Genomic DNA, 57,671 nt, shown 5'->3' on the forward strand with positions numbered 1-57,671 from the left:
AACGAGTGTCAGAGAATACAGCGGAGGAAACAGCTAAACACTTAGCAGCTTGCTGTAGATTTTTGATTTCCTTCCGTAAAAAAAAAACGGAACGCTTTAATGCATCTTTATCTGCACGAGAAAAATACTTGGAAACAAAAGACTCGACATCTTCTGCAAAAGCTTCACTGACCTTCTCAATAAGTTCTTTTCTTTTCGGAAATACTTGATTTCCTAAAGAAGATAAACGTTGGAAAAACTTACTTTTCATGCGCATACGCATGCCAACATTCATTAATTCCTTTCGCAAATCAATGATTCTTGCGGAGAAACTACTTAACCAGACTAAAGAAGCGTGCAAGTCTTTATAGAAAGTCTTGCGTTTTTCCAAGGTCTGCGTTTCTAAAAATACGGATTGTTCTTCTTGTACTGTCAGAGGATTGGTTCCCTCTAAGAAACTAGTTACATCTTGCTCAAGGCAAGATATGGCTAACTCAATCTGTCCAACAACAAAAGTCCCTTCTTCATCTTGTAAGGATTTAATATGCCGTCCTTCCTTCGTTAAATCAATGTAGCGACGCCAAAATTCAGCCCGCTTACCAACGTTTTCTACTTGATGGAATAATGGAAGACAGTGCTTTCGTATCGCCCAAAACAGCTTTAAATTTGCTCCTTGGTTGTTTCTTAAGGCTTGTTCCATTTTCTCTAAACTAAAAGCGACCTGTTCTTCGATTAATGAAAATCCAGATAACTCTTGAGTAAATATGGTAAAGGATTCATTAGTTACTGCGGCGTTAGAAATGTCATCACTTTTAGATTTCATTTCCTCACTAGAAACCACTATAGAACCTTGTTTTGCTTCTGAAGAATGAAAGCTGTTGTCTGAAGTATCCATAATAACAACTTAGGGTGTAGGGCTTGACAAAGAAATAATGAATAGAAGATAAAGTTTGCCCCCGCTCTGCATTATCGTCAATCGTTTTTATGAACTTATCTACTAGAATTTCTTTTGACAAAGGATTGGAGTTATTTAGAACAAGTCCTTTAGAGAAACTACAGGAAGTTGCGAATATTTTACGTGAGCAACGTTATCCTGACAATAAAGTCACTTATGTTCTAGATGCCAATCCCAACTACACCAACATTTGTAAAATTGATTGCACCTTTTGCGCGTTTTACAGAAAGCCTCGCTCTGCTGACGCATTTCTTCTTTCTTTTGACGAATTTCGTTCTTTAATGCAACGATATATATCTATGGGGGTTAAAACCGTTCTTCTTCAAGGAGGCGTTCATCCAAGATTAGGCGTGGATTATCTCGAAGAGTTCGTACGCATCACTGTTAAGGAGTTTCCCTCTCTTCATCCTCATTTTTTTTCTGCTGTCGAAATTGCACATGCAGCTACTGTCTCTGGGGTCAGCACTGAAGAAGCTCTAGGAAGACTTTGGGATGCAGGGCAAAGAACCATTCCTGGAGGGGGCGCTGAGATTCTCTCTGAACGGGTACGTAAAATCGTATCGCCCAAAAAAATGGGCCCCGACGGATGGATTAATTTTCATAAGCTCGCCCATCGTTTAGGCTTCAGGACAACAGCCACAATGATGTTTGGGCATATAGAAACCGCTCATGACATTCTCCTACATTTAGAAACTCTAAGAAATGCCCAGGATGAAACCCCAGGATTTTACAGTTTTATTCCTTGGAGTTATAAGTCTGGAAATACAGCTTTAGGGCGTAAAGTCCCTAATCAAGCAGCTCCTGAAATGTATTATCGCATCCTTGCTCTCTCTCGCATCTTTTTAGACAACTTTGAGCATATAGCTGCTTCTTGGTTTGGAGAAGGGAAAGAATATGGAGCTCGTGGTCTCCATTATGGGGCTGATGATTTCGGAGGGATTATTATTGATGAGAGCGTGCATAAATGCACAGGGTGGACGTTAAAAAGTTCTGAAGAGGAAGCCCGCGCAATGATTGCTTCTGAGGGTTTCATCCCTGTAGAGAGAAACACCTTCTATGAACACATAGAAATCCCTGCACATCAACCGTGAAGAAAATAATCTTCTGCTATCTTTCCTGCTAGAGTTTCTGCTGTCAATCCTAGGGTAGGCAACTCTCGAAACACAGGATAACGTTTAAACCACGTTCTTTGCTTTTTGGTATATTGACAGGTATTTGTAATAAATTTTTGTTTCACAGCCTCATAGGCCTCTTCTGGAGATCCTTGATCGATAAATTCGATCCACTCTCTATAGCCTATCGCTTTCGATGCTGAGGAATTTTCTCTTATCCCCTGCTCAAGCAATCCACGGACCTCACCAATTAAGTTATCTTCCAGCATCTTCTGACAACGCAACTGGATGTTATCTAGCAAAAGCTCTTTTGGAGGCGATAGAAACCAACCTCGGCAGTTATACTCCCTTGATTCTTGAGGCTCCATGCTCCAGCTATGCTCTGAAACTTTCCTCCCTGTGAGATGGATAATTTCTAAAGCGCGAACAATTTTATTCTTATCATTCTTTGTAATGGTACGTGCGTATTCAGGATCTTTCTGACAAAGATTCTCGTATAAAAAGGATAAGCCGTGATCCTGAATATAAAGAGCAAGCTGATCACGAAATTCACGATCTGCAGGCGGGCCTCCGGGAGGTCCAGAAAGAAAAGTATGGAAGTAAAACCCGGACCCGCCAACAAGAATAGGAACTTTATTCCTAGAGAGGATGTTTTGGCATGCGTGCATAGCCTGATAGTAAAAATCCACAGCATTAAAGAGTTCCTGAACGTGGCAGATATCTATCAAATAATGAGGAATCCGCTGTCTATCTTCTAAAGAGACCTTCGCCGTGCCGATATCCATACCGCGATAAACCTGCATGGAATCCACAGAAATAATTTCTCCGTCAACCATAGAAGCCAACCTTAAGGACACATCTGTTTTCCCTGATCCTGTGGGTCCTGAAAGTAAAATCACAGTACGTTTAAACAAGTTTGCAAATGACTTTTGTGGATCTAAGCAGACATCGCATCCTGTAGATGTTGTAGTATTAGATTGAAATTCGGGAGCACGCATATGCAGTAGGATTAAAATTTAGTAAAACATTCTTGTTCTGATTGGCATACAGGGAAAAGTTGATCGGCGCCTGCCATGCGAATAACATCTGCTACTAAATCCTGAACACAACAAATACAAAGAAGACCTTGGCGAGATTGTAATGACTTAGACAATGAAAATAACAAGCGAATTCCTGCGCTACTCATATAAGTAACGTGTTGAAAGTTGAGCACGATTTTATGCTTCCCCTCTTCTACTTTCTTATTTAGAAATGTTTCCGATCTCGGCACAGAAACAGCATCTAACGCTCCTTCCAAGTAAACAACAAGAACATCACCATACTGTTTAGTTAACCAATCCATAAAAGCAACTCCAAATAGTCCCTCGCAAATATTAGCGATATTATTTACGATAAAAATAAAAAACAATGCGCACCCATGGTAAGAAGCTTTATAAAAACGCTTTTTTCTCCTGGACCGAGATATTCTATCTCTTACGCATTACTATGCATTTTTCTTAGCACCTTAATTTTTATCCCTACCATTCATTGGCTTTTGTTTCCCGAGACTTTTTCACTCCCTACAACAAAAGCTCTGCCAATTAAAAATATTTTCCTGGTCTCCTCATCTTCTTCTAGAATTCCTGAAGTAATTTTTTCAGAAACGCTACAACTCTCCGCAGATCATCCAACGTACCTACATCAATTTACGACTAAGAAGGCAGAAGCCACTTTAAAAGAATTGGGGATATTCTCTTCAGTATCTATAGAAAAGATTCCTGATAATAAAGGTATCATTATCTTTTACTCTTTACACTCCCCCATGGGTTATTTAGGTAACCAAGAAAACACTTTCATTAATTACTCTGGCGAGAAATTCCCTTGCCTGCCTTTTTTTAAATCTCAAAAACTTCCCAAAATTTTTTTCTCTACAAAAGACTTAGAGGCTTCTATTTTACCTTCATGGAAAATAGATATTGCATCTCTCTTCATTGAAGAGCTCAAAGAAGATCCTCCTAAAATTATAGATTTGTCTCTTACGGAAATATATCCTATGGAGATCACAGTAACTTTATCTTCAGGGAGCCTTTTAAGATTTCAATACCAAACATTGTATAATGGTCTAAAGAATTATCATCTCGCTCAAAATAGCACTGTAATAGACTCTCAGCAATCTTATATCTATGATTTAAGATTCCCTAACCATTTATTATTCAGCAAGATATGACGCCTGTAATCATCTTTACTCAGCTCCCTTCTCAAGAAGAAGCTGATTGCATTTCTCATGCTTTAGTCACGCAAAAACTTGCCGCGTGTGTTCATGTTTTCCCAAAGGGAAATTCGACATACATGTGGGAAGGCAAACTCTATATTTCCGAAGAATATCACATGCACATCAAAACAATATCTTCTAGATTCTCAGAAGTTTCCGCAATAATTCAGTCCTTATGTTCTTATGATGTTCCAGAAATCCTTTTGGTTAAAGTTGATGATGGAAATCCGCAGTATTTACAGTGGTTATCTCTAGAAACGGCCCCACAAATACCTCAGGAATGAATAAATCTTGACGTTATTTAGAAAATCGATATAATCTCTTCCGGAACTTTGAGGGATACATAAGTATCTCATTCTTTTTCTCCACACCTCAATTTAATTTGGATTTTATGGAAGAGTTTGTAGCATATATCGTAAAGAATTTAGTTGCTGATCCTGAAGCTGTGGAAATTCGTTCTATTCAGGATGAGTCAGGTGAATCTATAAAGATAGAGATACGTGTGGCTCCCGATGATATAGGGAAGATCATAGGTAGACGAGGAAATACAATACACGCGTTAAGGACTATTCTTAGACGTGTGTGCGCAAGATTAAAAAAGAAGATACAAATCGACTTGATTCAACCCGAAGGCAGCAGAGAATCTGTTAGCGAGGATGAGGATGCTTCCGGTAGTTTTTGTTTCGATTCAAACAACTCTAATGATTCAGAAATGGCCTCTCAATGTTGTGGTCGTGCTACCTGCTGTTCAGAGGATAAGGAAGATTCAGAAGAATCTTCAGCACATCACCAATGCAGCCACAATCACCATTCTGAATAATATTCACTACTTTTCTACTTCTTCATAAATAGAGTTTGGCAATAGCTAAAAACCCCTTTGCGGAGTTTTTAGCTCTTCGCGGTTAATAAGCACTGCTTATTAAAAGTGCTGCTGACTTTCTTCTTCTGATCGAACTTATGTAATCCTGCTATGATCAACTGATGCACAATTTGTTCGAAGGTCCATCCTAAGCGAGCAAAATCATGTAAAAATGGGCTGGATTTTGTCATTCCTGGAATAGGATTCATTTCAGAAAGCCAAAAATTTCCTTCACGATCTAAAAAGAAATCGATTCTACAAGATCCTTTACCTTGAATAACACGATACACACGCTCTGTAAGTTCTTTCACGCGTGTTTTAGATTCTTCGGAAAGATTCAGATCGTATTGTATTGTAGCGCTAGATTTACCATTGAATCCGTATTTCTCTTCATAACCAATAAATCCTTTTGACCCACGGCGCTCATGTGGTTCAGAAATATAATAACAGCTACATGCATCCCCAAGACAAGACACTTCGATTTCTCTAGATCCTAAACGGCTCTCTTCGATAAAGACATCGGTATCGTATAGAAATGCTTCGGATATTTTTGCTTTAAGTTCCGTTTCATTATGAACTTCAAATACACCGATACTTGATCCTAAATGTGCTGTTTTTACAAACATTGGAAAAGTAAATGTTTCTAAAATTCTGCGCATACATAATTCTGGAGTTCGCTTCCAGGTGGGTAAGGTTAATGGCTGATAAGGAACTACAGGAACCCCTACAGAAGCAGCAAGGCGTTTTGTCATAATCTTATCCATACTGATTGCTGAAAAGAGCAACGAAGGCCCTCCATAGGGCTTATTAGCTATTTCCAAGAATCCTTGAAGCGTACCATCTTCACCGAAAGGACCGTGTAGGATGGGAAGAACGAAATCTAAATTAGCTAAAGCTTCTGCGATCTTTGAAGATAACACGTGATAGTTTTTACTATTATAATCGCTTCCCGCATCTAGGTTCGCAACTTGCGACCACAATCCCTGACGATTGATAACGAAATACTGCACATCATAATGTTGCGGGGAAAGATATTGAACGACATTACGTGCGGACAATAAAGAGACATCATGTTCACAAGACTGGCCTCCACAAACTACTCCGACTGATAATTTCTTAGGTTCAAAATCTTTTAAAGCATTGCCTACGGTATGGATATTTCCTGCTCCTAAAGATATGCAGACATCATGAACACGAATATTTTGTTTTAGATGCTCTATGACATTGTCGTAGGGAACATAGGTACAGCAAACATGAGAAGATAAAGAAATAGTTTCTGCTAGTTTCTCAGGAGAAGGTAGATCTAATGGCATTTCTCCAGCGCTGTAGACATCCGTAAGGATGACTTCATCGGCATCTTGGAAAGCATTGAAAAATTCTTCTAAGCAATAGAGCAATCGAGAAAATCTATGCGGTTGGCATATGGCAATGATACGCCGTAAGCCTACAGCATCGCGTAGCGCCCTTAAAGTACAAGAAATCTCAGAAGGATGGTGGGCATAGTCTTCAAGGAATAGGAATTTCTCAGAGGTATTCTTTCTTTCCATACGTCTTTGCACTCCGGAGAAACTTTTAAGAGCTTCTCGAATACTTTCCTCATCGATGCCAAAAGTTAACGCAACACCTATAGCTGCAGCAGCATTTGCCACGTTATGCTTGCCAATCAAGTTAAGATCTATATCTAGGTAGTCTTTTCCTAAGAAAGATAGGGAAAATACAGAACGCCAGCCTTCCTGACGATGCGAATAAATATATAGAGCGCACTCTTGAGAAAACCCATAAGATATTCCAGAGATTCTCCCTTTAAGTTCCTGGCAATCGCCGTTATAAAAACATAAATTCGGATCATCAACCTTGCGGGTGAACTCTTCGATCGTTTGCGCAAGTTTTTCTTTACTTCCTTCGAAGTTACTCAGGTGTTCATTATCTAAATTTGTAACTACAGCTACTTTAGGAAAATAATGCTTTAAAGAGCCGTCACTTTCATCAGCTTCGGCAATAAAATATTCTGAACTTCCTGAATACCCATTTAAATATTGAGAATTCAATCCGCCAATAGCATAAGAAGGATCTTTTTTCGCCGTTTGAAAGATGGCTGTAATTAATGAGGATACCGTGGTTTTCCCATGACTTCCTGAAACTAAAATACTTGTCTGCTCTTGCATTAACAAGGCAAGAAGCTCAGCGCGATGTACTAGGGGGAGCTGTTTTCGCAGAGCTTCTTTATACTCTACGTTATCCTTAGCAATTCCCGATCCATAGATAATCGTACCCTCTTCAGGAACATAACTTTCTTTATGTCCTGGTAAATATGCGGCGCCTTTAGCGATAAGCTTATCTATGGTAATGCCTTGATTTAAATCACTCCCCGATACGGAATATCCCCGGTCCAATAAAATATGAGCCAAGGCACTCATTCCTATTCCACCGATCCCTATAAAATGATAGTGATTTTTCCTATTCATAGATTCCCTATAAACATTCGCAAATAAATTGATAAAAAGACTTAGAGGATTTGTTCTGATAATAATCTCGCAGTGCTGCTCGCCTATTTTTAATAGTTTCAGGATCGAGAGCAAGCAAAATATTTTTAGTCAAAACCTCTTGGGACAGCTGTTTTTCCAAAATCATTGATCCCCCTCCTATAGTATAGACAAGGAATTTTGCGTTTTCTTCCTGGTGTCCATAAGCTCCCGGATAGGGAATAAGTATCGCAGGACTTTGTGCCCACAATAACTCATCTAGAATTGTTGCCCCCGCACGACTAATGACAAGATCTGATGAAAGCAAAACATTCAGCATATCCTGCTCGAAATGTTTCACACAAAAAGATACTCCACCGCGGCTATAGATATGTTGTATAGAAATCACATCACCTTTAGGCCCTGCAATATGATGAACATACATATTTGGATAATCCTTCGCAACTTCTACAAGAGCAAGAGGGACATGATCATTCAATGTTTTCGCCCCCTGAGAGCCTCCCACAACACAAATTGTTGGGGAATGTGATGCAAGACGTTCGGCAATAGGGCTGCAAGCAGAGAAGGCTCTTTTTGGCAAAGAGACCTCCTGAGAAGGACATCGGAAATTCTTAGTTACTGGATGGAAAGATACCCCTACACCTTTAGCAAAACGTGAAAATAGCTTATTTACCCTGCCTGGAATAAGATTTTGCTCATGTAAAAATATAGGGATTTTCTTCTTTAATGCTGCCATTAATACAGGAAGAGAGTGGTAGCTCCCAAATCCAATAACAACATCGGGATCGAAAATACATAGCTCTTTTTTAGCTTTCCTATACCCATTGTATAGGGAAGACATTCTACGAATAGCTGTTACGGGACTAGCGACTGTCGGCAATCCTGAGGGAATCTCTTTATAATGCACATCTAGATCACAAAGATTTGGATGATTATCCAACCCCTTTCCCAAAAGAAGAACGTCTACACCCTCTTTACAAAATGCTTCTCTTGTTGCTAGAGCGGGAACTATGTGCCCTCCCGATCCTCCGACAGCTAGAGCTATTTTGTTGATTTTCTTCACCACACACCTTTAACAGCAATGTAACACCACACATATTAGCAATCAAAGAGGACCCTCCCTGACTGAAAAAAGGAAGATTCACTCCCTTACTCGGCAACAAGCCAGATACAACGCCTAAATTCATAAAAGCTTGTATCCCAATAATCACTGTAATAGCTATCGCTAATGAAGACCCTTCCAAAGAAGAAGCTCGAATAGCAACGACATAACCAGCATAAACAAAATACATATATAGCAAGATCAAAAGCAACATACCAATGAAACCAAATTCCTCAGCATATATAGCTGCAATATAATCATTTTGTGCTTCCGGTAAATAGGTAAGCTTTTGCAGACTCGCTCCTGGCCCCTTACCTAGTAACCCTCCTGATCCTGCTGCAATTTTTGCCTGATATGGCTGATGTCCTCGTCCCTTAATATCCAACTCTGGATGGAGATAGACATTTAATCGATGACGCACATAAGGCATTCTATAAGCAAGAGCACCGCCAATAACAAGAATACACAACAGGGGAAGTAACCAATAACGTAATCGCACAGCTGTCATAATAAATACGGGAATCAAAGAAAACGCAATTACAGCTGCAGAACCATTGTCAGGCTCTATGGCAATTAATAAAATGGGAATGAATAACGTTATGGTCAGCTTAAGAAATAATTTAAAGTTTTCTCGATACTGCGGACGAGAAACCAGGTATTCTATGGCAACACAGGGAACAAGATATTTCACGAATTCTGAAGGCTGTAAAGTAAGCTGCCCTATACCCAACCAACGTTTCGCACCATTCCTACATACCCCTACCCCTGGAATCAAAACAGCGATAAGAGCGACTCCGGCGATCAGTAATAGCGTAGGGCTAATTTTTAGAAAATCCTTCCATCCTGTCATATAAACTAAAGAAGAAAGACCTAACCCTAATAATAAATAGGTAATCTGGCGCATTAAAGCCTTATGTGTACTGCAAGCAAGAGAACGATCAAGAATTTCTGCTGAGGAGGTATCAAAAACCATAACTAGGCCCAGAGAAAAAATCCCTAATAAACATGAAACAATAAACCACTTCATATTGGGCCTAAAGCAAGACTACCGTATACGCAACTGATCTCCAGGTCTAAGTTTGCGCGCCTTATTCTCATCAAGATCATTCATTTTTAATAGGTCTTCAAGACGGATATGATTACGCAAAGCTATAGTCCAAGGGCTATCACCTTCTTGCACGGTATAGAAATCTTCAGCATTGGAGACTTTTACCTGAGGATTCTTAATTTCCTCTTGTTTATTAGATACAGGAACCTTCAATACCTGACCTATCTTCAATTGCGTAGAAGACAAGTCATTGATCTGCATAAGAACGGCTACTGTCGTATGATTTGCCTTAGCAATGCGCTCTAGGAAATCTCCTTTTTTCACAATAACGGTTGCATAAGCTTCTTTCTTAGCAGCTTCTTTAGTAACTTGGGTTTTGGGTTCAGGAGATATAGGTTGCGCAACTGGAACAGAAGGAGTTGTTTGAGGAACACTAGGCGCTGGAGAAGGTTTGACAACCACAGGCTTATTTTCTGCAAATTGTGCTGCTAATTCTTCTTTAGAAACACGTTGAGCTGGGGTTTCTACAATAGGCTTCTCAACCTTTTCAACTTTCTCTTGTACTTTTTCCACACTTGTGGGGGCAACTTCAACAAGTTTTGCTGGTAGAGGAGGAAGAAATACATCGGTATTTTTCTTATCAACATGTTTCGCTGTAGTGAATAACACTAGCACCAAAACTGCATTCACTAAAGTTGCAATTATAATCGTATCTCTACGGTTCATACTCTTAATGCCTCCATGTCACCAACCAATTGCCTAAAGCAATCCCCTCGTTCCTCAAAGCTTCGAAATTGATCAAAACTGGCACATCCCGGAGATAATAAAATGACATCACCAGGCTGTGCGATACTCTGGGCCATGCTTACCGCTTCTTGTAGATCTCGGGCTTGAGTTAAAGGAAGACTACCAGATAAAGCTTGGGCAATTTCGTTCCGACATTCCCCCATAGCCACAATATGTTTTACCGTTTGAGTAAGGATTGGAATCAAAGAGGTAAAATCACTACCTTTGTTCCTTCCGCCCAAAATAACAATGACGTTTTCTTTCACAGCTATTAGAGCTTTTTCTACAGAGCTCATAGTTGTAGCCTTACTATCATTGATATAACTTACGCCATCTTTTTCTCCCAGATATTCTATCCTATGGGGAGGTTTTTCAAAGGTTTGAAGTGCCTGTAAAAACGCTTCCAAAGGAACGTTAGATATCTCATTGGCTAAAGCGTAAGCTGCACAATAATTACTCCTATCATGCAAGTATAATGGTTTTAATGCACTCCCTTTGTCTAAAACCGAAGCTATTTCTTTAGTATAATCCAGATAGGATTTTCCAGGGGAAAGCCACTCTCCAACCCATAAAGATTCAACCGATTGTAAACATTTAGTAATGTTCCTTTTTGCTTCGCTATAGTTTTGCAGACTTTGATGATAATCTAAATGATTCTCAGAAATATTTAAAATAGCAGCTCCTGATAGCACAGGAGTCTCTATTTCTTGTTCGGTTAGTTGAAAAGAGCTGATCTCAACAACACGGATACCTTTTTCACGCATTGCCTGAAGGATAGGCACGCCTATATTCCCCATAGCAAAAGCTCCCATCCCCATAGAGCGCAGTAGATGGACTAAAAACAACACTGTTGTTGTTTTCCCTGCCGATCCTGTAATTCCAATAGAAGGATACCGATGAAACTCTGGATCTTGAAAAGCTAGCTGGACATCGGTAACTATAGGAATCCCCCTACGTTTTGCTTCAACCACCAAACTATGCGAGGGCTTGACTCCCGGAGAACGTACAAATAAATCCATATCTTCAGGAAATTCTTCGATGGTATCTAGATAACGCTCATGGAAGAAACTACAAGAGTTTAGAGCATCTAAAGATCCATCGATTCCAATCACATAACTTCCCCGAGAATGAAGAAACTCTGCTACAGACTTTCCAGTCACCCCTGCCCCTAAAACTATGACTCTTTGGTGTTTCACAAACTATCTCCACAATGCTGCAATGATCCCTAAAATCATACAAAGTAGTCCTGCTATATAAAAACGCGCGACAACTTTTGTTTCGGAAATTCCTTTATACTCATAATGATGATGTAGGGGAGAACATAGAAAAATACGCTTTTTCCTTAAGCGACAACTCCCAACTTGTAAAATTACAGATCCTGCTTCTGCAACAAAAACTCCCCCCAACAAAATTAAAAGTAATTCTGCACGAAGCATCACAGCGCAGCTCCCCAACACTCCTCCGATCAGCAAGGATCCTGTATCGCCCATAAATACCTGTGCAGGAGCACGATTGTATTTTAGGAAAGCAAAGCTTATGCCTATCAATGCAGATAATACTATAGAGACATCTTGAGCTAAAGGCATGGTAGGGTTAGAAAGAGCAACAACCAACAAACCCAAGGCACTCATGCATGTAGTTCCTGCGGCCAAGCCATCGAGACCATCCGTAAGATTTACAGCATTGCTCGTCCCTACAATTGTTAGCATTGCTAAAACAAAATAGAAAAACTTACCTAAAATAGAATGTCCGACAGAAACCGTTCCGAAAAAAGGAACCTGTAATGTACAGAATAGCGCGCTTCCTTTGTATATGGAGAATATCGTTACAATGGTGATAGCGGAGATGATTAGCTGAATAACGAATTTCTGTTTTGCTGTGATTCCGTGCCCTTTTTTCCTTTCCTTTTTTATAATGTCATCATACCAACCTAAGGTTCCCCAACTGATTATCAAAAATACAAATAACCACGTTGAAAGCTTCCCTAAGGGAAGCCAAAGGAAAACAGTCGTTAACAAAACAATACAGAAAAGTATGCCTCCAGCTGTAGGTGTATTTTTTTTATCCTGATGCAGAGCTTCTAGCTTTTCACAGTGTTCTTTATGCACCTGATCATAGTGATTTTGCTTTTTCAACCAGGAAATCACGGGTCTCCCTAAGAAAATCCCCAGGAAAAATGCTAGACCAAACACTGTTGCCAAAAGAAGCATCCAGGATTCGTTAAAATAAGAAAATACAGAACTCATAAGTAAAGTATTAAAAATTAAAAACAGCTCAGCAGAGATTCTAAAGCTAAAGATCGTGATCCTTTTAGCAAGACAATATCTCCTTGCTGGACGACTTTCTTTAAGATCTCTTCAATACCCTGAGCAGATGGGTGAAAGGAAACTTCACAAGAACCGTAGTTTAATACATGTTGTATCGGCAACCATTTTTCTCCAATGAAGAAAATAATACTAGCCTTTGATAAAGCTTTTTTAGCAACAATAGTATGTCCTTCCTCGGAATAATTTCCTAATTCTGCCATATGACCTAAAATCAATATGATTTTTCCGCTTTCTGAAGGATGAGGAATAGCGTCTAAAGCAGCAATCATTGCTTCTGGACAGGCATTATAAGCATCGTTGATTACTTGAATGCCATTTCGCATGCTTTGCTCAAAACGCATAGGAGGGAGTTGCAAATCACAACAAGAGTGAACTATCCTATCGACAGGGACTTCAAGAAGCCAAGCCAAAGATAGAGAAATTAATAAATTGCTGTAGGCTGGCTGATAAGGAAAAGAAATTGCAAAATCTATATCGCCTTCAGGGGTGCTTATAATCACGCTGTCCTTACGAATAGCCTTATAGTAAAAATCGGCGGTCTCATTATGAAAAGCAAAGGAAAACTTTTCAGAAGACGAAGCCTGTTTTATAAAGTGCGGGTACCATGGAGAATCTTTAGGAAGAAGCTGTACACGACTATTTTGTAAGATACGTCCCTTTTCTTCAGCAATGCCTTGAATGCCTTTATCGGAGAAATTCATAGCATGTTGATCTACCACATTCGTGATTACAGCAACCTCGGGCTCTACTATAGAAAGTAAATCCTTCATATTCCCTGGTTCAGAGACGCCCATTTCTAAAATGATAAAATCTTCATTGCCGTCTGCCATTAATAAGCTTAAGGGAACAGTAAGTTGAGAGTTGTAGCTTTTAGGGCTCGCGTATACCTTATACACTGAGGAAAGAAAAGTATTTGCAAATACTTTTGTTGTTGTCTTTCCGATAGACCCGGTAATCCCAACGATTGTTCCTTGAAATAGATGACTTTGGTTTTCTCCGGCTTCTTTCAATGCTTCTGTAGGATCATTAACAATAATTAACTCTAACCCGAAAGAATCTCCACAATAGTCTTTAGAAACTACTGCTGCCACGGCTCCCGCCTGCGCGGCATGTTTAAGGAAACGGTGTCCGTCTGTACATTGCCCAGAAAGAGCAAAAAATAAATCTCCTGGACGCACCTGACGGCTATCAATAGCAACCCCAGAAATCTTTTTCCCAGACCTTGGGTATTTCACATCAGATAACATTAACGATACCCAATCTTCTAATAAGATAGACTGCATTCCTCGACCTTTTGTCTATGATTAAAGTACACTCACTTAGAATAATACTATTTGAGTGGTCATACGATTTATGAATTCTAGGATTGAATCAGAGAGCATTTCAAATATTTTGTTCGTCAATATAAATAAACATACTACATGAATGCAAGCAACGTTATAACACTCTCGTAAGATTTCCTACTGACTATAAAATCGTATTTCGCTTAAACTAGGGTTTTCTTTCGCTTTTTTGGTGGCATAGCCAAGCGGTAAGGCCGAGGCCTGCAAAGCCTCTATCCCCGGTTCGATTCCGGGTGCCACCTTTCTTTTTATCTAAGGTATTGTACTCTAAAAAATGACTTGGTAGTGTGAGTTTTGCTTAAGACTTCTTGGAGGCTACCATGTTAGACAAGGAAAACTCTCTGTATGATACAGATAAAAAACTTTTCCTTGGAATAGACAAGGTCTTTCACTCCATCAAGGACCACTACGGCCCGGTGAGCTCATCTCTATCTTTTTTTGAGCATCAAGGTTATCTATCTTTATCTCGTATCACGTTAACAGATCCTCATGAAAATATCGGTGTGGATTTTGCTAAAGCCATGGCAAAGAAAATCCATAAAAAATATCTTGACGGCGTCACTACAGGGGTCATTCTACTCTATACTCTTCTTAAAGAAAGTTACCTTTTTTTAGATCAAGGTTTGTCTCCTTATAAACTTTGTTTTGCTTTAAGAAAAATGAAAGAGAAACTTTTAACATCTTTAACGAAACATTCTTGGCCTTTAAAAGATAGTAATAAAGCTAGAGGAATTATTTTTTCTTCTCTTCCAGATCCTAAAATTGCTACAGAATTGACAGAAGCTTTTTCCTCTGTAGGTTCTGAGGGATTCATTTCGTTGTCACTCGGCATTCCCCATATACAGGTAACTCGCGGATTAAAAATTCCCTGTGGGTATATCTCTCCTTATTTCATTTCTCAACCTACGCAGCGAACGATTATACTTTCTCATCCCCGTATCTTTGTTACTGATAAAAAGATTACCTCAGTTCTTAGCTTCTTCCCTCTACTTCAAGAATTACAAGAGAATGGAGAACGCTTGCTGATTTTCTGTAAGGGCATAGATCAAGATGCTCTTGCTACATTTACAGTAAATAAACTTGAGGATCTTTTACAAATTGTTGTCGTCGATTTAAACAACCCCTCCTTGGATTCAACTTTTGCTGAAGATATTACCCTATTCACAGGAACTACAGTTTTCTCCCAGAGCTTTTCTCCAGCTACCCAACTCCCTGAACGCGCATCTTTAGGTTCTTGTGCTTCTGTAGAAATCTCTGAAGAAGAAACGGTCATCATTCATGGAAATAGCGTCTCTGAAGTTCTAGCATTAAAAATACATCAAATAGAAGAAGAAATACGCACCAGCTCTTCTCAAGAGAAAAAAACGGCATTGACAAAGAGAAAACACCGCTTACAAGGTTCTGTTGCCATCGTTCCTGTCTGCGAAGAAACCAAGTTTTTCTATTCCTCCGCTCTCTCCGCATTAACATCTGCCTTAGACAAAGGTTATATTCCTGGAGGTGGCGCAAGTCTATTCTATGCTTCTTTGAATCTATATGATGAGGAGAACCTCTCTGAAGAAGAACAAGCTGCTATGCATGTGACACAGATGTGTTGTCGCGCTCCTTTAGAGCAATTAATCAGCAACCTAAAGTTAGACAGTAAAATGGTTATCGATAAACTCCTATCGTTATCCACCCCCAGTTTAGGTATGAATGTTCTTTCTCAGCAGATAGAAGATTTTATTGCTTCAGGAATTTTAGATCCCCTAGCTAAAATCACCGATATTTTTTCCCTGGCGCTAGAAACAGGATTAAATATACTTTCATCAAAAGTAATCATTAACGATGTAAATAAATAAACTATGCGGAAGTCTTATATTGCTAGATATACAGCGCGAACTTTTGCTCAATAGCTTTATTTTCAATATTTCGAAGAGATTAAAATATTGCTATTTCATGTGAACTACAAACAAAATAGTTAATGAGAAAATCCTGACACAGTACTATGTTTGCTTTCGTGTTTTGTTTAGAGATATTTTAAAACGAGAACGCTGTTTCCCTTCTTTTTAAATATCAGAAAAACACGCTATCTTTGTTATTTCGAAGATAAAAATTTATCACTATATTTCCTTTCCTACTGAGGAAAGAGCTTAAATTATTGTAAATATTGATAGAAAAAACAGGGATGTCTTTTTTTATTAGCTTATAGCTTTTAAAAATAGACTATCCTTAGGGAAACAGACTATGCATAACAAATCTTCAGAAGCTCATCGTATTATTCATATCTCTGATGTGCATTTTTGTGTCTTTCCTAAGAATCCTTTAACCTGTCTAAATAAAAGATTTAAAGGAGCGTTGCGCCAAGTATTCGGTGGTGTGACATTCCAATCATCCACAATAGCTGAACGTTTCCCAGACCTAGCTGTAAAATTACAAGCGGATAGCATTTGCATTACGGGTGACTTTTCTCTAACAGCTTTGGACGCAGAATTCTTACTTGCTCAAGATTTTGTGAACAACCTAGCACGAAATGCTTCTGTCTATGTGCTTCCTGGAAATCATGATGTGTATACTCAAAAAGCACTGAATCATCAGACGTTCTATCAATATTTTCCTAATACACAATTACAAAATGAGCAAATTTCCTTTAACAAACTTGTAGATCATTGGTGGTTAGTCTTACTAGACTGTTCGTGTTTGAATGGTTGGTTCTCAGCAAATGGCATGATAAAATCCTCGCAAATTTCTATTTTAGAAAACTTTATTCTCAGTCTGCCCCCACAAGAAAATATTATTATTGCCAACCACTACCCTCTTTTACCTACAAAAGACCCCTCTCATGATTTAATTAACTACTTACTTTTACAACACGTCCTGAAAAAGTATTCTAACGTACGTTTATATCTTCATGGACATCATCATCAGGCTGCGGTTTATAACTGTAAAGATCACGCACCGAATATGATTTTAAATAGTGGGTCTATTTCATTACCCTCTAACGCACGCTTTCATATTATAGATCTATACCCTCAAGGGTACCACGTCTATACCACAGCAATAACAAATCTCCTAGACACTAAAGAACCTTTAGAGATTTCTATAGAAGCAAGTTTGGAGTCTTGGTAATTTTTTAAGAAAAGACAAGGGCAAAAATGGAAGAAATTGTGTAGGGAAACTACACACCTTCTTCGCAAATTTTTTCTGCAATAGCTCGAAATACCTCTGGGGTATCAGGAACGTCGCAATGAGAAATGTCACGAGTAGATTCCGGCATAGCGATGAGTTTTTCAACCCAAACTTTCCGCTTCTTTTGTTCTTCAAGAACTAAAGCCTTGTCTCGCAATTTTTTAAGTAGCTCTGCCTCTGCAGATAGCTCTTTTGTTTTTTTCGTTTCCATATCACGGAATCTAAGAAAATCGTGTTTTTTACACAATAGAACTTCTTATAGCTAAAAACTACTTAGAAACTCGAGATTCGTAACTACCTGTACGTGTATCTATTTTAACAACCTCACCTTCTTCAATGAAAATAGGAACCATAATTTTTGCTCCTGTATTTGTCACTGCAGGTTTTAATACTCTTCCTGAGGCTGTGTCTCCACGTACACCTGGCGCTGTTTCAGCAATGGTAAGCTCCATAAAAATTGGAGGCTCTACGCCAATAACGTTACCGTTATACAAAACTAATGTATAGATCGTATCTTCTAATAACCACTGACGGATGTTTTCTATTTTGTCCCAGAAGATCATCTCCTGTTCAAATGTCTCATCATCCATGAAGGTAGCACCTTCTTGATCTGAATAAAGGAAACGCATCTGTTGTTCTCGTACATCCGCGGTTTCTACAGATTCTCCGGATTTAAACGTCCTTTCAATAACTCTTCCCGTTAGGAAATTTTTTACCTTAATCCTATTGAAAGCTTGGCCTTTTCCTGGTTTTACAAAGTCATTTTGTAAAATCAAGTAAGGTTGACCATCTATTTCTATTCTTAATCCTACACGAAATTCACTAGTGCTTACACGAACCATGGGGCCATTTATCCTTAAAATTCTCCTATTTATGTTATCTAGGACATTTTCCTTTGTCCAGAAGAATGTCTTGTATAGCTTAGGATCTACAATAATAAAAAATTATTACTTTTAGTTTAAATGCGCAATTTTCCTATATGCCATATTAAACATATTATTTGATCTCGATAATATCTAGTTAAACTAGGGCGGCAAAAGCATGTTTAAGAAAAAAGACACCCATATCAATGAATCAAAAATAGCCCAGGACATGTTAGAGCGTTATTCTGGATCGACTGTTGAAGAATTTTGCCCTTACTTGCTCTTAACAAATTTTGCTTACTATACTCATGTATTCGCAGAGGCATATCAAGTCCCCATTTCAAAAGGATCGATGTTTTCTGCAGCACACGCTCCTCAAGTGAATACTTCTATTCTTGATTTTAAGCTGGGATCTCCTGGAGCGGCTTTAACTGTGGACTTATGTTCTTTTCTCCCCCATGTAAAAGCTGCTGTGATGCTAGGTATGTGTGGAGGATTACGTTCGCACTATCAAGTTGGAGATTATTTTGTTCCCATAGCTAGTATTCGAGGAGAAGGAACTTCTGACGTGTATTTCCCTCCTGAAGTTCCTGCTTTAGCGAACTTCATGGTTCAAAAGACCATCACAGAGATATTAGAAGAGAAAAAATCGAGTTATCATATCGGAATTACCCACACGACAAATATCCGTTTTTGGGAATTCAATAAAGAATTTCGAAAGAAACTCTATGAAAACAAAGCACAAACTATAGAAATGGAATGTGCTACGTTATTTTCCGCAGGTTATAGAAGAAATCTTCCCATAGGAGCTTTGCTGGTCATTTCCGACTTACCATTAAGGAAAGAGGGAATAAAGACTAAGGAAAGCGGAAATTTGGTGTTGAAAACATACACGGAAGACCACATCACCACAGGAATTGATGTCGTTACAAAATTAAACATAGTATTGAAAAACCGTCCTACAAAAGCCAATAAAGGCCTACCTCACATGGAGCTGGGAGAAGCTGACGATACTATGCCTAAAAATTCCGGGATTTCAGATAGTGATTATTGAGAAAGTATTCTCTGTAAAATACAGTCCGCAGTAAATCCACAAGCTTCCGCTACATCAGCGGGAGCTCCCGAATAGCCAAATCTATCCATAGCAATAGCCAAACCATCGAGACCGATATACTTATACCAACCCAATGCAGATCCCGCTTCTATGGAGACTCGCAAACCTAAATCACCACCGACCACACTTTCTCGATATTCAAAATCTTGTTGTTCAAATAATTCCCAACATGGGAAGGAAATGACTCGAACTTTCTTATCTAAGTAAATCAGCTCCTGAGCTACAGCTAATGCTAAATGCAATTCTGATCCCGTAGCAAATAAAGTATAGTCGGGCTTACCTTCGGTCTCTTTTAAAACAATATAAGCACCACGTCCCACACCCTCTTTAAATGGTCTGTCTGTCTGTGCTAATGTAGGCAAGTTTTGTCGAGAAAGAATCAATGCTGTAGGGCCAAGATGACGCAATGCTGCATGCCAAGCCCCCTTCACTTCATTGGCATCTCCAGGGCGGATAACTTGCAGACCTGGGATAGCTCTTAATGACATGATCTGTTCGATAGGTTGATGTGTAGGACCATCCTCACCAACAAAAATAGAGTCATGAGTAAATTGATAAATAACAGGGAGCTTAGCCAATGCTGCTAAACGAATAGCATTTCTTAAATAATCAGAGAATACTAAGAATGTTCCTCCAAAAGGTCGAAATACTTGAGAATAGGCTAAACCATTCATAATGGCTCCCATACCAAATTCTCGAACACCATACTTAATATTCCTGCCGGAGAAGTCTTGGCTATTAATTTCTTTAGCCTCTGCTATCCAGGTTCCATCTGAACTTGATAAATCTGCTGATCCCCCAATAAGTGAAGGGATATTCTTAGCTAAATTTTGAATTATCTTGTTAGATGCGGCACGACCAGCTATGACTTCTGGCATTTCCACACTTTCAAGTATTGTCTCTAATGTTTCAGAGGATATCGGCGCTTTTAGAGAAAGAAATTCTTGATGTAAATCGGGGAATTGACGTGACCAAACACGGAAATCATTCTGCCATTCCTCTTGCACTTTACGATCTTCTTGTAATTTATGGGAAAAGAAGGATTTCACTGCAGGAGAAATGAAGAATTTTTCCTCAGGAAGATGCCAGAAACGTTTTGTCTGTTCTACGCCATCTTCACCTAAAGGCGATCCGTGAGCCTTATGACTTCCTTCCTTAGGAGAGCCGTGCCCTATAATCGTATGGGCTACTATTAATACAGGACGCTGTTGCGACTGTTTAATTTTTACAAACGTTTCATGAATCGAGGAAAAATCATAGCCATCGATTTCATAAACTTCCCAGCCGTAAGATTCAAAACGCTTTTTAACATCTTCAGAACTTACTTCTCCTAAGAAGCCGTCTAAAACAATGTTATTGTAGTCATATATAACGACAAGATTATCTAAGCCTAATGTCCCTGCCAAGCTACAGACTTCATGGCTAACACCTTCCATCATGCATCCGTCACCGGCTAGGCAATACACCTTACCGTTAAAAATTTCATGTTCAGGGCGATTAAAGCGCACTTGAAGCATCTTCATAGATAAAGCCATACCTACAGCATTACCTACACCCTGACCTAAAGGTCCTGTAGTAGCTTCAACGCCCTCAGTTTCTCCAAATTCTGGATGACCAGGAGTTCGTGAATGCAACTGACGAAACTGCTGAAGATCCTCTAAAGAAACATCATATCCAGCAAGGTGAAGGCAGGCATATAGTAACGCTGAACCATGCCCTGCTGACAAAACAAACCTGTCCCTATCAATCCATAAAGGATCTTTTGGGTTATGTCTCAAAACATAACTATACAGGTACGCGGCAAGTTCCGCACAACCCAAAGGCAATCCCGGATGACCAGAACCCGCTTTCTGAATGATCTCTATACTTAACTGTTTAAGAGTTCCTGAGATCTTTTCCAAGATATCTACGTCTACTTCCCTGTTTACCATTTGCCAGACCTAAAAGCGCTTCACAACATACAAAGATTAAAATTATATGGGATGCATTACCAAAAAGCAAGACTACTCAACTCATTATACGGCTGCATAACTCTTATATCTTCATCTCATACTAGCTTATCTTAATTAGGCGAAACATTTGTTATGTTAAGAATAAAAAGATTCTTTCTTAGGATAGTATTAGAGACTAAAATGAATCTCTCCCATATAATTGAAGCAAGTTCAACATTTTTGACATTACAAAGTCATTCCCTATGTTAAGTAACACTCTTCGATCTAATTTTTTAAAATTTTACGCCAATCGTCATCACACTATTGTTCCTTCCTCTCCTGTTTTTCCTCACAACGACCCTTCGATTCTCTTTACCAATGCAGGGATGAATCAATTTAAGGATATTTTTCTAAACAAAGAAACTGTGAGCTATTCGCGCGCCACGACTTCTCAAAAATGTATCCGTGCTGGAGGCAAACATAATGACCTCGACAATGTTGGACATACGTCGCGACACCTTACTTTCTTTGAAATGCTAGGGAACTTTTCTTTTGGCGATTACTTTAAGGAGCAAGCGATTGCTTTTGCCTGGGAAGTTTCTTTATCTGTCTTTAACCTAGACCCTGATCGTATCTACGCAACTGTTCACGAAAAAGATGATGAAGCTTTCGCTCTTTGGGAAAAGCATCTTCCCTCCGAACGCATTTTCAGACTGACTGATAAGGACAACTTCTGGAGTATGGCAGAAACAGGCCCTTGTGGATACTGTTCCGAGCTTCTTTTCGATCGTGGAGAAAAATTTGGCACAGCAGCTTCTCCTTTGGAAGATACTGAAGGGGAACGCTTTTTAGAATATTGGAATCTTGTCTTCATGGAATTCAATCGCACAGCAGAAGGTTCCTTATTAGCTTTACCAAACAAACATGTGGATACAGGTGCGGGATTAGAACGTCTAGTTTCTATCCTTTCTGGAACAAATACGGTGTTTGAAGCCGATGTTTTACGTCTCCTTATTTCAAAAACAGAACAACTATCAGGAAAAACTTATCACGCAGATGAGGCTTTAGGGGCTGCTTTTAGAGTGATTGCTGATCATACACGCTCTCTATCTTTTGCTATTGCTGATGGTTTGCTTCCAGGAAATACAGAACGTGGTTACGTATTAAGAAAAATTTTACGAAGAGCTGTAAACTATGGGAAGCGTTTAGGATTTACCCAACCTTTCTTAGCAGACATCGTCCCTTCTTTAGTGGATACTATGGGAGAGGCTTATCCTGAATTACGTTTATCTCTATCTCAAATTCAAGAAGTTATGACCATGGAAGAAGAGAACTACTTTAAATCTCTTCATCGTGGTGGGAACTTACTCCAACAGGTACTTAAATCTTCGTCATCATCCTCGATCATTTCTGGAGAGGATGCTTTCAAATTAAAAGACACGTATGGATTACCTCTTGATGAAATCGCTTTATTAGCTAAAGACTATGATTTCACCGTAGATATGGAAACCTTCTACCAATTAGAAGAAGAAGCCAAAGAGCGTTCTCGAAAAAACATTGCTAAATCCCACAGCTCTACAGATACGGTTTACGATTCTCTATCTTTAGGAGAGAACTCAGAATTTGTTGGTTATAACGATTTATCGTGTGACACATTTATTGAAGCCTTGGTTAGTAATGGCAAACAAGTTTCCTCACTTAAGGAGAAAGAGAAAGGTGCTTTAATTTTAAAAGTTACTCCTTTCTATGCAGAAAAAGGTGGGCAAATTGGGGATTCTGGAGAAATATTCTGTTCTGATGGGACCTTTATTGTTAGCCATACGACATCTCCAAAAGCAGGAATAGTCATTCATCATGGAGAGGTCTCCCAAGGGCAACTTTCTCAAGATCAAGCAGTCACTGCGCAAGTGAATTGCATCCGCAGAAAGAAAATTGGCAACAATCATACCGGATGCCATCTTCTACATAAAGCTTTAGAGGTGACCCTTGGCGATCATATTCGCCAAGCAGGATCTTATGTCGACGATACAAAAATTCGTTTAGACTTCACTCACCCCAAAGCTATTGCTCCAGAAGACTTAGCTTCTATTGAACTTTTAGTTAACGAGAAAATCCGAGAAAACCACCGTGTGGAAACTCGTGAGGCTATGTATTCTGACGTGATGAACTCCAAAGAAATTAAACAGTTTTTTGGAGATAAATATAGTGATGTTGTTCGCGTAGTCTCAGCAGGCTTCTCCCACGAACTCTGTGGAGGAACTCACGCAGAATTTACGGGAGATCTCGGGTATTTCCGCATCCTTAAGGAACATGCTGTAGCCACAGGAATTCGCCGTATAGAAGCTGTGACGGGAAGAGAAGCCGAAGCTCTAGCACATCAAGACAATGAAAATCTCAATGAAATTGCTCTTGTTTTACAATCTCCTCGAGATCAAATTCTGAATAAATTACAAAACGTTCTAGAAGAAAGAAAAGAACAAGCAAAACAAATCTCTGAATTAGAGAATAAGCTGATTCATTCCTTATTGGATAAGCTTATTGACGGTTGTCAGCAGGTTGACGATGTTTCCTATTTGATTCATCATTTACCCGAATCAGAAAGTCATCGTCTACAACAATATGCTAACTGCTTACATCAAAAAATACCCTTACGTTTAATTTCCTTATGGACGACTCAGAAAAATGGGAAATATATCATCTTTTCTCGAATTTCTGATGACCTTGTTAAACAGGGGTTGCAGGCTAAAGACCTCTTAAAAATAGTACTTACACCTTGTGGTGGTCGTTGGGGAGGAAAAGATATATTTGCACAAGGTAGTGCAGATAATCTCCCACAAGCAGACGCATTAAATAACACTTTATGGCAATGGATTTCGACCCAGTTAATTTAAACCTACCCATCTTATCTGAAATAACTAACGCCTCTATTCCATTACTAATAGAAAATATCCGTCCTGGAGCTCGCGGATTCTTAGCCGCTAAGTTTTTCCGCGAGAGGGACGAGTCTGTGGTAATGATTACCACACGCGCTCGTATTGATGATCTTTTCGAAGATCTCTCCTCATTTTTAGGATGTGCCCCTGTTGAGTTTCCCTCATCCGAAATTGATCTATCTCCTAAGCTTGTCAATATTGATGCTGTGGGTAAACGTGATAAAGTTCTTTATGAATTATATGAAAAGAAAGCTCCGTTATTTTGCATAACCACGTTAAAAGCTTTACTAGAGAAAACTCGTTCACCTAAAGATACTGGTCATCAACATTTAGATCTCCAAGTTGGTGATGTGCTAGATCCTGAAATGATGATCGATCTATGCAAAAATTTAGGCTATCGCCATGAAACTCTTGCGAGTGATAAAGGAGAGTTTGCTTATAGAGGGGGGATTATTGATATCTTTCCGTTATCTTCTCAAGAACCTTTTCGCATAGAATTTTGGGGAGAAAAGATCATCTCCATACGTCCTTTCAACCCTTCTGACCAACTCTCAACAGGAAAAGTTTCCAAAATTTCGATTTCTCCGGCTACAAAAGATTCAGGGAAAGAAGCGTTATCACATTGCCTATTGGATTATTTTAAAACACCCCCTGTCTTTATCTTTGACAATCTCTCGATGTTAGAAGATGATTTTTCTGAGATTTCGGGAACATTGTCTTCGTTGCCTAACCGCTTTCTATCGATTACAGATCTCTGTGAACGCGCTTTGCAATCCCCTACTATTTTCTTTGAAGAGAAAAGCTTCCCTAATGTTCGCAATCTTAAAAACAATGAAGTAAATATCGAAGTCTTTCATCGTGATGTAAAAGCTTCTCGCCTAGTTGTTCCTTTTGTTTATCCTAATGAGACTATCGATGATCAAGAAAATCCCCTTCTGGGTTTTCTACAAAAACTTCAAGAATATGTTCCTCATAAAGGCCAACCCTTTAATGTAGCTCTCTACAATACAAAAGCAAAATCTTTAAAAGAAGCTCGTGCTTTAGTAGAAACTCTATCGGGAAATTCTATACATATTTACGAAAAGCCAGGAAATCTCTCTACAAGCTTTGCTCTAGTTGAAGAAAGATTTGCAGCAATTTCCCTTGCAGAATTCTCTGCTACAAAAGTGTTGAGGAGACAAAAACAGAGAAATTATTTTTCTGTAACTACCGAAGAAGTTTTTGTTCCTATTCCTGGCGAGACCGTTGTGCATCTTCACAATGGTATCGGCAAATTTATCGGAATAGAAAAGAAGCCAAATCACTTAAATATTGAAACAGACTATCTCGTTCTTGAATATGCTGATAAAGCTAGGCTGTACGTCCCTTCTGACCAAGCTTATTTAATTTCACGCTATGTAGGGGCCTCTGATAAAGCTCCTGATCTTCATAATCTTAATGGCTCTAAATGGAGAAGATCTCGAGATCTCTCTGAAAAATCCCTTGTGCTCTATGCTGAAAAGCTTCTTCAACTAGAAGCACAGCGGTCTACTATCCCTTCATTTATTTATCCTCCCCACGGTGAGGAGGTGATTAAATTCGCGGAAAACTTTCCCTATGAGGAAACTCCTGATCAATTAAAAGCTATCGAGCAAATTTATTCTGATATGATGTCCGATAAGCTAATGGATCGATTAATTTGTGGTGATGCGGGATTTGGAAAGACGGAAGTCATCATGCGCGCTGCTGTAAAAGCTGTCTGTGATGGCCATCGACAAGTTATTGTCATGGTACCTACAACAATTTTAGCGAATCAGCATTATGAAACTTTCTCACAACGCATGGCAGGATTACCAATAAATATTGCTGTTCTTTCACGATTTTCAGAAAGAAAATCTATGAAAAAGATCTTCGAGGACACTGCTAAAGGCGATATTGACATCCTAATTGGAACACACAAGCTGATAAACAAAAACCTTGAATTTAAAAATCCTGGGTTATTGATTATTGATGAAGAACAGCGTTTCGGCGTTAAAGTTAAAGACTTCCTTAAGGAACGTTATCCTAAAGTAGACTGCCTGACAGTATCCGCCACACCGATTCCTAGAACATTGTATATGTCTTTATCGGGTGCTCGTGATCTCTCTTTAATTACTATGCCTCCATTAGACAGGCTCCCCGTCTCTACTTTTGTTTTAGAACATAATGAAGAGACTTTATCCGCAGCCTTACGTCATGAATTACTTCGTGGTGGTCAAGCTTATGTTATTCATAACCGTATTGAAAGTATTTTTAGATTAGGAAATACCATACGAACATTGATCCCCGAAGCACGTATTGCTGTTGCTCACGGACAAATGTCCCCAGATGAACTAGCTTCTATATTCCAAAAATTTAAAGACCAAGAAATCAACATTCTTGTAGCAACAGCATTGATAGAAAACGGTATCGATATTCCTAATGCCAATACCATTTTAGTAGATCAAGCCGATAAGTTTGGTATGGCAGATCTTTACCAAATGAAAGGTCGGGTAGGAAGATGGAATAGAAAAGCTTACTGCTATTTCCTAGTGTCTCATTTAGATAGATTATCAGGTCCCGCTGCAAAACGTTTAGAAGCTTTGAATAAACAAGAATATGGCGGGGGGATGAAAATCGCCCTCCATGACTTAGAAATTCGTGGAGCTGGGAATATCTTAGGAACCGATCAATCAGGGCACATAAGTGCCATAGGGTTCAATCTCTACTGCAAGCTATTGAAAAAGACTGTGGCAGCATTGAAAAACAATACTACTCCTTTGCTGTTTAACGATGACGTCAAGATAGAGTTCCCTTACAAATCACGTATTCCCGATACCTATATCGATCTGGCATCTATACGTATAGAATTCTATCAGAAAATAGGCGGTGCTGAAGATGCTGAACAACTCGAGCTCATAAAAGAAGAGATGCGTGATCGCTTTGGTCCTCTTCCAGAAGAGGTACTATGGTTATTTGCTTTGGCTCAAGTACGCCTATTCGCTCTACACCACAACATTTCTAGTATTAAAGGTACGGGAAATGCATTGTATATTCAACAATGTCATGGAAAAACAGAGCAAATAAAGAAAACATTACCCTATTCTTTATCTCCAACTCCAGAATTGTTAATATCTGAAGTTTTAGCATCTATAGAGAAAGCTTTTCCTCTAAAAACCCCTCGTTAAGGAGGCGTTATGTCGGGATTTTACGACGTTATAAAGCCGAAAACCGCACGTCCACCTGTATGGTTTTTACGCCAAGTAGGCAGATACATGCCTCAATATAAAGAGCTCAAAGGCTCCCAAACATTGAAAGCTTTTTTCCACAATACAGAAGCCATTACCGAAGCGACTCTTTTAGGACCAAGCTTATTAAAAGTCGATGCTGCGATCCTCTTTGCCGATATTCTTTCTCTATTAGACGGTTTCAATATCTCTTATGATTTCTCTCCAGGACCACAAATTTCTTTTTCTCCTTATGAAGAATTAATTTTCACAAAAGATCCTCAAGAAACCTTTTCTTATCTTCTCCAAGCAATTAAAAATCTTGTGAAAGCTTTGGATGTTCCTTTAATTGCCTTTGCAGCGTCTCCTTTCACGATGGCTAGCTACCTTTTAGATGGCGGGGCTTCTAAAGATTTCCCAAAAACAATGGCGTTTCTTTATCAATATCCTGACAAATTCGACGCCCTGCTTAAGAAATTAACAGAGGGGACTGTCATTTATCTTAAAGAACAAATCCATGCAGGAGCAGCAGCTATTCAGTTATTTGAATCTTCAAGTTTACGCTTACCCTCAGAGCTATTTTCCCGCTATGTGACAGCACCAAATACACAACTCATTTCTCAATTAAAACAATGCATTGCTTCCCCTATAAGTTTATTTTGCCGCTGTTTCGATGAAAACTTTTTAGATCTCTATTCTATAGGTGCGGACACACTACATCCTGACTATCACGTAAATCTTAATAAGATCTACAAAACAGTCCCACAGCCGGGATCCTTACAAGGAAATATCGATCCTACACTATTTCTACTTCCCCAAGATCAGCTTCTCGCTCATCTTGAGAAGTACCTGACCACTTTGAAAGATCAACCCAACTATATTTTCAATTCAGGGCACGGGATTCTTCCTGAAACTCCTTTAGAAAACGTCCAAGCTGCGGTATTATGTTTAACGTCAATTTCAACTTCTTAGAAGGTCTTCACCAACCTGCACCGAGATATACAAGCTACCCAACAGCTCTAGAATGGGAATCATCTGATGCGCATCCTGCTTACCTAGCTTTTGAACGGCTTCGAGAAGATGACCGTCCCCTATCGCTATATTTCCATATCCCTTTCTGCCAGTCTATGTGTCTGTATTGCGGATGTTCTGTAGTTATCAACCGTCGCGAAGATATCGTAGAAGAGTACATCGCTACTCTTATTAAAGAAATGGAGCTTGTGCATACCCTTTTAGGAGGGAAACGGAAAACTTCACGCATTCATTTTGGAGGAGGAACTCCAAGCCGATTATCTCGAGCGCTATTTGAAAAGTTATTCTTCCATATCCATCGTTTATTTGATCTTTCTGAAGTTGAAGAGATTGCTATTGAATTTGATCCGCGTTCTTTAAGGAACGATAGTGAAAAAGCGGAATTTATCCAGTCCTTAGGATTTAATCGTGTGAGCTTAGGGGTTCAAGATACGCAAGCTGCTGTTCAAGAAGCTGTACGGCGACGACAAAGTCATGAAGAATCTCTGCATGCTTATGAGAAGTTTCGTGCTCTAGGTTTTGAGAGTATAAACATTGATTTGATTTATGGTCTCCCCAAGCAAACAAAAGCAACATTTACCCAAACAATCGCTGATATTTTACAGATGCGTCCTGACCGCCTAGCGTTGTTTTCATTTGCTTCTGTGCCTTGGATAAAGCCTCATCAAAAAGCTATGAAAGAAAGTGACATGCCCTCCATGGAGGAGAAATTCGCTATATACTCTTATGCACGGCATAAATTAACAAAGTCGGGATATCAGGCAATTGGTTTAGATCATTTTTCACTACCGGAAGATCCTTTAAGCATAGCCTTTAAAAATAAAACTCTGATTCGTAATTTCCAAGGTTACTCTCTCCCCCCTGAAGAAGATCTTATAGGGTTAGGAATGACATCAACGAGTTTTATCCGTGGTGTATATTTACAAAATGCAAAAACTTTAGAATCCTACCATAACCACATCCTTGCAGGATCCCCAGCAACGATTAAAAGTAAGATCCTCTCAGAAGATGATAGAATACGAAAATGGGTAATCCATAAGCTTATGTGTACATTTGTCGTATCTAAAGAAGAATTCTCAGATCTTTTTGGCTACCGTTTTGATGAGTATTTTTGCGAAAGTCAAGAACGGATTGATAGCATGGCAACAACAGGGCTGATTCAAAATAGCTCTTCTTTTCTTACTGTAACCCCATTAGGAGAGCTGTTTGTCCGTGTAATCGCTACAGCTTTTGATGCTTATTTCTTAAAAACGGTTTCTTCAAGCCCTAGGTTTTCAAGATCTATATGAAAAAAATCATTGTGATAGGAGCAGGGATTTCAGGATTAGCAACAGCGTGGTGGTTGCATAGGAAATTTCCCCATAGCGAACTTACAATTATAGATAAGGCGGAGCGTCCTGGAGGTCTTATCTATACAGATCATCAAAAAGATTTTTCCTTAGATCTCGGGCCTAAAGGTTTTTTAGTACGTGGTGAGGGAGAATATACTCTTGGATTAATTCACGATTTAGAGCTGCAAGATTTCCTCATTGCTAGTGACAAAACAGCGAAAAAACGTTTTATCCACTACAAAGGGAAAACCCGTAAAGTCTCCCCATGGACATTGATAAAAGAGGGTTTGCCCTTTGCTATGATCAAAGACTTCTTTGCCCCTCGATACACAAAAGATAGTTCTGTTTATGATTTTCTATGTCGTCATAGCACAACAAATCTTATTCATAATGTGTTAAATCCTGTTGTTACAGCAATTCGTGCAGGACATAGTAATGTACTTTCTGCCCATATGGCTTTTCCTACTCTTTCTCAGCGCGAAGCAAAAACAGGATCTATATTACGTAGTTATCTAAAAGAACCTTCGAAGAAAAAAAATAAGGGAGCTCCTTATCTTGCCTCGCTACGCCCGAGTCTAGGAATTCTCATTGATACTTTAGTAAGGAAAATCCCTGCTAATTGGAGGTTTTCTTCACCTATCAGTAAGATCGACTGTTTCCCTTCTGAAGTTGTAGTATCAACAGCAAATGAAATATTCTCAGCAGATTTAGCAATTTATACAGCTCCGACACCATTACTCCCCTCTCTTATTGATATTCCTGGTATGAAACAGCTCGCTAAGAAAACACCTCATTGGGATCTTTCCTGTATAACCCTAGGATGGGATAAGAATCCCCCTGCGATTCCGAAAGGCTATGGGATGCTCTTTGCTGATGAGCCTCCTTTACTTGGCATTGTCTATAATAGTGAAGTCTTTCCCCAGCAAATGCCAGGGAAAACTGTGATTTCATTATTATTAGAAAATCGCTGGCATAACGAAGAAGCTTATGCTTTTTCTTTAGCAGCAATTTCTGAATATTTAGGAATTACTACAAAGCCTGATGTCTTCTCATTATTCTCTCCAGAAGAAGGACTCCCCCAGCATAGCGTAGGATTTTTAGCAATGAAAAATCAGTTGCTTCCCTCTATTCCTCATAATTTAAAAATCGTAGGGCAGAATTTTTCAGGACCAGGATTAAACAGATGTGTCGCTTCAGCCTATCGTACCGTCGCTGCTATCTAAAGGGAGGAAACGCTCACAAAGAGCTAACGTTATGGTGAGCATCTCTCCGAAATATTCCCTTCGTGAAGACATTTCAAGTAATCTTTTTTCAATATGATCGAGAAGATGCTGAGCTAGCTTTTCTTTTTCATTCAGTCTCTCATAAGCGCAAGCGAGTCCTGATACCCAACGCATTTCCATAGCTACACGATGGGCAATCTCTTCAATCAAGATCACCTGCGGATGATTAGGTGTTTGCCAATCTCCTTTTATCTCTTCAAAAACCTCAATAGCCCGTGCAGTATTTCCAAATGCAAGATAAGCATCAGCAAGATCTAACTTCAAAGTATAGTATACATATGTCCAAGCTTTAGCATTGTCTCCTGACAAAGTGATTTCTGAAAATTCATCTAAAGCTTTTATATACCAGCTAATCTTCCTGATCATTGAAGATTCTGCATGCCCTTGAAGATAATATGCCAAAGACAATAACGAAGAATGCGGGAAAAGTTCTGAAAAACATGATAGGTGAAGAAGAGCGGCATCTTTCCCAGAAAGGTAATCTCCTATATCGTAAGCAAGGAGATATAAACGATCTCCGTACAAACGCAGATCCAAATTATCACAATAAAGATCCAAATTCTCCCCACTAGACTTTCGTGTTAATGCCCAAACCAATCTAACAGTAGACTGTAGCGAAGAGCGCTCTTGAGAAAAGACTTTTGTTAGCGACGCACTAGATTGTGCATTTTTATAATATAGAGAAGCAAAACAACATTTCGCAAGATCTTCTAACGATGTAACTGAGCCAATCTGCATAGTAGAAGGGACTTCTTTAGACAGTTCCTGACGACGGAATGCCAACCATAAAGTTAAAGCTTTCTTGTATTCAGGATCTACTGCTCTATCTTTAGCTTTTTCTAAATAGTTTTGTTCCTCTAGATCTATTTGCAAATCAATGAGTGAGAGTATCGGGCTATCGTTATGAACCCTACAATGCTTTATCATGTCATAAATAAAATAATGATAGAGATCCTCAAGAGATGCCTTATTGCTATTTAGCGACTCACACACCTTGATAACATGAGAAAAAGATCCATGATCTTTCTTTACAAACAACGCATCTATAGATTTTAAAATCTTACGATATAGAAATGAAAAATGAGATTTAGAAATGAACTCTTCACAAGCATCGATCTTTTTTTGAAGAGCGTAGGTAAGAAATAACCCTAAACCTGCCTCTTCACGACTCCAACTCTTATATGCCCTAAGGAAAAAATCCTCAGCGTCACTATACTGGTGTTCCCGGCAAAAAATACATCCTAAATATTCATATACTCGAGCTAAAGTCACTCCTAATCTAGAAGCATGATCTAAGGTAGATAAGAAAATTTCTCGAGATTTTATGAAATCTTGTTTCTCATAGCTATAACAACCTAGGAAAAAACTATATTCTGGGAAATAGGGATGTTCTGAAACAAATACAGATTCTCCAGAAACTAATAGCCTTTGCATAGCAGGGAAATTTCTGCTCTGATGGTAGATCTCTAATAAGGAAAAGTAGCCGTAATAAAGCAGTGTCGATTGTAAATAGTTTCCATGATCTATTAGAACTTCTAACTCCCGAATTCCCTTTTCTTGATTCCATGGAAGCGTATATAAAGCATGAGCAAGAAGCAATACATCTACTTCGTGAGCACGTTGTATTTCTCCCCGTGCGATCCTCAATACTAAGTTATCAATAGATTGTGCATAGGCTTTTTCAGCCTGACAGTAAGGTAATAGTAAAGATTCACAAGATGCTTTTGTCTCTCGAGACTTCTCAATTTTCAACCCCAAGACTATTTTTCTTAAAAAAATTTTCTCTATATCAAGAACATCAGGATGTGGACTGCACACACCTTCTTCAACACTATGAGAAAGTCTCTCACATAACCTTAAAGCTTCGTCGTAGTCTCCTCGTTCTTTCATTATGAGAATCTCTTGTTTGCGATCCTCATAACTACTATGTAAGGTCATGCTGTAGAGCTGAAGAAGAAGATTATCTTCTAAAGTTTCTCTACCATTACCAATATTATGAAATTGCGTTATCAAATCCCTGAGAGAAACACTATCGGGATTTAATCTCTGCCAAGCAAGACGTATTTCAGATCTAATATGAGGAGGAATCGTAACTACAGATAATAACTTTCTGACTATATCTTTACTTATAGACCTATCATTTTGTTTTATCTTTACCTGTACGTACTGACGGGTTAACGACGCTACCGTTTCCCAATCTCTAGGGGATAAACTTGTTTTTTCAGAAATTATCCGCTCTACAAATTCTGAAAAAGCTTCATCACAACTAGTCCCTGACTTCAATACCGTATGCACATCTGCACAATAATGACCGAAAGATACCTGGTGCGTTTGAGCCGCACAGACAACTCCCACGCTCATAATTAAATAAAATTGGAAAACGCATTTACATGCGTATCGACATACTTTCATGATAGATTTCTCTCTACCGTAGTACTGGCAGGAATGATAAAAAAAATCGAAACAACTCGAAAAAAACAAACTCTATGCAAACTAAAAGTATAGGAGAAGACACTATTACCAAAAAAGAACGTTCTTTTTGAAATCTTGCGTAAATTAAATAGCGACAAAACCTCAACAACACTCACAAAACACAAAAAAGCTCCTCTCCAATGAAAATCAAAAGGCTGCTTCTTTTCAAAAAAGACTTTAACTAAGCATCCGCTAACATACTGACAAACAAAGAAGTATGTAAAATAAAAAAAAGTAAAACTCATTCGCCGTTTTCTTTTCTCTAAAAAAATTGTTGCATGAATTTGAACAAACAAACTAATTAAAAATTAAAACAAGTAAAAATAGTTTAAAACAACAACTAGAGGACGCTTTTCATGGCGCTAAAAGATACGGCAAAAAAAATGAGAGATCTGTTGGAAAGTATCCAACATGACTTAGACAAAGCCGAAAGAGGAAATAAAGCAGCAGCTCAGCGAGTACGCACTGACTCCATCAAATTAGAGAAAATTGCTAAGCTGTATAGAAAAGAATCAATCAAAGCTGAAAAGTCTGGCTTAATGAAGCGCAAGCCTGCAACAAAAGCTAAAAAAGCTGCTGTTGCTAAAAAACCTGCAAAAGCTGCGCCTAAGCCTAAGGCTAAAGTTAAAGCTAAACCAAAAGCTAAAGCAGCTCCTAAAGCAAAATCCCCTGCAAAAAAGACCTCAGCTAAAGCAAAAGCCAAAAAAAATTCTTCTCGCTCCCTAAGAAAATAATTTTTTCCTTATTTCGGGTTTCAGAGGGTAATTATATTTATAACTTGCCCTCATTTTTTCTCTCCTCTTCCCTTCTTAAAAGACTATCCCAAGAAACCCTTCCTTATGATAAAATTTTGCAGTAATTTTATCTGCAAAGGATCATATTCCCATTACATTCTTGCAGGTATGTGACACGTCTCACATAAAATCCTACTTTAAATAGAAACCTTTATAAAGGTGGGTCATGCCTACAATAATGAATTGTAAACACCTAGGCATTTGCGGAGGATGTTCCTCACCTCAATCTGCTTATGCTGATTCTTTAAAAGCTAAAGAACAGATCCTGCACGAACTCTTTGCACCTATATTTCCTCCTTCAGAGATTCTTCCTGTGATTCCTTGTGATCCCGTACTACGAGGAAGAAACAAGATGGAGTTCTCCTTCTTTCAGACAAAAGAAGGGAAGAAGAGTCTAGGGTTTATTACGCCCACAAAACCTAAACAAGGTGTTCCTATTACAGAATGTCTCATGATTCATGAAGATACTATGGATATTCTAAACCTTACACGTGCTTGGTGGGATAATCACCCTGAACTTACAGCTTATTATCCTCCTTTTAATAAGGGGTCTCTTTGTACTCTTACTGTACGTATTGGAAGTCCTGAACGAAAACTCATGGTCATTCTGACAACATCTGCAAGAGAAGAGTATGCTGTTGAAAAAGGGATTATTGAAGAATGGAAAAACGCTCTTATTAATTCTTCTCTCCCCATTGTTTCTATCATCTGGGAAGAAAAAGTTAGTGCAAAAAACGCTCCAACGTATTTCCGTTCTCACTTAATCCATGGGGAACCATTTATTAAACAAACATTAACACTGCCTAAGGATGGAAATTCTGGGGTGTTTCATGTACGGCCTAGAAGCTTCTTTCAACCCCAAAGTCTTCAAGGAGCAAAAATTATAGAAATTGCTAAAGAGTTTATGAATCCTCAAGGATCCGAAACTCTATTGGATCTCTATTGTGGTGCGGGAACTATCGGGATCATGCTCTCCGCCTATGTAAAAAAGGTTATAGGAGTAGAAATTGTCCCTGATGCTATAGATTCTGCAAAAGAAAATATCTTAATAAATAAAAAAGAAAATCTCATTGAAGTGTATCTAGAAGATGCGAAAACATTTTGTAGAAGACATCAAGACTGCCCTCCGCCAGATGTCGTTGTTATTGACCCACCACGTTGTGGAATACAAAATAAAGTTCTGAAATACCTTCTGAGAATTTTTCCAAAAAAAATTATTTACATCTCCTGTAATCCTAAAATACAGTTTGAAGAGTGTTGTAGTTTAATTTCTGCAGGTTATCACATCAAAAAAGTACAACCTTTGGATCAATTCCCTCATTCTCCACACTTAGAAAATATTATTTTGTTAGAAAGAGAAGATAGCCTCTAGGAAAAGCATTGAACCTACGCTTCCTATTGTGTTAACCTTGCCCTGTAATAACCGAAGTAAAGGTGGTTTAATGTTATCTCGTTTATTCATGTGTTTTTTATTTCTTTTGAGTTCCTCATCTCTCCTAGCAGATGAAGAAGGCACTCAAGTAAAAAGTACTTTTGCTCAACCCGCTGTCATGCTAGGCATTGCCATTTTGTTCTTTTACTTCATTTTATGGCGTCCTGAACAAAAACGCAGAAAAGCTATGGAAAAACGCAAAAACGAACTTGCGAAGGGCGATAAAGTTACCGCTATGGGGATCTTAGGAACTATTGATGAGATCCGCGAACATACTGTAATTCTTAATATTACCTCTGGGAAAATCGAAATGCTAAAAGCAGCAATTTCTGAAATTTTGAAACCCGACGGAACTAAAGCATAAGCTTTAAGATATAGAGATTTACTTTCTGTAGCATTAGAGAGATCTACATTGATTTTTTATAAGCCAAGTTATAACTTGACATCATAAGCTCTTCAAAGAAGTCGAGGATTTTTAGAATCATGACTTGGCTTTCAGGCCTATATTTTATCAGCATTGCTAGTTTAGTATTTTGTGTTATAGGTTTGATACTTTCTGGGATCATTCTTATTTCCCGCAAATTTCTAGTTAAAACCCACGCTTGCAAGCTTAAGATTAACGACGACGACTCTCTCACAAAAACAGTGGATAGTGGTCGCACTCTGTTGTCTTCTCTTTTAGATTCGGGGATTCCCATACCTTCTCCGTGTGGAGGTAAGGCTACTTGCAAACAGTGTAAAGTAAAAATTGTAAAAAATGCTGACCAGCCTTTGGAAACAGATCGTGCTACTTTTTCAAAGCAGCAGCTAGAGCAAGGCTGGCGTCTTTCCTGCCAAACGAAAGTGCAACATGACATGTGTTTGGAAATAGAAGAACGTTATTTAAATGCTTCTTCTTGGGAAGGTACAGTGGTTTCTAATGATAACGTCGCTACATTCATAAAAGAGCTTGTTGTATCGGTTAGTCCTGAACATCCTATCCCCTATAAGCCTGGGGGATATTTACAAATCCGCGTTCCTCCATATAAAACGAATACTTCCGATTGGAAGCAAACCATGGCTCCTGAATACTATAGTGATTGGGAACATTTTAATTTATTTGATCGGACTATCGACAATAGCCTCCTAGAGTTGGATTCTGCAAACAAAGCATATTCTCTAGCTTCATACCCAGCAGAACTTCCGGTTATTAAATTTAACATCCGTATTGCAACACCACCTTTTATTAACAACGCTCCCAATCCAGAGATTCCTTGGGGAATATGCTCATCGTATATTTTTTCATTGAAACCTGGAGATAAGATTACTGTCTCTGGTCCTTACGGAGAATCTTTCATGAAGGAAAATAACCGTCCGCTGATTTTTTTAATCGGTGGTGCGGGTTCTTCATTTGGAAGAAGTCATATTTTGGATCTCCTATTAAACAAGCACTCCACAAGAGATATCACCTTATGGTACGGAGCACGTTCTCTAAAAGAGAACATCTACCAAGAAGAGTATGAAAAGTTAGAAAAGGACTTCTCTAATTTCCATTACCATTTAGTATTGTCAGAACCTCTTCCTGAAGATATCGACTCAGGTTGGGATAAGAATGACCCTGAGAAAACGAATTTTCTATTTCGGGCTTTTGAGCTTGGTCAGCTCAGTAAACTAAGCAATCCTGAAGACTATTTATATTATGTATGCGGTCCACCTCTACACAACAGTAGCATCTTAAAATTACTCGACAATTATGGTGTAGAGCGATCTTCTATAATTCTCGATGATTTCGGAAGCTAGTCTTTAATACATGTTTTTTCGCCATGAATATTGTTCTATCGATAGATCGTCGTGGCGAGAAAACCTATCCCCCTGTGCAGCCTGCTATAAAGTTCTCATTACCTTAAAATACGTTCATTAGAATTTGAATTATTTCAGGTTCTATTTCACTCCCTTAACAAGGGTTCTTTTCTCCTTCCTCACAGTACTGGTTCACTAGTCGTTGACTAGTATTTAGACTTTTTTGGAAGCTGAATCTTACCAAAATATTTTTTACTAAAAACCCAGTGATCCCAAAAAATGGGAATAGCGTTAATTTGATAAGGCGCTCCTGAAACCTCTAGCTAGCCTTGATTATATATCCCCAAAGGGAGCTGTCCTAGCTGTCCTAAAGTATTAAATAAGACATCTCTTCCCCACCAGCTAATCCCTACGCTATCAATAATCCCACTTCCTAGTTTGATTAGATGGATCTTCTTTTCAAAAGCCCCATAAAAACTTTCCTTATTATTAAGATCGCTTGCAACTTGATAAAAACGGCTTCTTAATAAAGGCTTTTCTTCCCGATATCGCGAATTAAACGTAATATTCGCACAAAGCCCTAAGCCTACTGTCTCAGTCACATTTTCTTGATAAACTTGCTTCTGGATCTGATGGGCTTGAATGTAGTTAAATAAGACGGATTGGGCATGCCAATTACGAGAAGTGTCTCCCCCACTAATGGTGAGTTTCAATGTTCTGGATCCTGAAGATAACCCTGATCTCTTATCCTTAACTTCAAAGGTATACGAAGCCTCCGTCTGACTTCCTGTTGGCGTTCCTGTTAGTTTGACTGTTTGAGTGACTCCCGTGCCATCCAGACTCATTTTTAGCCCTGTCGGCAAACTTGTGGGCACTATCAATTCATAGTCCCCACTTCCATGAGTGATAGATAAAACTGTTAAATCCGCAGCCACATTCACAGGAAGCGTTTTGCTATAAGTTGTTTGTGAAAAGGCCAATTTTTGAACAACCGCCAATACAAAGGAAGATTGCACCTCAGCTCCAGTTCCTCCATCTCGAATGGTAAAGGTAAAAGTCTCCTGTCCTGCTGAGGTCTCCACTTGTGGGGTTCCATATATGGAACCATCATTAGTTCTCCAAGATAGTCCCGCTGGGAGCGCTGGCGAGACCTCCGTGAAAGTAACTGCTTTTCCTGATACAGCAGAAGTGGCTACTAGCGGAGTGTAATTCAAGTAGCTCCCAATAACCGCAACCTTATTTTTCTCTTTCTCAGTTATCGTAGGACCAGTAGCAACCGTTAACATTAACGTCATAGGAGAGCGAGGAGAATGATTCGCATCTGTAACCGTCACAGAATATTGCGTTTGATTACTAATTGTTGTTGCTGTTCCAAAGATCTCTCCTGTTGTAGTATTTAACTGCAATCCGTTAGGAAGAGTTGGAGTAACCGAAACACTATAAGGAGTTACCCCTCCAGATAAAGCACATATTGGGAAAGATACTGGAGTGTTTACTCCTAAAATCTTCTGATAAGTACTCTGCTGAGCAACAAAACTAGAAGCAACCCCTAATTCAAAATCCGCTTCACTATCAGAGCCTGACTTGCCGTCCCGAACAGTCATAGTATATACCCGTAAAGGAGACTCTTCTGTTGGAGTTCCTGTAATCTCCCCAGTTGCGGAGTTTAAGTTAATTCCAGCAGGGAGAGTCGGGGTAACATTTGTAAAACTCACCGTTCCATCTGGAGCAGAAGGCGACGCAGTTATGGGTGTATAATTAGTACCTCCCTGTGTTGTTGAAGTATTCTTTGTTAACATTTTCTTTGGTACTGCAATCGTTACCTTAGCTCCGGTTACGACTGACAAGTTAATCGAAATATTTTTAGATTCCCGCTGCTGATCCTGAACAGTAAATACATATTCCTGCTCTTGAATCTGCCCCGTCCCTAATCGACCTGATATTACTCCAGAAGCATCCACGGTTAATCCATTAGGTAAAGCTGGAGAAACTGAAACCGTATAAGGAGGCTCTCCTCCTGTAATTTCAAAAGCATGAATATTAACATGGCTATCGGTTGATAGAACACGACGGTATAATTTCTGAGAAACTACAAAAGGAGGATTCACTACTAAGGAAAATGTTGCTGAGGCTCTCTGCGTGCCATTACTATCTCCGACATATACAGTGTAGCTTGTTTCTGGAATCCCAATTTCAGACTGTACGGTCCCGGATATTTTCCCTGATCTAGGATCTAATTGTAACTGATTAGGTAAAGAAGGCTGAATCGACCATTGCTGTGTCCCTGAAAAGGATGAAGTCACCGATATCGGATTTTTTCCTGCGGTATAAGATTTTGCTGTCACTACAACCTTGGGACTATCTACCTGCAATACTGGTAAAAACTCTAATCTTGCTGTTTGTGAATCGCTATTCGAAGTCGCACTCACTGTAGTTTCTCCTGAATAGGTATTCGTTAGAGAGACTTTAACTTGCCCTTGAGAATCTGAAGTCAACGATGAGGCATCTAGTGTAGCGTGATTTGACGCTGCTACCGTAACAGGAAAATTAGGAATAGGATTATTATGCGCGTCAATAATTCTGAATATAACTTCTGCTTTATCTTGACCATTTGCCGGCTGATTATTTTGTAAAATCGTAATGGCTCGCGAAACTTGTGCTGTCGTCTTATCAGGAACAAAAAGAATCGGTATTACATCTACAACCTGATTAACTATGACGTCTACCTCCACTAGAGAGGCCTCTGTTGTCTTAATTGGGGGAGTGAGGACTTTCCCTTGAGAATCTGTTAATAATACTTCATATCTTTCTTCTGACCCTTGAGCATAGCGAACTAATACTTCCTTTCCGATCAAAGGACCATGCGTTCCAATCACCGTAAACTCGATCTGTACAGCATCTCTATCGTTAGCGACCGGAGTAAGATTAGCTAGATCTGCAACAACTTGCCCGTTAAGTAAATATTGCCAATTTATAGAAATTTGGGGATCTTGATTAACTGTGACGGTTAGCGTCCCAGTTTTTGAACGTTGTCCAGTAGAATCTACCGCAAATATGTTAAGAACATAGTTGTTTGTAGGAGTTGTTTTTTGTTTTGAAGCTAGCTGAAGCTTATGCGGAGGAAGAGTTATCTTATATTCCGCTTCTGATTTCCCAGATGTTACCAAAGAAATCTCTCCTCCAGCCTCGGTAAATTCTCTGGATTCCCATTCAAAGTACGAAATAGTTTTAGTATCAGGACACTTTAATAAAACTGTTAAAGAGGTATATTCAACATCCGATATCGTTGAGGGAGTAACCAATATATTGTAAGCATCTTCAGTATAGTTAAAGACAATAACGTTATTTCTGCTAACAAAATTATAACGGTTTTCATTCAGAAATCGCATTCTCGCTACAGCATGAGGATTAAGTTGCGCTACGAAGCTTTCTCCAAATTGATAATTTAGTCGTAAATTAAACATCGTATAATGACGAGAGTTGCTGCTCATACGATGATCCAATCCTAAAGAAAGGAGCGGAAACGGTGTAAATTCCGCCCCTGTTGTAATCACAAAAGGATTGTTTTGCAGATCCGTTCTTCCAAAAAGGGAAACATTTTTCCCAAAATACTGCTCATAAAAAATCTTTCCTCCTAAGCGAGGAAGGAAAGGCAACCAACAATGTAAACGAAGATCTAAACCATGTGCAGGAGCTTCTTGATAATTTGGACGAACAGAAGAAGGGCTCTTAGAAGACAAACCAATGTAACCATTCATAGAAAACTGTAAAAAGTCGGCCAAGATTCTAGCCCAAAGCCTAATCTAGAATGATTCTTTGTCAGATCATAATCATAAAACGCATTCGCTCCTAACATCCAATTTTTTCTAACCCCCCCCCCCCCAGATTTAAGGTATCTCTGTGATCAAGATTATGTCTAAACCCTAGTTGAGAGAATATAAGTGATTCCAGAGAGTCGTACCAAGGGAAAAGCCAATCGATCGCCGTATGTTCAAAAGGATATTCTCTATCTCCAGGGAAGAAATCTAAACGTAAACTCCCTAATCCAGACAAAGGATTATCTTGGGAATAAGGAATTTCATTTGAATGGGCAATTTTGCGAAGAGAATTTTGAGTAGAAATATCCTGTTCGTCTCCGAACAAAGATAAAAAAGCTAAACTCAAACACAGAAATAAAAAGACCTGTATATCTTTATACACACATATTTCTCTTAATTGTGATCGATACAGATGTTTGGGCGCACCGATATGAAATAAAGAAGTCGAAAAATACCTATAGGTGCAATGTACAAAAAAAACAGAAAATCAAAAACAAAAAAATGAGGTAGCGGTTATCCCACTTCTCTTGTGTTTCTGTTGTGAGAAGAATGAAAAACCCGAGATCTGAAAGAATACGGGCAAAAAAAAGGAGAATATTTCTATTCTCCTTATAAAAAACTCAGTTTACGAGTCAAAATAACTAAAAGCTTGGCAACGACCTACTCTCCCATACTCTTGTGTATAGTACCATCGGCGATAAAAGGCTTAACTTCTGAGTTCGGAATGGGGTCAGGTGTGTCCCTTTTTCCATTATCACCAAGCAAATTCTTGTAACGTAACAATTCACGTATACTAATAGACGCTTAAGAGTGTCTTTAGTATCAACTTACATCGATCGATTTATTTCAACAAAAAAGCCTATTGAGCTTTTTATATGATAAAAACCAAGTCAATGGACTTATTAGTATTGGTTAGCTAAACACATTACTGTGCGTACACACCCAACCTATCAACCACATAGTCTATATGGAGTCTCATAGGGATACCTTATCTTAAGGGAGGCTTGGCATTTAGATGCTTTCAATGCTTATCCTTTCCGAACGTAGCTACTCGGCTATGCTTTTGGCAAAACAACCGACACACCATTGGTTCGTCCATTCCGGTCCTCTCGTACTAGGAACAGCTCCTTTCAAGTATCCTGCGCCCACAAAGGATAGAGACCAAACTGTCTCACGACGTTTTGAACCCAGCTCGCGTACCGCTTTAATTGGCGAACAGCCAAACCCTTGGGACCTTCTCCAGCCCCAGGATGCGATGAGCCGACATCGAGGTGCCAAACCGCCACGTCGATATGAACTCTTGGTGGCGATCAGCCTGTTATCCCCGGAGTACCTTTTATCCGTTAAGCGACGGCGATTCCACTTTCCACCGCCGGATCACTAAGCCCGACTTTCGTCTCTGCTTGACTTGTAGGTCTTGCAGTCAACCTATTTTATACCTTTACGCTCTACTCGTGATTGCCAACCACGATGAAATAAGCTTTGGGCTCCTCCGTTACTTTTTAGGAGGATACCGCCCCAGTAAAACTGCCCGTCTGGCAATGTCCATATTCCAGATTCATGGAATTATGTTAGACTCCCAACTTGTTAAGACCAGTATTTCAACGATGACTCCCACTCTCCTGACGAAGAGTGTTCACAGTCTCCTGGCTATGCTACACATAACAAATCAAGAATCAATACCAAAGTACAGTAAAGGTTCACGGGGTCTTTTCGTCCTTTTGCGGGTAAACAGCATCTTCACTGCTACTACAATTTCACCGAGTCTTTCGCTGAGACAGTGCCCAGATCGTTACACCATTCGTGCAGGTCGGAACTTACCCGACAAGGAATTTCGCTACCTTAGCACCGTTATAGTTACGGCGGCCATTCACCAGGGCTTGGGTTCAATGCTTTGCCTTACGGCTGACATATCCCTTTAACCTTTTGGCATTGGGCAGGCGTCACACCATATACTTCCCCTTAGAGGTTTGCATAGTGCTGTGTTTTTGTTAAACAGTCGCCTGGGCCATTTCTCTGCGGCCTCCCGGGGCTCATACCGAAAAGGTAATCACCCTAGAAGGCTCCCCTTCTTCCGAAGTTACGGGGATAATTTGCCGAGTTCCTTAGCGAAAGTTATCTCGCGCGCCTTAGAATACTCATCTCGCACACCTGTGTCGGTTTAGGTACGGTCACCATCAACAGCTAGAAATTATTTCTTGAAAGCATTGCGCTACACCATCAGTTCCTCCGAAGATTTCCCTTAACCACAACCTAACCTTATGTTAGCGGATTTACCTACTAACCAGTCTCATTGTGATACGGACATTTCCAATCGTCCGCGTGCTTAACGTACTCCGTCATTCCATTGCTAAAGTTTTAGGTGGTACAGGAATATTTAACCTGTTGCTCCATCGTCTACGCATTTGTGCCTCGACTTAGGGGCCGACTAACCCAGGGAAGACGAGCTTGACCCTGGAAACCTTGTGCTTACGGCGAGGAAGATTTTCACTTCCTTTATCGTTACTTATGCCATGGATCTTCACTAGTATCCGCTCCAGCACTCCTTACGGTATACCTTCACTGCTGAATACTACGCTCTCCTACCGCGTATATATAAATATACACCCGCGATGTCGGTTTTATGCTTGAGCCCCGATTATTATTGGCGCGATGATTCTCGATTGGTGAGCTGTTACGCACTCTTTAAATGATTGCTGCCTCTAAGCCAACATTCCAACTGTCTTAGAATCATCACTTCCTTACTCACTTAGCATAAAATTTGGGACCTTAATCGGCGGTCTGGGCTGTTCCCCTCTCGACAACGAAGCTTAGCCCCCGCTGTCTATCTCCCGGACTCGCTTTTGGTATTCGGAGTTTGATTTCCGTTGGTAAGCCGGTAGGCCCCCGCTAGAATTCAGTGCTCTACCCCCAAAAGCTTAATATCCGAGGCTAACCCTAAAGTTATTTCGGAGAGAACAAGATATCTCCAAGTTTGATTGGCCTTTCACCCCTATTCACAACTCATCCAAACATTTTTCAACATGTACTGGTTCGGTCCTCCACAAGGTCTTACCCATGCTTCAACCTGGTCATAAATAGCTCACTTGGTTTCGTGTCTAAATCAAACGACTATACGCTCTATTAAAACTCGCTTTCGCTTCGGCTCCGGAATGTAGATCCCTTAACCTCGCCGTTTAACTTAACTCCCTGGCTCATCATGCAAAAGGCACGCCGTCAACCATGGCTTCCGAGGAAGCTATAGGTCTCCGACCGCTTATAAGCTACTGGTTTCAGGTTCTATTTCACTCCCTTAACAAGGGTTCTTTTCACCTTTCCTTCACAGTACTGGTTCACTATAGGTCATTGACTAGTATTTAGACTTGGAGAGTGGTCTCCCCAGATTCAGACTAGGTTTCACGTGTCTAGCCCTACTCAGGCATCGAATAGAGTCTCTTGTTCTTTCGTTTACGGGACTATCACCCTGTATCGTTCTACTTTCCAGAAGTATTCAACTAAAACTTAAGATCTCATGTTATCGACCCTACAACCCCACACCAAAGGCGTGGTTTGGTCTTCTCCCCTTTCGCTCGCCGCTACTTAGGGAATCTCTTTGATTTATTTTCCTCTGCTTACTAAGATGTTTCAGTTCAGCAGGTGTCGCTTTATATACCTATGTATTCAGTATATAATGGTAGACGATTAATCTACCGGGTTACCCCATTCGGATACCTCCGGGTCATAGCTTTATACCAGCTCGCCGAAGATTACTGCAGGTAAACGCATCCTTCATCGCCTGTCAATGCCAAGGCATCCGCCAATAGCTCTTAACAACTTGGTCTGTAAATTATTGATCCATGCAAGTTAACTTCACCAAAGACAGATATTCTTAAACGTCTATTATTATATGTGAATTTACTTGTTACCATATTATTTACATAACATACTTGATCGTAAACTGAATGTTTTGGAAACGAGCGCTTAACAATGCAAAAGAAATAGAATACAAGTTTTCAAAGACGCTTGCCCAACCTAGTCAAACCATCCTAAGACGGCCATCCTTATCCTTAAAAGGAGGTGATCCAGCCCCACCTTCCGGTAGGGCTACCTTGTTACGACTTCATCCCAGTCATCAGCCTCACCTTGGGCGCCTCTCTCCTTTGCAGGTTGAGTCAACGACTTAAGGCAAAACCAACTCCCATGATGTGACGGGCGGTGTGTACAAGGCCCGGGAACGTATTCACGGCGTTATAGCTGACACGCCATTACTAGCAATTCCGACTTCATGTAGTCGAGTTGCAGACTACAATCCGAACTGGGGCCAGCTTTGAGGATTTGCTCCATCTTGCGATATTGCTACCTTCTGTACTGGCCATTGTAGCACGTGTGTGGCCCTGGGCATAAGGGCCATGCTGACTTGACGTCATCCTCGCCTTCCTCCTGGTTAACCCAGGCAGTCTCGTTAGAGTTCCCACCCTAAGTGTTGGCAACTAACGATAAGGGTTGCGCTCGTTGCGGGACTTAACCCAACACCTCACGGCACGAGCTGACGACAGCCATGCAGCACCTGTGTATCTGTCCTTGCGGAAAACGACATTTCTGCCGCGGTCAAATACATGTCAAGCCCAGGTAAGGTTCTTCGCGTTGCATCGAATTAAACCACATGCTCCACTGCTTGTGCGGGCCCCCGTCAATTCTTTTGAGTTTCACCCTTGCGAGTGTACTCCTCAGGCGGCATACTTAACGCGTTAGCTACGACACGGATAGGGTTGAGACTATCCACATCAAGTATGCATCGTTTACGGCAAGGACTACCAGGGTATCTAATCCTGTTTGCTCCCCTTGCTTTCGCGCCTTAGCGTCAGGTGTAAATTAGAAAAGCGCCTTCGCCACTGGTGTTCTTCCACATATCTACGCATTTCACCGCTACACGTGGAATTCCCTTTTCTCCATCTACCCTCTAGAAAGATAGTATTAGATGCTGGCTTGGGGTTGAGCCCCAAGATTTAACATCTAACTTTCCTTTCCGCCTACACGCCCTTTACGCCCAATAAATCCGATTAACGCTAGCACCCTCCGTATTACCGCAGCTGCTGGCACGGAGTTAGCCGGTGCTTCTTTACCTGGTACGCTCAAATCAGTTGGATATTAGCCAACTTCTCTTATTCCCAAGCGAAAGTGCTTTACAACCCTAGAGCCTTCATCACACACGCGGCGTCGCTTCGTCAGACTTTCGTCCATTGCGAAAGATTCTCGACTGCAGCCTTCCGTAGAAGTCTGGGCAGTGTCTCAGTCCCAGTGTTGGCGGTCAATCTCTCAATCCGCCTAGACGTCAAAGCCTTGGTAGGCCATTACCCCACCAACAAGCTGATATCCCATAGACTCTTCCTTAACCGAAAGGTCCGAAGATCCCCTTCTTTAATATGTTTTAGATGCCTAAACATACCACATTCGGTATTAGCGGTCGTTTCCAACCGTTATTCCCAAGTTGAGGACAGATTATCTATGTATTACTAACCCTTCCGCCACTAAATAATAACCGAAGCTATTATTCCGTTCGACTTGCATGCCTCATCCACGCCGCCAGCGTTCAATCTGAACCAAGATCAAATTCTCAGAAAAAATAAATTTAAAAATTAACGGATTTTAAAAATCCGAACAAGCATTCTTTATACTGGCTTGCATTCTATCTCATTTGCATTGTTAAGAAGAGAAGATCAGCTATGCTGAACCCTCGTTTGCGCATCCACATCGAAGTGTGAACTTTTCCTTCTTTCGCTTTTCGCGGTGAAGAAGAAATCAATATCTTATATAAACGGCATTTATTTATGCAACATATTTTGCTGCACTTTTTTCGATTCGCAAATGACGTAAATTGAATTTATGCCTTTACAGGGCTGTCTGAGCCGGAAAATTTCGATTTATTTTTTTCTGTTTTTTTGTTTTTTAGCTGCCAATCTAGCCGTCTTGCAAACCTACGTAAACCTATTGAAATTCTGTTTATTACCACAGCTTCGGCAACGCTCTTAAAACGGCTTTATTGTATAAAAAATTTGACTTTGGTTCTGGCTAGGATTGTAAAGTTTCCCTATTCCATAGGTATAGAGAGCTCTTATCCTGTATAGCTCTCTTCTATTCCTAGAACTATCTATAGGATTTAGCGGCATTTCCCTTAATTAAGAAGGGGCTTTTGCCTGTCCTATGAAAAATTTCAATCTGTCGTATGCATACGACAGCTTCTTGCAGGAAAACTAAGACTCTGAGCTACATCTGTTAGAATTAAAGAAGTATTTAGGATCTTACTCGAGAAAATACTCTATGCGCTAACCCTATTTATAAGCTCGATTAGCTTAACTAGTGAATTATGTTTGAAATCTCAGGCTTTTTGTCTTGGATAAATATTATCGTCGAGATAATATTTTCCCTTAGCTTTCATGGCTTATGGCGAACGTAGCTCAGTTGGTTAGAGCGTCGGATTGTGGTTCCGAAGGTCGCGGGTTCAAGCCCCGTCGTTCGCCCTTCTTTATCTTCTTTGTTTCTTTTGCAATTCTTGCTATAACCAAATATTAGAATAAATTCTCACTCTACTAAAAACCTTGTGTCTATTCATGGTAAGAGAGCGACAAAAATCTAAGTCTGCACTATTCCCTTCGGTACCCTTTGCGGTTAGAGCAAGCATTTATTTATTTTTGGCTTGTTTTTCAGGCCTGAGTCTATGGAGCTTTCATAATACGCAACCATGCACTCAAAATTGGATAGGATTATTGGGATGGTCTTTGAGTTCCTTTCTTGTCTATTGCTTTGGAGCTGCGTCTTTTCTTATCCCTCCGTATTTTTTATGGTTATCCTTTCTAAATATAAGAAAAACACCCCCAAAGATCTTACATCGTAAGGCTCTTGCATTTGCATCTATTCCTATCTGCTGCGCGGTATTGTTATCCATGCTTTCCCCTGTGCAAGCATTACCTCACGCTTTAGATGTACGTCTTCCTAAATTTATTTTAGATGTTAATCCTCCTGTTTCTTATTTAGGGGGTATTCCTTTTTATATTCTTTATGCTGGGCAATCTTTCTGTTTGAAACATTTGGTTGGCTCGGTAGGTACAGGTCTTATCTTTTCTTTCATCCTGTGCTTTTCTATTTTTTATCTCTGTGGAGGCGTAGTCTTAATTAAAAAAAAAATCCTGCAAAAATTCCTCAAAAACAGATTTCAAGCCTGTTGGCGTATTTGCAAAAGTATTTTAAAAAGACTAACTAATAAGCAGAACTATCTCCCTAAACCTTCGATTAAGGTTCCTTCTGCTCCCATAGCAAGGAATGATCCTAGGAAACTCCCCACCCCGATTGTTTCCCTTCCGATAGAAAAGGGAGATTTATTCGATGATCCTCGTCATCATTCCCAAGATGCTTCAGAAAAAGCGACTCTTTTTTTAGCTCCTCATCCTCAAAAACGTATTCTATCTTCATTCGCTAAGCCACAGAATACAGCTGAAAAAAAGTCTAAAATTACCGTATTGCCTCAACCCTCACTTCCACCAAGGAAGAGAGTTGAGACATCGCCTCCTATGGATCTATCAACCTTCCCAGGGGGGAATTCTGAGCTACCTCAGTATCATCTGTTAAGTAAAAGTGATAATTCAAAACCAGAGTCTCTTCGTGAAGAGCTTCAGAAAAAGGGTATCCTTTTACAGCAAACTTTAGAAAGTTTTGGAATAGATGCTGATATTGGAAATATTTGTTTTGGACCTACGTTAGCAGCATTTGAAGTACAACCACATACAGGTGTAAAAGTTCAAAAAATTAAAGCTTTAGAAAATGACATAGCTTTAAATTTACAAGCTTCCAGCATCCGTATTATTGCCCCTATTCCAGGGAAAGCTGCTGTGGGTATTGAAATTCCCAATCCCTATCCCCAACCAGTAAATTTCCGTGATTTATTAGAAGATTATCAAAAACAAAACCATAAACTGCAGGTTCCTCTTTTACTTGGGAAAAAGGCTAATGGTGATAATTTCTGGGCAGACTTAGCAACAATGCCCCATTTAATCATTGCAGGAACGACAGGGTCGGGGAAATCGGTGTGCATCAATACGATTGTCATGTCGTTGATCATGACAACACTCCCCTCTGATATTAAACTTGTCATTGTCGATCCGAAGAAAGTGGAGCTTACTGGCTACTCTCAACTTCCGCATATGTTAACTCCGGTAATTACAGAATCTCGTGATGCTCATAGCGCCTTAGTCTGGCTCGTTAAAGAAATGGAACTTCGTTATGAAATTCTAAGATTTCTAGGTCTGCGAAATATTCAGGCATTCAATTCTCGTGAACGCAATATTGAAATAGAAGCTTCTTTTGACAAAGAGATCCCTGAAAAAATGCCTTTCCTTGTGGGTATTATTGATGAACTAGCTGATCTCTTACTTTCTTCTTCTCAGGATATAGAAACGCCTATCATTCGCTTAGCGCAAATGGCAAGAGCTGTTGGTATTCATTTAATCCTAGCGACACAAAGGCCTTCTCGCGATGTGATTACTGGCTTAATTAAAGCAAACTTTCCTTCTCGCATTGCGTTCAAAGTGGCCAATAAAGTGAATAGCCAAATCATTATAGATGAGCCTGGGGCTGAAAATCTCATGGGGAATGGAGACATGTTAGTCGTTTCCCCTTCTTCTTTTGGTGCGGTTCGTGCTCAAGGAGCTTATATTTGTGATGAGGACATCAACAAGGTCATAAAAGATCTATGCTCTCGTTTCCCTACAAAATATGTTATTCCTTCATTTGACACTTATGAAGATTTTTCAGGAGATGATTCTGCGGATAGAGATCCCTTGTATAACCAAGCGAAAACTCTTGTTTTACAAACGGGAAATGCTTCTACAACTTTCTTACAAAGAAAACTTAAGATTGGCTATGCTAGGGCTGCTAGTTTGATAGATCAACTTGAAGAAGCGAGAATCATCGGCCCATCAGAAGGTGCAAAACCTCGTCAAATCTTAATACAAATGCCCCCACAAGAAGGATGAGTTTATGGAAGGTTTTTTCCCTTTAGCCTCGGGTTCGAAGGGGAACTGTACCTATTTAGGAACGGACTCCTGTAAAATTTTGATAGATTTGGGTATTAGCAAGCAGTGTGTGACTCATGGGCTATTGTCTATGAATGTCCATCCTGAAGATATTCAGGGCATTTTTATTTCTCATGAGCATTCCGATCATATTTCCGGAATTAAAAGTTTTGTAAAAACGTACAACACGCCAATTATCTGTAACCTTGAGACTGCGCGTAGTATATGCCAATTCTTGGATGTTCGTCCTAATTTTAAAATTTTTTCTACAGGAACAACATTTTCCTTTTACGATTTAAAAATTCAAACTTTCAATGTTCCTCATGATGCTATAGATCCTGTAGGGTTTGTTTTTCATTACCGCGATGAAAAGTTAGGCTTTTGTACTGACTTAGGTTGGGTAACCTCGTGGGTAGTTCACGAACTTTATGATTGTGACTATTTGCTTATAGAGGCAAACCATGATCCTGAACTTGTGCAGCAATCCTCACGTCCGGATATTTATAAAAAACGAGTTCTGAGTAAACTGGGGCATATATCCAATCATGAGTGTGGAGAATTATTACAGAAAATTCTTACTCCTAAGATTAAGAAAATCTATCTTGCGCATCTTTCCAGCGAGTGCAACACTCCTGAATTAGCTCTATCGACAGTATCTTCTGCTATAGAAAACATCACGTCAATTTTACCTGTGGCTGCTAAAAACCAAGAAATTTCTGACCCTATTTACTTCAGGGATTTAGTAAACGCATGAATTTAGAATCCTCTGCATCTGAGACGCTATATATATCTCTAGATCACAACTGGAAGGAGAGCACCCCTTACAGTATGGAGAGAGCCTCGCAATTACTCAATTTCAAGTTCCTTCCTCATCTTACTTTTACAGATTGGAAAGTCGAAGAAAAAGTCCGTGCATTGTGTGCTAAGGCTAAGAAAAAACGTCTTGTTTCTCCACTAGCCAAATGGCTTGGAGAACTTCATAAACAAGATCTAATCACTCCTTCTATGCCTCCTGTGGCAGTATGTTGGGTGAGTTCGTATATTGGTTATGGGGTTTTTGCTCGAGAGCGGATTCCTGCTTGGACCTATATTGGTGAATACACGGGAATACTGCGTCGCCGGCAAGCGATTTGGATGGATGAAAATGATTATTGTTTCCGTTATCCCTTATCTTCATGGCTATGGCGTTATTTCACTATCGATAGTGGTCGGCAGGGCAATTTTACCCGCTTTATTAATCATAGCGACAAACCTAATGTGGAAGCCATAGGCGTTTTCCAAAACGGATTGTTTCATGTGATTATTAGAACAATTCAAGCAATTGAAGCGGGCGAGGAATTATCCTATCATTATGGCCCGCTATACTGGAAGCATAGGAAAAAACGAGAAGAGTTTATTCCTGAAGAAGAGTAGATTTTTAGCTTTTCTCGTAGGTTCCCATTAATTCAGCATTATCGATAACATGACTTTCCATCACTTCAAGAAGCTGATCCTTGGTGACATTTTCTTCTGATGGCAAGATGGTATCTAAAGCGTAGCAGTAGAAGAAGTATCGATGCTGTCTATCAGGTGGACATGGCCCTTCATAACATGCTTTTCCTGAGGTATTCAATCCTTGAACAGCAAAAATATTTGCTCCTTCTACTAGCTCGGTTATGGTTGGAGACAAGTTATATACCAACCAGTGAATCCATAGACCATCAGCTCGTAAATTTTGGGGCACATCAGGATCTTCAACGATCAATGCTATGCTCTTTGCCTCTGCGGGAATATCTTTGAATATTAAGGGTGGAGAAATATTCACGCCTTGACATGTGTACTTTCTCGGAATCGGTTTTCCATAATCAAATGCTGGTGATAGTAGCTGCATAATTGATCTCCATTTAGATATCTAGATTTGGCAAAACATTGGATTTAGCACCTGCTTCCATTTTAAGTAGGGCAACTTCCCGATTTGTAGATAGCACATCCTTAAATAAAGCTACTAAAGCTATAGAATTTAGAATTACCATACCTGCAAACCCTGTATCAGACAGACTCCAGATCAATCGCATATCTATGATCCCTCCGAAAGGTATAACTGCGACGAAGAGCATCTTCAACCAAGAGTTAGCTCGTTTCCCCGGTATCATATATTCTAAACTTTTTTCTGCGCAAGCAAACCAAGTCAAAGCTGTTGTATAACCGAATAAGGCCATTGCAAGAATAACAACAAGCCCTCCGAGAGATCCTAGACTTGATTTAAAAGCGTGTAGCACCATAAGCGTTCCTTCTTGTCCTGATACATAGGCTCCGGAAACAATAAGGACTAGAGTCGTAATCGAACAGACTATCATGACGATAACAGGAGGCAAGAGAGTGACCAAACCATCAATCACAGGGTTCTTACTTTGAGAATCAGATTGTAGAATAGACACCATACCGCTACCACAGTCAGTTGCCATAATAGCACGGCTCATTCCTGTTGAGATCACTTGAGTTATTGTATAGCCTCCAAGACCTGCTACCGTTGCTTTTATTCCAAATGCAGAAGAAGCAATGAGTTTCAACGCAGGAAGAAGCATAGAGCTATGTTGTACAAGAATAACAAGACAAGAAATAGCATAGAAACCGGCAATGAAAGGAATCACCCTAGCCGAGAATCTAAGAATACGCGTATTTCCCCCAATGAGCACGGGAAGAATTGTTAATGCAAGAACCAAGCCTATTAAGAATTTTATGGGCAAACTTTCAGCACAAAGAGGAACGATACAATTAATTTGTACAAAGTTTCCTGCTGAAAATGCTGTGATAATTGTGAATATACAGAAAAGACCTGCAAGGAACTTGCTTCCCATACCGTAGGCTAGGCACGCTGTTGGTCCACCGATAAACTCTCCGGATTTTCCATGAAGTTTACGATATTTTACCCCTAAAAATGATCCCGAATATTGAACAATAGCTCCTAAAAGGGCAGCTATCCAAATCCAGACTAGAGCTCCTGGGCCTCCGCAAGCAATAGCAATAGCCATACCTGCGATATTTCCCGTTCCAAAATTCCCAGCAAGAATACCTGCTACGGCTTCGTAACGAGAGACCTTACCATCTGCAGAAGACGGGCTCTCCTTATTTTTTAACATAAAATTAAAGCCTAGCTTTAATCCTGTAAATTGCAGACCACGTAGTTTCCATGTTAATAGTCCACCAAGAAATAAAATCGCGGGGAACACACAAAACGAAATACAGAAGTTATTTAATTGTTCTAGAAAATGTAACATTTGAATTCTCTCTCTTTATTGCTAACAGTGTTCTTATATGGAAGATCACAGCAAAATTAGCTTGTAGCTTCCTCTCCTGGATTAGGGGAAAGGAAGCTTCGTTGTAGAGAGCTTAAGAAGGTTGAGATATCACAATATCTAAAAGCTCAGGCCACCTTTCCCCTTGCACAATTGAGGCAACGGTCTCGGAATCCAATCCTAAGGTGGAGGCAAAAGCAGCAATATCTTCTTCAGTGATAACACCCTGAGATGCAGCTTGAGAAAATACTTCGCTTAATTCGGACATGAACATATTCCAAATCCAATCACGGCCTTGCATTTTCTTCATACCTTCAATCAATGAGGAATCTTCAGCTAAAAGCTTTAATAAAGCTAAAGGGTGAAGTTCTCTAATACGATTTAAAGCGCTCTTAATCTCACTCTGAGACATAGCTAAAGAAATAGAAGATTTTTCAGAAGCAGCGTCAACGACGAAAGAGATGTCTCTTTTGTCTTGATCCGTTATCTGAGCTTCATAATTCTTAAAGTTAGCTTGCACTTTCTGTGTTTCCTTCTTAGATGAACTACGTCGAGCAAATAATCTTCTTGAACGACGTGAAGGTTTCTTTTCACTTTCTGTGAGTATAACAGATTTGTTATTTATGTCTTTCGAGTTTTTTGAGCTCTGCTTGGATCCATAAGGGTTCAAGCAGCAACTACTCAAACTCAAGAGCAATATCAAACCGCCAAAACTATACTTATAGATATACTTTTTCATACTTTAGTTAATTTTTAAAATTAAAAGTTATACTATTATAGCATAAACACATTAAAAATAACGTCTATTTGCACTTTTATTTTTTAATATTAAGATTTTTAACGCCATAAAGATGGCTCTCTCCTGTTTCTCAGGGAAATCATTCTTGAGTTTCTCGGGTTGATTTGTTATTGGCCATTTTGTTATCAACATGGGGCATTTAGTTAATCTCTTTATTAAGGGAAATTAACAAAACATTTAGGTGCCAGAGGATCTTATGTTAAAAATCCTTACAATACGAAGCTGCGCTTGTTTAGTAGCTTGTCTTTTAAGTTTCCCTTTCATTTCTTATGGGGCTCCGACTGCGTCGGCAATGCCCTCCATGAACACGCCCTCTAGCAAAGGAAAGATCGGTTCTGATGCTTGGATTGAACAGAAGTTACGTCAGTATCCAGAGCTACTTTGGTTAACGGAGCCTTCGGCTGCTGCAAGCCTTACCACAACATCCAAGGCAACGTATTCTTTATCCTTATTTGATAAAAAGATTCCTGCTTTTGATATAGCGATACGCAGTTTGATATACCTACATTTATTAATACAAGGTTCGCGTCAATCTTACGCTCAGCTCTGTCAATTACAGCCTTCGGAAGATAGTATTACGTTTAAGCAATTCCAAACTATCCATAGGCAGTTGATTCATTTCTTAAACTCTCCCAAGCATTTTGATAATACTTTAAAGATCTTGGAGACTGCTATTGTCTTAAAACATATGGGATGCTCTGCAAAGGGTGCTGCGAACTTTAAACCTTACTTCACAGAATCTCGGGCTGATGCTTTTTATGCGAAAGCTCTACATGTGCTTCAGGCATTTCCAGAATTGAGTCCCTCATATTCTCGACTCTCTCCAGAGCAAAAAGAAGTCTTCATTGCCCTACGTCGTTTAACTGACTACGATGCGCTATTCAATCTTACAACTACGCCAAACGCCCAGCTTCTATCTATTGGTAGAGCAAAACGTCCTTTAGTAGTTTTAGATTTATATCTCTATTCTCTTGATATCTGTGGAGAAAATAACTGCTCTCAAGAATTTTACTATAACTTCGCTCCTTTATTATCCATGTTGCAGCAGCATGCTACTGTAGAAGAAGCTTTTTCCCGTTATTTCACATACAGAGCAAATCGCTTAGGATTTGAAGGATCTTCTCGTAGTGATATGACCTTGGTACGCTTAGCAACTCTTATGGAGCTTTCTCCTACAGAGGCTAGTGCTCTTAATTGGAGTTTTAAAAATCTCCCTATTGACGAGTCGGAAAGTTTGGTAAATAGTTTTTACACAGCACAGGGGGAACACCTTCCTTTAGACATCCGGGGTCTTCCTAATCTCCTTACTGGTTTGCTACAGGCAAATCACGGAACAGCTTCAGCAAGTCCTGAAAGCCGTTTACGCCAGATTTACTCTACAGCATTGTCTTTAGTAGTAAAAAGCTTGCGTGTGCATAAGGATATGTTAAAAAAGCAGCTGCTTGATCAAACAACTGTTTTAGACTTTTCAGAAACGACAGTTTCTTGTGGAGGATTAGATATTTTCTCTGAAAATATTGCCGTGCGAGTGCACTTAAACGGTTCTGTTAGCGTTGCACTTTAAAGTGCAACGCTACACTATTACAGCTTTTTGAAAAGGTCTGCCATTTCTAAAGCTGTTTTCATCCCAGAAATTCCTAAATTTGATCCCTTAATACCTGCACGTTGCCAGGCAGAATCTATGCAAGGTGCTGTGATGACGGAAAAGGTAATAGGGAGGTTAAATTCTAGAGACAACTCACTGATCCTTGCCGAAACCTGATCTGCAATGTGATCGTAATGTGTAGTTTCTCCTTTAATAAGCACACCACACGCTACTATAGCATCATACTTCACACCTGAAGTAAGAAGTTTCTTTAATGTGCAAGGGATCTCAAAGGATCCGGGAACACGCACTACGGTAAGCATATCTTCTGCTCCACCTAGATCCAAAAAAGTCTGTTGTGCTCCTGAAACCAAGGCGTCAGCTATGGGTCCGTTAAAACATGCACCAACGATAGCAACACGCATATCCTTTGCTGATGCCACCCCTTTAAATGTCTTCATATAATCCTAGATTTATCTTATGTTTACTTCCTCAGCATAGGGGAGGTCTATCCAGTGCCCCATACGCTCTTTTTTTGTGCGCAGATAATGTTCGTTCTCTTCAGAAACATGAATTGGAAGCGCGATCCTATCAACAATTTCCAACCCAAACCCTTGCAGACCGAAATACTTGTGAGGATTATGAGTAATCAATTTTATCTTTGTCAATCCTAGATCAACCAAAATCTGCGCCCCTATCCCATACTCTCTAGAATCGACAGGGAAGCCTATTTCTAAATTAGCATCGACAGTGTCATACCCGCGATCTTGTAAGGCGTAAGCACGAACCTTATGACCTAATCCAATACCACGTCCTTCCTGACCACGTAGATAAACAATAACACCTTCCCCTTCTAATCCGATATATTCCATAGCAGAACGCAGCTGATGCCCACAGTCACAGCGCATCGACCCCATAATATCTCCTGTAAGACATTCGGAATGCACTCGGACAAGAACGTTCTCTTTGCCGCTAACATCACCTTTCACTAAAGCGATGTGTTGAATACCATCGAGAAGAGACTCGTAAACATGAATATTGAAATCTCCATATTCTGTAGGAAGACGCGCTGAGGAAACAGGAATAACTAACCTTTCGGAGAGCATCCGGTAGGCTATCAAATCAGATATGGAGATTACTGAGATTTCATGTTCCTTAGCAAATTCTATAATTTGAGCAAGACGCATCATGGTATGGTCTTCATTAACAAGTTCTGAAAGGACGCCACAAGGCTGCATATTTGCTAAACGCATAAGATCTAAAGCAGCCTCGGTATGTCCAGCTCGTTTCAATACCCCCCCCGGCGTACCTGCCAAGGGAAAGAAATGTCCCGGACGGACAAAATCTTCGGGACGGCTATTAGGATTGGATAATAATTCTACGACTTTCGTTCTATCTGCTGCTGACACCCCTGTCGTTATGCCTTTTGCAGCATCTACTGAGACGGTAAACGCTGTACGATAACGACAGCGATTGTCTTCAACCATAGGGGGGAATTCTAAATCTCTTATTCTTTCCTGTTCTAAAGAAGCACAAACGATTCCTGTCG

41 protein-coding genes, 2 tRNA genes, 3 rRNA genes and 1 pseudogene (2 of these 47 cut by a window edge) are annotated in these 57,671 nt (G+C 39.7%); 22 read left to right on the forward strand and 25 right to left on the reverse strand.

Features of this window, described 5'->3' with window-relative positions; genetic code table 11:
- Window positions 1-874, reverse strand: the 5' portion of a protein-coding gene (locus CCA_RS04270) for a hypothetical protein (RefSeq protein ID WP_011006811.1). It extends 791 nt beyond the left edge of the window; only the first 874 of its 1,665 coding nucleotides appear in the window; it begins with the start codon at window positions 872-874; its stop codon lies beyond the left edge, outside the window.
- Between the two features lie 89 nt (window positions 875-963).
- Between CCA_RS04270 and mqnC the strand changes: the two genes are divergently transcribed.
- Window positions 964-2,025: a cyclic dehypoxanthinyl futalosine synthase gene (gene mqnC / locus CCA_RS04275; protein WP_011006812.1), complete on the forward strand. Its 1,062-nt coding sequence runs from the start codon at window positions 964-966 to the stop codon at window positions 2,023-2,025.
- Here the strand turns inward: mqnC and miaA are convergent.
- Together miaA and CCA_RS04285 are read right to left on the reverse strand one after the other, a co-directional pair.
- Complete coding sequence (gene miaA, locus CCA_RS04280; RefSeq protein WP_011006813.1) at window positions 2,016-3,044, reverse strand: tRNA (adenosine(37)-N6)-dimethylallyltransferase MiaA; 1,029 nt, start codon at window positions 3,042-3,044, stop codon at window positions 2,016-2,018. The two genes, mqnC and miaA, sit on opposite strands and share 10 nt — an antisense overlap.
- An 11-nt stretch (window positions 3,045-3,055) precedes the next feature.
- Window positions 3,056-3,388, reverse strand: a complete 333-nt coding sequence (locus tag CCA_RS04285; RefSeq protein ID WP_011006814.1) for an STAS domain-containing protein — start codon at window positions 3,386-3,388, stop codon at window positions 3,056-3,058.
- Window positions 3,389-3,463: 75 nt separating this feature from the next.
- Between CCA_RS04285 and CCA_RS04290 the strand changes: the two genes are divergently transcribed.
- The 3 genes from CCA_RS04290 to CCA_RS04300 all read left to right on the forward strand — a co-directional run bounded on the left by CCA_RS04290 (window position 3,464) and on the right by CCA_RS04300 (window position 5,117).
- Window positions 3,464-4,252, forward strand: a complete 789-nt coding sequence (locus tag CCA_RS04290) for a hypothetical protein (RefSeq protein WP_011006815.1) — start codon at window positions 3,464-3,466, stop codon at window positions 4,250-4,252.
- Window positions 4,249-4,581 carry a divalent-cation tolerance protein CutA gene (gene cutA, locus CCA_RS04295; protein WP_011006816.1) on the forward strand — a complete coding sequence of 111 codons (333 nt, stop codon included), beginning with the start codon at window positions 4,249-4,251 and terminating at the stop codon, window positions 4,579-4,581. Before CCA_RS04290 ends, cutA begins: the two co-directional genes overlap by 4 nt.
- A gap of 107 nt (window positions 4,582-4,688) precedes the next feature.
- Entirely contained in the window at window positions 4,689-5,117 is a 429-nt protein-coding gene (locus CCA_RS04300; RefSeq protein ID WP_011006817.1) for a KH domain-containing protein, read from the forward strand.
- A gap of 68 nt (window positions 5,118-5,185) precedes the next feature.
- On the opposite strand, the gene CCA_RS04305 is transcribed toward CCA_RS04300, so the two are convergent.
- The 7 genes from CCA_RS04305 to CCA_RS04335 are packed head-to-tail and all read right to left on the reverse strand — an operon-like array spanning window position 5,186 to window position 14,185.
- A complete protein-coding gene (locus CCA_RS04305) occupies window positions 5,186-7,621 on the reverse strand; it encodes a bifunctional UDP-N-acetylmuramate--L-alanine ligase/D-alanine--D-alanine ligase (protein WP_011006818.1) in 2,436 nt (811 codons plus the stop codon).
- Between the two features lie 7 nt (window positions 7,622-7,628).
- On the reverse strand, window positions 7,629-8,705 hold the full coding sequence (murG, locus tag CCA_RS04310; protein WP_011006819.1) for an undecaprenyldiphospho-muramoylpentapeptide beta-N-acetylglucosaminyltransferase: 1,077 nt from the start codon (window positions 8,703-8,705) through the stop codon (window positions 7,629-7,631).
- Window positions 8,614-9,768, reverse strand: a complete 1,155-nt coding sequence (gene ftsW / locus CCA_RS04315) for a putative lipid II flippase FtsW (protein ID WP_011006820.1) — start codon at window positions 9,766-9,768, stop codon at window positions 8,614-8,616. Before ftsW ends, murG begins: the two co-directional genes overlap by 92 nt.
- Before the next feature lie 18 nt (window positions 9,769-9,786).
- A complete protein-coding gene (locus CCA_RS04320; protein ID WP_011006821.1) occupies window positions 9,787-10,515 on the reverse strand; it encodes a lytic transglycosylase in 729 nt (242 codons plus the stop codon).
- Window positions 10,512-11,771: a UDP-N-acetylmuramoyl-L-alanine--D-glutamate ligase gene (murD, locus tag CCA_RS04325; RefSeq protein WP_011006822.1), complete on the reverse strand. Its 1,260-nt coding sequence runs from the start codon at window positions 11,769-11,771 to the stop codon at window positions 10,512-10,514. The genes CCA_RS04320 and murD overlap by 4 nt, the downstream gene beginning before the upstream one ends.
- A gap of 3 nt (window positions 11,772-11,774) precedes the next feature.
- Entirely contained in the window at window positions 11,775-12,821 is a 1,047-nt protein-coding gene (mraY, locus tag CCA_RS04330) for a phospho-N-acetylmuramoyl-pentapeptide-transferase (protein WP_011006823.1), read from the reverse strand.
- Between the two features lie 17 nt (window positions 12,822-12,838).
- Complete coding sequence (locus CCA_RS04335; RefSeq protein ID WP_011006824.1) at window positions 12,839-14,185, reverse strand: UDP-N-acetylmuramoyl-tripeptide--D-alanyl-D-alanine ligase; 1,347 nt, start codon at window positions 14,183-14,185, stop codon at window positions 12,839-12,841.
- 231 nt (window positions 14,186-14,416) lie between these two features.
- Between CCA_RS04335 and CCA_RS04340 the strand changes: the two genes are divergently transcribed.
- The 3 genes from CCA_RS04340 (at window position 14,417) to CCA_RS04350 (ending at window position 17,353) form a co-directional block, all read left to right on the forward strand.
- A tRNA-Cys gene (locus tag CCA_RS04340) sits at window positions 14,417-14,487 on the forward strand.
- A 78-nt stretch (window positions 14,488-14,565) separates the two neighbouring features.
- The gene (groEL3, locus tag CCA_RS04345) at window positions 14,566-16,086 is read left to right on the forward strand and encodes a variant chaperonin GroEL3 (protein ID WP_011006825.1); all 1,521 of its coding nucleotides are present in this window, start codon (window positions 14,566-14,568) and stop codon (window positions 16,084-16,086) included.
- A 385-nt stretch (window positions 16,087-16,471) separates the two neighbouring features.
- Window positions 16,472-17,353, forward strand: coding sequence for a metallophosphoesterase family protein (locus CCA_RS04350; protein ID WP_011006826.1), 882 nt, complete (start codon window positions 16,472-16,474; stop codon window positions 17,351-17,353).
- Between the two features lie 49 nt (window positions 17,354-17,402).
- Here CCA_RS04350 and CCA_RS04355 read toward each other — a convergent pair whose 3' ends face one another.
- Together CCA_RS04355 and efp are read right to left on the reverse strand one after the other, a co-directional pair.
- A complete protein-coding gene (locus CCA_RS04355) occupies window positions 17,403-17,624 on the reverse strand; it encodes a hypothetical protein (RefSeq protein ID WP_011006827.1) in 222 nt (73 codons plus the stop codon).
- A 58-nt stretch (window positions 17,625-17,682) separates the two neighbouring features.
- A complete protein-coding gene (gene efp / locus CCA_RS04360) occupies window positions 17,683-18,255 on the reverse strand; it encodes an elongation factor P (RefSeq protein WP_011006828.1) in 573 nt (190 codons plus the stop codon).
- Window positions 18,256-18,454: 199 nt separating this feature from the next.
- Between efp and CCA_RS04365 the strand changes: the two genes are divergently transcribed.
- On the forward strand, window positions 18,455-19,330 hold the full coding sequence (locus CCA_RS04365) for an AMP nucleosidase (RefSeq protein WP_011006829.1): 876 nt from the start codon (window positions 18,455-18,457) through the stop codon (window positions 19,328-19,330).
- Here CCA_RS04365 and tkt read toward each other — a convergent pair.
- Window positions 19,324-21,321 (reverse strand): transketolase, encoded by a 1,998-nt coding sequence (tkt, locus tag CCA_RS04370; protein ID WP_011006830.1) that lies wholly within the window; start codon window positions 21,319-21,321, stop codon window positions 19,324-19,326. The two genes, CCA_RS04365 and tkt, sit on opposite strands and share 7 nt — an antisense overlap.
- Before the next feature lie 263 nt (window positions 21,322-21,584).
- Between tkt and alaS the strand changes: the two genes are divergently transcribed.
- Genes alaS through CCA_RS04395 form a run of 5 tightly spaced genes read left to right on the forward strand, consistent with a single transcriptional unit; the run spans window position 21,585 to window position 31,064 of the window.
- A complete protein-coding gene (alaS, locus tag CCA_RS04375) occupies window positions 21,585-24,212 on the forward strand; it encodes an alanine--tRNA ligase (protein WP_011006831.1) in 2,628 nt (875 codons plus the stop codon).
- Complete coding sequence (gene mfd, locus CCA_RS04380; RefSeq protein WP_011006832.1) at window positions 24,182-27,439, forward strand: transcription-repair coupling factor; 3,258 nt, start codon at window positions 24,182-24,184, stop codon at window positions 27,437-27,439. The genes alaS and mfd overlap by 31 nt, the downstream gene beginning before the upstream one ends.
- A gap of 9 nt (window positions 27,440-27,448) precedes the next feature.
- On the forward strand, window positions 27,449-28,450 hold the full coding sequence (gene hemE / locus CCA_RS04385) for a uroporphyrinogen decarboxylase (RefSeq protein ID WP_011006833.1): 1,002 nt from the start codon (window positions 27,449-27,451) through the stop codon (window positions 28,448-28,450).
- The gene (gene hemN / locus CCA_RS04390) at window positions 28,423-29,799 is read left to right on the forward strand and encodes an oxygen-independent coproporphyrinogen III oxidase (RefSeq protein WP_011006834.1); all 1,377 of its coding nucleotides are present in this window, start codon (window positions 28,423-28,425) and stop codon (window positions 29,797-29,799) included. Before hemE ends, hemN begins: the two co-directional genes overlap by 28 nt.
- Window positions 29,796-31,064: a protoporphyrinogen oxidase gene (locus CCA_RS04395; protein ID WP_011006835.1), complete on the forward strand. Its 1,269-nt coding sequence runs from the start codon at window positions 29,796-29,798 to the stop codon at window positions 31,062-31,064. The genes hemN and CCA_RS04395 overlap by 4 nt, the downstream gene beginning before the upstream one ends.
- Here CCA_RS04395 and CCA_RS04400 read toward each other — a convergent pair.
- On the reverse strand, window positions 31,035-33,536 hold the full coding sequence (locus tag CCA_RS04400; protein ID WP_011006836.1) for a tetratricopeptide repeat protein: 2,502 nt from the start codon (window positions 33,534-33,536) through the stop codon (window positions 31,035-31,037). The genes CCA_RS04395 and CCA_RS04400 overlap by 30 nt on opposite strands.
- A 416-nt stretch (window positions 33,537-33,952) precedes the next feature.
- On the opposite strand from CCA_RS04400, the gene CCA_RS04410 reads away from it, so the two are divergent.
- The 4 genes from CCA_RS04410 to nqrF all read left to right on the forward strand — a co-directional run bounded on the left by CCA_RS04410 (window position 33,953) and on the right by nqrF (window position 37,601).
- Window positions 33,953-34,330 carry a histone gene (locus CCA_RS04410; protein WP_011006837.1) on the forward strand — a complete coding sequence of 126 codons (378 nt, stop codon included), beginning with the start codon at window positions 33,953-33,955 and terminating at the stop codon, window positions 34,328-34,330.
- Window positions 34,331-34,556: 226 nt separating this feature from the next.
- Window positions 34,557-35,762, forward strand: a complete 1,206-nt coding sequence (gene rlmD / locus CCA_RS04415; protein ID WP_011006838.1) for a 23S rRNA (uracil(1939)-C(5))-methyltransferase RlmD — start codon at window positions 34,557-34,559, stop codon at window positions 35,760-35,762.
- A 70-nt stretch (window positions 35,763-35,832) separates the two neighbouring features.
- On the forward strand, window positions 35,833-36,186 hold the full coding sequence (gene yajC / locus CCA_RS04420) for a preprotein translocase subunit YajC (RefSeq protein WP_011006839.1): 354 nt from the start codon (window positions 35,833-35,835) through the stop codon (window positions 36,184-36,186).
- 119 nt (window positions 36,187-36,305) lie between these two features.
- A complete protein-coding gene (nqrF, locus tag CCA_RS04425; RefSeq protein WP_011006840.1) occupies window positions 36,306-37,601 on the forward strand; it encodes an NADH:ubiquinone reductase (Na(+)-transporting) subunit F in 1,296 nt (431 codons plus the stop codon).
- Window positions 37,602-37,924: 323 nt separating this feature from the next.
- Here nqrF and CCA_RS04430 read toward each other — a convergent pair whose 3' ends face one another.
- The 6 genes and pseudogenes from CCA_RS04430 to CCA_RS04450 all read right to left on the reverse strand — a co-directional run bounded on the left by CCA_RS04430 (window position 37,925) and on the right by CCA_RS04450 (window position 47,020).
- A complete protein-coding gene (locus tag CCA_RS04430; RefSeq protein WP_238374162.1) occupies window positions 37,925-40,990 on the reverse strand; it encodes a putative Ig domain-containing protein in 3,066 nt (1,021 codons plus the stop codon).
- A gap of 12 nt (window positions 40,991-41,002) precedes the next feature.
- A pseudogene (locus CCA_RS05475) lies at window positions 41,003-41,457 on the reverse strand (inverse autotransporter beta domain-containing protein); the annotation flags it as partial.
- Window positions 41,451-41,765 (reverse strand): inverse autotransporter beta domain-containing protein, encoded by a 315-nt coding sequence (locus tag CCA_RS05440; protein ID WP_274376808.1) that lies wholly within the window; start codon window positions 41,763-41,765, stop codon window positions 41,451-41,453. The gene CCA_RS05440 and the pseudogene CCA_RS05475, both read right to left, overlap by 7 nt.
- Window positions 41,766-42,066: 301 nt before the next feature.
- Window positions 42,067-42,181, reverse strand: a 5S ribosomal RNA gene (gene rrf, locus CCA_RS04440).
- Window positions 42,182-42,300: 119 nt separating this feature from the next.
- Window positions 42,301-45,239, reverse strand: a 23S ribosomal RNA gene (locus CCA_RS04445).
- A gap of 229 nt (window positions 45,240-45,468) precedes the next feature.
- Window positions 45,469-47,020, reverse strand: a 16S ribosomal RNA gene (locus CCA_RS04450).
- Together the 16S, 23S and 5S rRNA genes form the textbook arrangement of a ribosomal RNA operon.
- A gap of 822 nt (window positions 47,021-47,842) precedes the next feature.
- Here CCA_RS04450 and CCA_RS04455 point away from each other — a divergent pair.
- From CCA_RS04455 to CCA_RS04470, 4 genes are all read left to right on the forward strand, one after another.
- A tRNA-His gene (locus CCA_RS04455) sits at window positions 47,843-47,916 on the forward strand.
- A 90-nt stretch (window positions 47,917-48,006) separates the two neighbouring features.
- Window positions 48,007-50,424, forward strand: a complete 2,418-nt coding sequence (locus CCA_RS04460) for an FtsK/SpoIIIE family DNA translocase (RefSeq protein WP_011006841.1) — start codon at window positions 48,007-48,009, stop codon at window positions 50,422-50,424.
- A gap of 4 nt (window positions 50,425-50,428) precedes the next feature.
- Complete coding sequence (locus CCA_RS04465; RefSeq protein ID WP_011006842.1) at window positions 50,429-51,217, forward strand: MBL fold metallo-hydrolase; 789 nt, start codon at window positions 50,429-50,431, stop codon at window positions 51,215-51,217.
- Window positions 51,214-51,876, forward strand: a complete 663-nt coding sequence (locus CCA_RS04470) for an SET domain-containing protein (protein WP_011006843.1) — start codon at window positions 51,214-51,216, stop codon at window positions 51,874-51,876. Before CCA_RS04465 ends, CCA_RS04470 begins: the two co-directional genes overlap by 4 nt.
- A gap of 4 nt (window positions 51,877-51,880) precedes the next feature.
- Here CCA_RS04470 and CCA_RS04475 read toward each other — a convergent pair whose 3' ends face one another.
- The 3 genes from CCA_RS04475 to CCA_RS04485 all read right to left on the reverse strand — a co-directional run bounded on the left by CCA_RS04475 (window position 51,881) and on the right by CCA_RS04485 (window position 54,477).
- Entirely contained in the window at window positions 51,881-52,333 is a 453-nt protein-coding gene (locus CCA_RS04475) for a YbhB/YbcL family Raf kinase inhibitor-like protein (RefSeq protein ID WP_011006844.1), read from the reverse strand.
- A gap of 13 nt (window positions 52,334-52,346) precedes the next feature.
- Window positions 52,347-53,720: an alanine/glycine:cation symporter family protein gene (locus CCA_RS04480; protein ID WP_011006845.1), complete on the reverse strand. Its 1,374-nt coding sequence runs from the start codon at window positions 53,718-53,720 to the stop codon at window positions 52,347-52,349.
- Window positions 53,721-53,832: 112 nt separating this feature from the next.
- Window positions 53,833-54,477 carry a hypothetical protein gene (locus tag CCA_RS04485; RefSeq protein WP_011006846.1) on the reverse strand — a complete coding sequence of 215 codons (645 nt, stop codon included), beginning with the start codon at window positions 54,475-54,477 and terminating at the stop codon, window positions 53,833-53,835.
- Window positions 54,478-54,733: 256 nt separating this feature from the next.
- On the opposite strand from CCA_RS04485, the gene CCA_RS04490 reads away from it, so the two are divergent.
- On the forward strand, window positions 54,734-56,101 hold the full coding sequence (locus CCA_RS04490; RefSeq protein WP_011006847.1) for a hypothetical protein: 1,368 nt from the start codon (window positions 54,734-54,736) through the stop codon (window positions 56,099-56,101).
- A 17-nt stretch (window positions 56,102-56,118) separates the two neighbouring features.
- Here the strand turns inward: CCA_RS04490 and ribH are convergent, their stop codons facing one another.
- A complete protein-coding gene (gene ribH, locus CCA_RS04495; RefSeq protein ID WP_011006848.1) occupies window positions 56,119-56,583 on the reverse strand; it encodes a 6,7-dimethyl-8-ribityllumazine synthase in 465 nt (154 codons plus the stop codon).
- 12 nt (window positions 56,584-56,595) lie between these two features.
- Window positions 56,596-57,671 carry the 3' portion of a bifunctional 3,4-dihydroxy-2-butanone-4-phosphate synthase/GTP cyclohydrolase II gene (locus CCA_RS04500; RefSeq protein ID WP_011006849.1) on the reverse strand. 184 nt of this gene lie beyond the right edge of the window, so only the last 1,076 of its 1,260 coding nucleotides appear in the window; its start codon lies beyond the right edge, outside the window; the stop codon is at window positions 56,596-56,598.

The sequence above is a fragment of the Chlamydia caviae GPIC genome, from assembly GCF_000007605.1.
GTDB classification, from domain to species: Bacteria; Chlamydiota; Chlamydiia; order Chlamydiales; family Chlamydiaceae; genus Chlamydia; species Chlamydia caviae.

What these genes read in the sequence shown, in the direction of transcription:
- mqnC (WP_011006812.1), top strand. Translation starts at nt 964, where the DNA reads ATGAACTTATCTACTAGAATTTCTTTTGACAAAGGATTGGAGTTATTT.
- miaA (WP_011006813.1), bottom strand. Translation starts at nt 3,044, where the DNA reads ATGCGTGCTCCCGAATTTCAATCTAATACTACAACATCTACAGGATGC.
- CCA_RS04285 (WP_011006814.1), bottom strand. Translation starts at nt 3,388, where the DNA reads ATGGATTGGTTAACTAAACAGTATGGTGATGTTCTTGTTGTTTACTTG.
- CCA_RS04290 (WP_011006815.1), top strand. Translation starts at nt 3,464, where the DNA reads ATGGTAAGAAGCTTTATAAAAACGCTTTTTTCTCCTGGACCGAGATAT.
- cutA (WP_011006816.1), top strand. Translation starts at nt 4,249, where the DNA reads ATGACGCCTGTAATCATCTTTACTCAGCTCCCTTCTCAAGAAGAAGCT.
- CCA_RS04300 (WP_011006817.1), top strand. Translation starts at nt 4,689, where the DNA reads ATGGAAGAGTTTGTAGCATATATCGTAAAGAATTTAGTTGCTGATCCT.
- CCA_RS04305 (WP_011006818.1), bottom strand. Translation starts at nt 7,621, where the DNA reads ATGAATAGGAAAAATCACTATCATTTTATAGGGATCGGTGGAATAGGA.
- ftsW (WP_011006820.1), bottom strand. Translation starts at nt 9,768, where the DNA reads ATGAAGTGGTTTATTGTTTCATGTTTATTAGGGATTTTTTCTCTGGGC.
- CCA_RS04320 (WP_011006821.1), bottom strand. Translation starts at nt 10,515, where the DNA reads ATGAACCGTAGAGATACGATTATAATTGCAACTTTAGTGAATGCAGTT.
- mraY (WP_011006823.1), bottom strand. Translation starts at nt 12,821, where the DNA reads ATGAGTTCTGTATTTTCTTATTTTAACGAATCCTGGATGCTTCTTTTG.
- CCA_RS04335 (WP_011006824.1), bottom strand. Translation starts at nt 14,185, where the DNA reads ATGCAGTCTATCTTATTAGAAGATTGGGTATCGTTAATGTTATCTGAT.
- groEL3 (WP_011006825.1), top strand. Translation starts at nt 14,566, where the DNA reads ATGTTAGACAAGGAAAACTCTCTGTATGATACAGATAAAAAACTTTTC.
- CCA_RS04350 (WP_011006826.1), top strand. Translation starts at nt 16,472, where the DNA reads ATGCATAACAAATCTTCAGAAGCTCATCGTATTATTCATATCTCTGAT.
- CCA_RS04355 (WP_011006827.1), bottom strand. Translation starts at nt 17,624, where the DNA reads ATGGAAACGAAAAAAACAAAAGAGCTATCTGCAGAGGCAGAGCTACTT.
- efp (WP_011006828.1), bottom strand. Translation starts at nt 18,255, where the DNA reads ATGGTTCGTGTAAGCACTAGTGAATTTCGTGTAGGATTAAGAATAGAA.
- CCA_RS04365 (WP_011006829.1), top strand. Translation starts at nt 18,455, where the DNA reads ATGTTTAAGAAAAAAGACACCCATATCAATGAATCAAAAATAGCCCAG.
- tkt (WP_011006830.1), bottom strand. Translation starts at nt 21,321, where the DNA reads ATGGTAAACAGGGAAGTAGACGTAGATATCTTGGAAAAGATCTCAGGA.
- alaS (WP_011006831.1), top strand. Translation starts at nt 21,585, where the DNA reads ATGTTAAGTAACACTCTTCGATCTAATTTTTTAAAATTTTACGCCAAT.
- mfd (WP_011006832.1), top strand. Translation starts at nt 24,182, where the DNA reads ATGGCAATGGATTTCGACCCAGTTAATTTAAACCTACCCATCTTATCT.
- hemE (WP_011006833.1), top strand. Translation starts at nt 27,449, where the DNA reads ATGTCGGGATTTTACGACGTTATAAAGCCGAAAACCGCACGTCCACCT.
- hemN (WP_011006834.1), top strand. Translation starts at nt 28,423, where the DNA reads ATGTTTAACGTCAATTTCAACTTCTTAGAAGGTCTTCACCAACCTGCA.
- CCA_RS04395 (WP_011006835.1), top strand. Translation starts at nt 29,796, where the DNA reads ATGAAAAAAATCATTGTGATAGGAGCAGGGATTTCAGGATTAGCAACA.
- CCA_RS04400 (WP_011006836.1), bottom strand. Translation starts at nt 33,536, where the DNA reads ATGAAAGTATGTCGATACGCATGTAAATGCGTTTTCCAATTTTATTTA.
- CCA_RS04410 (WP_011006837.1), top strand. Translation starts at nt 33,953, where the DNA reads ATGGCGCTAAAAGATACGGCAAAAAAAATGAGAGATCTGTTGGAAAGT.
- rlmD (WP_011006838.1), top strand. Translation starts at nt 34,557, where the DNA reads ATGCCTACAATAATGAATTGTAAACACCTAGGCATTTGCGGAGGATGT.
- yajC (WP_011006839.1), top strand. Translation starts at nt 35,833, where the DNA reads ATGTTATCTCGTTTATTCATGTGTTTTTTATTTCTTTTGAGTTCCTCA.
- nqrF (WP_011006840.1), top strand. Translation starts at nt 36,306, where the DNA reads ATGACTTGGCTTTCAGGCCTATATTTTATCAGCATTGCTAGTTTAGTA.
- CCA_RS04430 (WP_238374162.1), bottom strand. Translation starts at nt 40,990, where the DNA reads ATGCGATTTCTGAATGAAAACCGTTATAATTTTGTTAGCAGAAATAAC.
- CCA_RS04460 (WP_011006841.1), top strand. Translation starts at nt 48,007, where the DNA reads ATGGTAAGAGAGCGACAAAAATCTAAGTCTGCACTATTCCCTTCGGTA.
- CCA_RS04465 (WP_011006842.1), top strand. Translation starts at nt 50,429, where the DNA reads ATGGAAGGTTTTTTCCCTTTAGCCTCGGGTTCGAAGGGGAACTGTACC.
- CCA_RS04470 (WP_011006843.1), top strand. Translation starts at nt 51,214, where the DNA reads ATGAATTTAGAATCCTCTGCATCTGAGACGCTATATATATCTCTAGAT.
- CCA_RS04475 (WP_011006844.1), bottom strand. Translation starts at nt 52,333, where the DNA reads ATGCAGCTACTATCACCAGCATTTGATTATGGAAAACCGATTCCGAGA.
- CCA_RS04480 (WP_011006845.1), bottom strand. Translation starts at nt 53,720, where the DNA reads ATGTTACATTTTCTAGAACAATTAAATAACTTCTGTATTTCGTTTTGT.
- CCA_RS04485 (WP_011006846.1), bottom strand. Translation starts at nt 54,477, where the DNA reads ATGAAAAAGTATATCTATAAGTATAGTTTTGGCGGTTTGATATTGCTC.
- CCA_RS04490 (WP_011006847.1), top strand. Translation starts at nt 54,734, where the DNA reads ATGTTAAAAATCCTTACAATACGAAGCTGCGCTTGTTTAGTAGCTTGT.
- ribH (WP_011006848.1), bottom strand. Translation starts at nt 56,583, where the DNA reads ATGAAGACATTTAAAGGGGTGGCATCAGCAAAGGATATGCGTGTTGCT.